This is a genomic window from Bacillus methanolicus PB1 (assembly GCF_000262755.1).
Lineage (GTDB): Bacteria > Bacillota > Bacilli > Bacillales > Cytobacillaceae > Bacillus_Z > Bacillus_Z methanolicus.
Genome location: NZ_AFEU01000001.1, coordinates 980,413 through 1,038,083, shown reverse-complemented (window position 1 = coordinate 1,038,083; position 57,671 = coordinate 980,413). Strand labels below are relative to the sequence as shown.

Below are 57,671 nucleotides of genomic sequence, written 5' to 3'. Positions count from 1 at the left end.
ATAATATTATTTTAGCTGGAAAATTATGGACTATTAACGATATTAATCCAAATAAAAACAAGGTCTATGTTTCAAAGGCGATCAATGGAAATCCACCACGTTACATGGGAAGTGGAGGAAAAATACACAGGAAAATCGGAGAAAAAATGATGGAGATTTTATGTTCCGATCAAGAATTCTCATACACAAATGAAGCGGCACTTGAAACACTACAAGATGCAAGAAAAAATTATCATCAATATTTTATCCAATCACAGGATAGAGTCATTTGGAAAATGAAAAACGAAATGATTTTTGAAACCTATACCGGAACTATTATCACACAAACATTATTTTGGATGCTTCGTTTATTTGAAGTTAATGTTAAATCTATTGACGGAGTTGGAAGAATCCGTATTGAAGGGACCTATGATATCCTCAGTATATTGGAACAAATTAAGAATAAAAACTGGGAGGCAAAAGAATTAATACCACATACATTAGAACATGAATTTTTTGTATCTAAATACTCTGTTTATTTAAAAAAAGACATGCAAGAAAAAATGCATATTGCTCATGAAATAAATATTCAAGAGACTTTAGAATATATAAACAAATTTCGATTTAAATTGATTAATTTGAGGTAAGCAATAGTAACATTTCATTTAAAGAAAAGAATTTTTTGCAATATTTAAAACTTAAGATTTGAAATAGTTGAAACCAATTGTTCACTTTGGTTGTGATGCTGTATATGATTATTCGGAAATGAAATATCCCCCTAATAATAGAGAACAAAGTGGTAAAGAATTGTTTGCATTAGATAGTGGGAGTGCCATTAGTTTATCGAGTCACCATGCATAAGTGTAACGAATGGCTTTTCTTAGATTAGGAGCCATTATCCTTAGACATTTACATTTATTAAGTTTAATGAAAAATTATATAAAATTGATTTGTTTTATGCCATAATTATGTATATAAATGTAAGAAGGCTACATAGGAGGACTTTGAGATTTTGGTACAATGTCAATAATTTCCCCATCAGACTTTCCTGTTTATTTATCTTTATTTCATGGCACGACCGAGAGCGTTGCGAAGGACATCGTTGCCCATAAGAATTTCAAAATTGGTGAATTTAGAGAAGATCATTGGCTTGGCCAAGGGGTCTATTTTTATAGAGAAGATTATAAACAAGCGCTTATTTGGGCACGATATAAAATAAAAAGAAAAAAGGAATTAAATGGAGAGAATGTAGCAGTTATCTATTCGAATACCATTATTAATAATAGCCAATTTTTGAACCTTGATACAAGAGAAGGGCTTAATTTTTTTAAATCTTTTTTAGAAGGATTAAAAGCATTCTCTGGAGAAAATAAAATAGAAATAAATATTGATGATGACCATCCAAAGAAAAAAGAACTTTTAATGTGTTTTTATTGCGATATGCTTCCCAAAGAAATTAAAGTTATACAAAGAACTTACCGTGTTGGATCTGGACATTTCGATTCAGATACTTTGTTGCAAGAAGTTGGGATGCATTTACATGGCATACAAGTATGCGTAAGGGATACAAGTGTGATTGATTATGAAAAAACAGGTATATGGTCAATAGCTAAAGCGCACAGTAAACCTTTAAAGAAAAAGAAAAAAAGAAAAATTTCTTTTGAGGAAGAGTGATGATCAATGAATTTTAATTTTAATTTTAATGAAAAAAATTTTATCGAAAGAGCAGCAAAGCTGGGGATAAAGGTCAAATTTAACTCTGATACCCCGGGAATGTTTTTTGTGTCAGGAAACGAAAAGAAAGCGGTTACATTCGAACGGCTTTTTCCTGAAGTCTTCAATGAATCGCTGGAAAACGAAGAGAGTTTTTCTTTACCTGGTTTAACCGTTGACGTTCAACCAAAAGAATCACATGTCAAAATAATAAAGAGCACTAACGTTTACATTGCAAATTCACAAATTATAGGAGCTGCATAATGGAGGGAGTATTGCAATTTAAGGATTATCATGTTTTAGAAACCCATTATATGTTTAATCCATTTTTGGATGAAGAAGAAGAACGGCTGAGTCCAAGATTTGAATATTCCTTAGATTTTCCGGAAGAAGAAAACAAAAAACTTGCTTTCATAAAATTAGGAATTACAATTGGAGACGAAAATTTAATTAAAAACTCCTTTTTTGTTTCGGCGACTATTTTGGGCGTTTTTTCAATTAAAAGTAAAGAAGAACTGGATGAAGAGGAAATTCACAGCTTTTACAAAATTAATGCTGTTGCCATTCTTTTCCCTTATTTAAGGTCTTTAGTATCAGATCTAACAGGAAAGGGAAGTGAACCTCCAATTATAATTCCAACAATTAACGTGGTTGAACTAATCAAAAAATATGAAGAAGAAAAACGAATAGAAAAAGAAGCACAAAAATAACAGTGCTTCTTTTTTCTATTTAATATCCTGAGTTTCGCATCCTTAATAAACAAGTTTTTCTTCCTAACAATTTCGTTTAATCACCTGTTATGGTAGGTGTAACCGTTAAACTATAATTAACATTTTTCGCTAAATAAGCATTAACACTTATTTACTGGTATATAGAATTTCTATCCTGTGATCAGCTGGCTTCCTTGGACATTTGGTTCAAAGGAAGCTTCTATCTACTCCTCTTACAATATGTCAAAAGAAGGATTAACCCACCTAAAAGTGCAAATAGGCAAAAAACGAAACCATTTCATGCATATTCTGTATATAATGATGCAGATGGCAGTGTCAGCCTTCTCGATAAAAACATCCGTAGCTTACACCTAGAAAATTCAGTCAAGTCCTTAATATTGTGTAAAATACTAATTACAAGGTTTTAGCCTAATTTTGCTTTTAGTATTCATTTAATTTGATTGGAAGGGGGTACCCCCTTCCAATCAAATTAAATTTCGTGCTCGCGTTGGACATTCTCATTATTCGTAAAAATGGTTTTTTTCTTGGCTTGATCCTCATCATAATCCATTAAGACAGCTCCAATCAGCCGATAGGCAGACTGCGTATTTGGAAATATGCGGATTACCCTTTCACGACGGCGAACTTCCTGATTTAATCGTTCCAGAGAGTTGGTGCTACGGATTAAGCGATGCCATTTTGCGGGCTGACTTAAATATTGGATGGCGTCTTCAAAGCCCTCATCTAATTTCTCCAGTGCCTTTTCAAGTTTCGGATTCTCTTCATAGCGCTTAAAGAACACATTGCGAAAGAAACGGGCATCTTCTACCGTTACGGCTTCGAATATCCTTTTTAAATCGACAATGACCTCTTCCATGCCTTTTCTTAGGCAATGCTTCGATGATATTTCGTTTGAAATGAACGGTACAACGCTGCCATGATGTTCCGATAAATTCCTTTTCTATCGCTTCTTTAATCCTTTATGGGCATCTGAAATCACCAGCTTGGGGGATTGAATTCCCTCCATGACGTTAATCATCACGGAACAGGATATCATTAATGCGGTCTGTATATACATTGCCGAAAAAAAGCAAATCAAGCCCCAAGAGGTTGAAGTGGAATTGATGTATGACGATGATTACGGTTTTTCAGCAGAGGTGTATGTTGCCGGCAGAAACAAGTACTTATTACACAGAATTTAATAGAGGCCCTTCGCGGATGGCTCGACCAAGTGCTGCACATGAATCCTTACTCCGGAATTGAGCTGGTACTTGACGATGATGAAGGGATTATTGCCCCACATTAAGGGTAATTAAAGTGAAAAGGTAAATTTCCTATTAAGTTAAGGAGATTTACCTTTTTTCCGGTTCTGAACCCTGAATTTTGCTGAAAAACAATCAATTCTTCATGTACTAAAGGTTTCAAGGGGAAATAAGCTGGAGGCAGCAAGGATGTTACAAATCATTAAAACGAGTTTTTATGAAAATGCAAAATGTATCATATCAAATAGCCAAACCGAATTGTTATATAGAATTATAAGCCTGTTTTCCTCAACAATTTTCGTTCCAAGAAGAAGTTCATTACTTAATATTTTTGTCGCAGTTTTTTAGTCGTAAACCCTTCATTATGGGGCACCAAGCACATACGTGATCAGGGAAAGTACCAATAAAATCCCCAAAATGATACTAGCCGTTATTGCCAATACTTTATTTTTGTGTTCGGTTCCCGACACTATGGAACGAAAATACAAAATAAATCCTATTGTAATCAGAATAGATTCCAACAAGATGCTAACTGCCGGGAATCTCCACAAACCAAAACCGAGCAATGGAAGATCCCAAAAATTTCCTGGTAATATTGGCAAGTCTGCACGATGCACCAATAGATCAAGGAGCCAATGACTAAAGACGACCAATGTAATTACGAAACCGCCCCGCTTTCCCCAAAAGCGTCCGGCCAAAAGTCCGGTGAAAAGCGCAAACAAGAATGCCCCCACAAGGGAATGCGAGTAGTCAGCGTGAATCAAAATTTCACCGTACCCATTTTCTGCTACAGGCACAATAGTCTCCACTCCGGACAAATAAAGAGGCACAAAAACCACATCAAGCAATTGCGTACTCAGCATCAGTGCCCAAAGCGGCGCCTCCGGCGACTTAGCTTTAACTGCTGCGGCCAGTCCAAAATGTCCTGCGAACATTTACTACACCCCATTTCTCTTAGATGAACGAATTTTTGCATCTAACCAACCGCATCCTACTGTAAAAAGAATCAAGAACAATAAAAAATTCAAGTTATCCCTCTCCTTCTTTCCATAATTGTTAAACTAATAATGTTAGTTTAATAATAACTAACATTATTAGTTTTTGCAAGTATAATTTTCCAATAAAGGCGTCATTATTTAGATGACGGCTTTTTTTAACATAACGAGTGCTGTGTTGCAGCGATTACTCTCGTCCGAAGTGGATTTACTCTCGTTCAATAGGTGTTTACTCTCGTTCGAAGATTTACAACAGAGTTCGAAAGCAAAGGTCATCAGCTATTAATCAGCAATTATAAAGTGGACGAAAGCGAGCCGATTGACCGAATTGTTTTGCGTCCATATGAGGCTCGGGTGTATTTATTAAAAAAATAGGAATGATTTTAAAAAATTGCAACTTTGCCGTAGCCTTTGTTTGAAAAAGGTTATGGCCTGTTTTTTTGTGAAAATGAGCAATTTTAAATGATTATAAACAGCGAAGCTTCATCACAAAATGAATTTATCTGTTCTTGCTTCAGAAGCAAGGAAAATTCCTTATTCATGTGGAAAATGTATAATAGAGTAAACTTTTCAGAAATGTCTGCGGTACTTCAATTTATAAAAGAAAGGGCAGATTGTTAATGAGTATATTCGATAAAATGAAAATAATGGAAATTAGAGAACGTCTTGAAAAACGCGTCGTGACATTGCCGGACGGCACTTCAGTTCCATGTTTAGGGCAAGGAACATGGAAGATGGGTGAAAATCATCAAACGAAAGATAAGGAAATCAAAGCATTGCAGCTCGGCATAGAGTTAGGCATGAAACTAATTGATACAGCGGAAATGTATGGAGAGGGCGGTGCTGAACGTATAGTAGGGGAAGCGATTAAAGGACGCAGGGATGAAGTATTTTTAGTCTCGAAAGTGTATCCGCATAATGCAGGATTAAACATGATTTCAAAAGCGTGCGAAAACAGTTTAAAACGGCTAGGGACGGACCATTTAGACTTATATCTTTTACACTGGAGAGGCCGGATTCCTTTAGAAGAAACAATTGAAGGCATGGAAAAGCTTCGGAAAGAAGGGAAAATTTTAAGATGGGGAGTCTCCAATTTTGATACGGATGATATGGAAGAGTTATGGAACGCTGATAGAGGACAAAATTGTACGACAAACCAAGTGTTATACCATCTAGGTTCTAGAGGAATTGATTTTGATCTGCTTCCTTGGCAGCGGGAGCATAACATGCCGATTATGGCTTATAGTCCAATTGCTCAAGGAGGCTCCTTAAGAAAACAATTATTAACGGATCCAATCGTCAATGAAATTGCAGAAAAATACAATGTAAAACCGCTGCAAATCGCACTTGCTTGGACGATACGAACGAATGATGTCATTTCCATTCCAAAAGCTGTGCAGGAACAACATGTGATTGAAAACGCTGAAGCTGCTTCGATTGAATTGACCGAAGAAGATTTGAACAGACTTGATGAGGCGTTTCCGAAACCTAATAAGAAAGTGCCTTTGGATATTATTTAAAAGTTTGGAACAAATTGAATGATTTTAGAGGGAAAGAAAGGTGAGATTCTAATTAAGTACGAACTAAAAACAAAAGAAACTGACAACAGTGTCATTGAGTTTATTGAAAATATCGAAAACTTTATTTGTTTATTAAAAAGATAAGAGCTTGTCCTACGACAAATATAAAAACGAGCATGTCTCAAAAGCCTAAGGGTCAGACCCCATAACACAATATATAGGACATAATGTTGGATAAATGTGCTATATATTGATAAATGCACATGGGGTCAGACCCTTATGAGATAGCCTAAATGTCATAATAAATACCAGAACTTTACCGAGATCGAAGAGTTTATATGTCCTCCAACTCTATTACATCACCGTTATTGGCAAGCACACCGTATTCACAATCCAATTTTCCACACAATACATATTTTTTCTGTTCGAAATCATAGACATATACAGGTTTTAATTCAATCTTTGTCTTGATTTTTTCAAAAGCTTCTTCTTTACGAATTGTGATATTTTCAGGTGAAGTGTATTGATGAAACATGTCTAAAAATAACTGATTGTCGATATAATTTGCAGCTTCAAAGGTATTTGTATCAATGAAAATCATTAGTTTTCTTTGGTATACCCGTAAGTCATTCAGCAAAGGTTTCAGTATCGCATTGATATACCCGTTGTCACGAAAAAGATAAGTAAGCTTCCATTTTCCAGAGTCATCTGGATATTGTTTCCGTAAAAAGTCTAAAACAGCTTCAATGCTTTTATCTTGATCTACCTTAGTAATCGGGAATGTATCAGGATGCGGCTCACGTGAGAGGGCCTGCTCGATCGTAATTGTTTCACTACTTAGGTTGATTTCGCGTCTTATAAACGGTTTTAAAATAGAATTATCCCAACTGAGGATTTTATCGATTTTTAAGTACGGCCTTACATCTGCAATTGGTTCAATTGGAATTGTTCCGGTTTTGTCGTTCTTTATATATATTTCTTCCAGTCCGTAAATAGGAATCCATTTTTCTTGTTTCGAAGAAGGAAACTCAAGTAGTTTAACTTGGTCTCTTGCGGTTTGTTCCAAATCTTTTAATGTAAGGGAAAACGTTTCTTCTTTAACCATCTCTTTGGAAGGAAAGAGTCCATTAACTGAAAAAAGGGTCAATCTTCCATTCTTGTCCAATTCAAAGTAAATATAGCCTGACGGTGAGACCGGAATACCATTGAAACATTCTTCGAAATGTATGTTTAATTCTTCTTGTTTCCAGATTGTGAACTGTTTGCCATATAACAGTCCTGTTTCTTTCTCAATCCAACGTATTATTTCATTGATATCGTTCTTATTAAACTTTAGTCCAACCGACAAGGATGTTCCACCAACAAAAATAATTCGTTTAAATCGACGACTGTTTATGTCTAAATCAATAACCGCTGTACCAACTGGATTGCAATTCTCATCTGTATGTTCTGATATATTGTTTGGATACCACTCCATTGACAACGTATAATTAGTACTATTTAATATATTTTTATCGCGATAGATATTAACCGTATGTAAGTGATAGTGTTCCAGACCAAATTTGTCTTTTGTGAAATCAACCAATTCCTTTACTTTTGCGTCCATTTCGGATTCCCACGCTCTCCTGTGATTTTACTTTAACATTATCACAGTATGTACATTTGCAGCCATATTAACAAGGGAGGTTCTGAATCAAAAAATGAAGAGCCTCATGCTCTTCATCTAATCAGTGCAGGAGACCTAGTCCTCAATAGAGCGGGGAGGAATGTGCTTCGGATGCGGTTCAAATGGCGCAGTCTGTAATGAAAACCGTGATCGCTCGTTACAAATCAGTGAAAACGAATGGTCACGATTGGGCAAAAATACGATTTAAGAAACCCGAATATGACCTTGTCTGGAATCGCGACTATTCTCTTACTAAAGGACTGTTTTCTATCAACACACTTAATGGCAGGGTTAAAGTGCCATTTGAAACGAAAGGTATGGAACAATATTTTGATGGTTCTTGGTCTTTTGGTACAGCGAAACTCGTCAACAAGTACGGCAAGTTCTTTTTGCATATCCCAATGACGAAGGAATTTCCAGAAATATCCGAACATACCGTCAGTAAAGTAGTTGGCGTCGATATGGGTATTAACTTTGTCGCGGTCAGTTATGACTCTAATGGAAAATCCTTGTTCTTCAACGGAAGATCCATCAAGGACAAGCGTTCGAAGTACAAGCACATGCGCAAGCAATTGCAACGATTGGGTACGGCTTCTGCTCGCCGAAAATTGAAGCGAATCGGACAAAAAGAAAACCGTTGGATGACGGACGTTAACCACTCCGTTAGTAAGGCACTCGTTGAACGATATGGAGCAAATACCCTGTTTGTTGTCGAAGACTTGACAGGTGTTCGTCATGCAACCGAACGTGTAAGAGTCAAAGACCGCTATGAAACTGTTTCTTGGGCATTCTATCAGCTGAGACAAATGATAGAGTACAAAGCTTGTATCGTCGGGTCCAAGGTAATTGCAGTTGACCCAAGCTTCACTTCTCAGACATGCCCGAAGTGCAGACATACCGAGAAGGCGAGCCGTAACAAGAAAAAGCATGTATTCTGTTGCAAAACGTGCGGATACACATCAAATGATGACCGTATAGGTGCTATGAATCTTCAGCGAAAAGGAATTGAGTACATTGCTGAAGTGACTGCACAAGCATGACTTGTGCAGTTGGGTAGCTGTCAACCTGCCTATAGTAACACCATGCTAAGGAAGGAGCCTTGCTGCGTTAGCACTTCCGGGTAGTTACAAGCCCCCACCTCTAAGCGCTAGCGTAGGTGGTGGGTTGTTGACCTAAGTTGTTTTCTTTGATTCCGTAAGGTTCGCTCCTTGATATGTCACGTCCGTATTTATGAAAGATGTCTACGTGTGCGAGTTTACCTGCTTTAGCATCTGAAAGTGCAGTAGGGTAATCGAACACCCTTCCTGAGCTAGTTTTAATAGCAATGATGTTCTCATCTTCGTTTTTCCTGACAGCAATAATTTCTTCCTTACCTGAATGGTCCGTTGGTTGTTCATTTTTAGCTTGTTGGGTTCCTTGTTGCTTATATTTTTCGTATGCATCTTCAAAATGATTCATAGTCTTTCCACCTCCATGATTTTATGGTAAACCATTATATGAGAGAATATGAATGTTAGAAAAAAATGTCTCATTTTATATAGTTTTGGAGAATATATTCCACTTCAGGTCCAACCAGTCGATAGTTGATCGGTACAATGACTACTTTTAGGCGATGAAAAACACGGATTCCGGTATGACGTTGTTTCTTTGGAGCTTTCATGTCCTCTTGAAGCCACTGATCGATAAGGGGTTTATAAGGATCTAATTTTGATCCTTTGTTTTTTTTCCGTTCTGAAGGAAGGGAATTATCATCTTCTTTATAGGCATATTTTTTAACAGTTTTAAAATCATGATTAGTCTCTCTGGCTATGGCTCGTAAAGAGAGTCCTTTATATTGATGCAAATACTTGATATGATGTTGTTGAATCATTGAAAGCATCCTTTCTTCCTCCTCTAACTGACATTTCTCGCCAATTAGAAGGTTAGTAGAGAAGAGGGGTGCTGGCAATGATTTTTTTCTTACTGCAGGATTTTTATTTTGCAATTTGCGCCATTTCTATTTTGCAATAAACAGGATTTTACCAAGAGAAAAAGGCTCATTTCCCGAAACATTTTGGGAAAAGAGCCTTTTTTATAGTTTACCGTTAACCAGATTGGTTGTATTCAACGAGCAGGTTTTTAGCGCTTTTGTATAAAAAATATGCTGCTTTAATGATTGCACTTTCATCGACGGTGAACGCTGGATGATGCCAATCTTCGTTGCCGTTTGTACCGAAAAAGGCAAATGTACCGGGAATTTTCTGCAAATAGTAGGAGAAATCTTCTCCGGCTGTTGATGGTTCTGGGTCAATGACTTGTAGTGACAAATTTCGAGCCGAGCGACGGGCTATTTCGGTCACATTCACATCATTGATGAGCGGAGGCGGTCCAGTAAACCAGCGAATGATAGATTCCTGAGAATAAGTCGCAGCAACATTCTCTACAACCTGATAAAACCGTTCTTTCACTTCTTCACGAACGACTGAATCGAACGTCCGAATTGTACCATCAATCGTTACATTGTCCGGAATAACATTCCATGTGCTGCCGCCTTCTATTTTCGTCACACTGATCACTGCGCTTTGAAAAGGAGATACATTCCGGCTGACAATCGTCTGAAGAGCCGTAATAAGCTGTGCGGAAGCAACAATAGGATCTTTTCCGTTATGTGGCAAGGCGGCATGTGCTCCTTTTCCGCGGATAACGACTTGAAAACGATCAACCGCTGCCATCAATGGACCACTTTTGAGCCCGACCGTTCCAACTGGCAAGTCCGGTTTGTTATGCAGACCAATTACCACATCTACGTCTTCAAGCTGGCCTTCTTTGATCACCTTATCCGCACCCCCGCCTGATTCCTCAGCAGGCTGAAACAGAAGCCGAATTGTTCCATTTAATTCACGTTGATGTTTTTTTAATAAATAGGCTGCGCCGATGACAGCAGCAGTATGAAAATCATGGCCGCAAGCATGCATCTTTCCTTTAACTTTTGAAGCAAACGGTAAATTTGTTTTTTCTTCAATAGGGAGAGCATCAATATCCGCGCGAATCGCAATCGTCGGACCGGGATTCTTTCCTTTTATGTCCGCAAAAACACCCGTTTTTAGTGAAGTTGCTCTAATATCAATGCCTTCTTTACGAAGCCACGCTTCGATCGATTTCGTCGTTTCGAACTCCTCTGTCGATAATTCTGGATATTGATGCAAATGGCGCCGGATTGCAATTAAGCGTGCTTCTAAATTAGATTGGCTCATAAATGGTCACCTTCGTTTTTATATCAAAACGGAAGCATTTCACTAATATATCATGATTATGAAAATCCTTAGATATATCTCTCTTAAATCCGAGCCATTCATACAGCTGTATTGCTTTTTGCATTTTATCACTCGAATGCAAGTATAAGTTTGCTGCACCTTTTGATTGAGCGTACCGGATACTTTCTTTCAACAATTTTTTCGCAATTCCGCGCCCTCTTGCTTTAGGATGAACAGCCAGCAGTCGAACAATCGGAGAAAAAATGTTTAGTTCAGGACGATCATATGCCTTTTCTGATGAATCAAACAGCTGAAGCGACCCTAGAATATCCTGGCCATTCTTGGCTACTAAAATACGATCTACATCAGGATTATCAACAGATTCGGCAATATTTCCTAAATATTCAGACCAAACTTCTTGATTTTGAAAATCCGGCTCATACTGTCGATAACTTTCAATTAAAAGCTGACGGACCAAATCTTTATCCTCTTCCAGCATGTCAAGTATCTGTATATGATTCGTCATGTCGCAATCCTTCCCTCCCTTATTAAAACGCTGTTTTTTGAAGCAAGCTGACAGGCAGTTCTCCTGAAATGCGCTTTAAATACTTTTGTGTTCTTTCTTCTTTTGGTTTTGTAAAAATTTCAATTGGAGAGCCTTTTTCTATTAAATAAGTAAGTTAAATCTATAAAAGTGAGAAGGGAATTCTATTTTTCCTTTGCTCCATAATTTAATTATTTATCTTTTGGTGAGTGAACATCTATGTTAACGTTGATTGTGTGTTTTCCCAAACGGTGCTAGGAATCTCGCGCCGCAGCACCGGTGCAACCTCAGTGGCGAATCGCTCTAGCTGCTCACGCTGCTCATACTCGCTTAACCCATCTACAGTAATACCTTGCACTTGATGTCCATAAGCTTCATAGTAATATAGAATCTTTTTAATTACTTGGTCAGCGCTGCCTACTAGTGCTGGGCCGTTCTTAACATCGTCTTCAAGGTCTTTAAAAGGCGATTGATTATGCTTCGCTGCTTCTGTATGATTATAAGCATCATAGTATGGACGATAGCGTTTGATTGCTTCCTCAGTCGTATTCGCTAAATACAAACCTCTAGCTCCAGAGCCGACGACTGCATTATCAGGGTCATGACCATAATATGCCAATCGCTCCCGATAGTGATCAATCAATTCTTTATATTTGGCTTGCTGATGAAATGTGTTCGATGAGAAAATTGGCTCTCCATATTTTGCAGCAAGTTCAGTAGAAATCTTACTTGACGCGCTTCCATGCCATACCGGAATCTGTTGTTGAAACGGTCTTGGATGAGTTGTTACATTGTTTAATGGTGGTCGATAGCGACCATTCCAAGTAACGTTTTCCTCATTCCATAAACGCTTGAGAAGTTCGTAACGTTCAGCTAGGGATTCCCATTGTTCCTCTTCAGTAATGCCAAAAAGTGGGTAGTGACGAGGGTCGTTGCCTTTACCAATTATTATTTCTAGACGTCCTCCTGAGAGATGATCGAGTGTTGCAAAGTCTTCAGCCACGCGTACAGGATCAAGTATGCTAAGAACTGTTACCGTGGTTAACAAGCGAATTTTTGAAGTTTTGGATGCGATTGCTGTTAGAATCACTGCCGGTGAGGAGGATAGGAATGGCGAGCCGTGCCGCTCGCCTACACCGTAGCCATCAAAACCAAGTTTTTCAGCAAGAATTGCCTGATTTATGACGTTTTGGATCTTTTCTTGCTCAGTAAATGTTTCCCCGGTTACAGGGTTCGGGAGATTGCTCATAAGGTTATATAAAACAAACTTCATTCTCAAAAACCTCCGTGTTTAATCAATATTGTTTTTCAAACTATTATCTTGCTAAAATTATTTAAGACATTACTTTTTAAAGCTAACGTCATAAAACAGAGGATAGCCGACACTATCAAATTTTAGCCCTTGTAATTTTGAAGTAGTGGCCACTGTATATGGAAAAACATAGATAGGAATAATCACAGCTTGGTCAATTATTTTTTGTTGTACTTGTTTATACAACTCAGCTCTTTTCTCTTTATCGTTTTCTATTGCAGCTTTTTCTAACAAAGCATCAATCTCTTTATCTTTTAACCAAGGAATACTAAATCCTCCTTTATCCCATGTTTTTTGTGAATGGTAAAAAAGACGAAGATCATCAGGATCAATAGCGATTCGGCTATTACCTCGAAGATCATATGCATTTGGATCTTTCAAAATACTGTTCGCATCACTAGTTGTAATAATTTCTACCTTGACGCCAACTTCTTTCAATTGTTGTTGAACCATTAGTGAAATATCTTGTCTTTTCTCACGATTGATCGCATCGTTTACAATACGTAGCGTAAGAGTTTTTCCATCTTTTGTACGGAAGCCATCATCTGAATTTCTTTTCCAACCCAGTTCATCAAATAATTGATTAGCTTTTTTTACATCATAGAAATCTTTATTTTCAAAACTATTATTATATCCGAAGGTACTAGGTGCTAGTGCAGACCACGCTCTGTTATACGTTCCTAAATATAATGTCTTAAGAATAGTCTCTACATCTATGGCTGAACGTAGAGCTTGTCTAGCTTTTACATCATTCCAAGGTGCATTCGTCTGATTGATAAATAATGTATATGGTAGACCGCCGGTCTCAGGCTTTAGTAGATTAAAATTTTTATTTCCTTTAATCGAAACAACATTTTGTGGTGGTACCGCTTCAACCGCGTCCACTTGTCCGCTTTGGAGACTTCCGATTCGAGTTGCTTCTTCGGGAATGATTTTAAAAATAAGTTTATCTAAATATGCTGGACCGTCATGTTCAGCAAATGGATATCCTCCATGGTAATTTTTATTTTTTTCGAGTATGATACTGTCATTTTCTTTCAACTCAACAAATTTAAAAGGACCTGACCCTACCGGATGGGTTCCAAATTGATCCCCATATTTTTCTGCAGCCTCTTGTGAAATCATTGATAAATTTGAATGAGCAAGGAGATTTAAAAATGTCGCGGATGGTTCAGATAAGTTAATTTTCACTGTATAATCATCCAATATTTCGATAGATTTAATTTTTTCCATATAAGTAGCCGCTGTAGCAGCTTTTGTTTTCGGATTGAATATTCTGTCAAAATTATATTTCACAACTTTGGCATTAAATTTAGAACCGTCATGAAAAGTAACATCTTTTCTCAATTTAAATGTATAAGACTTTTGATCTTCTGATATCTCCCATTCTGTAGCAAGCCATGGCTCAACAGTATTATCTTTAGATAGGTACACTAAAGATTCAAATATACTTTTAATAACTCTGGTCGCAACAGCGAAACCACTTACATGAGGATCTAATGTATCTGGAGCAGTGGCTAAAGCATATGTAAGTTCTCCACCAGCAATTGGTTTGACAGTTGTATTTGTTTCTGAACTCACACTCGTTGATTTAGAATTACCGGAAAAAGAGCAGCCAGCTAGAAGAAGCAGGATACATATTGAAAATATAGATATTTGCTTGTATAATTTATTTCTGATTAACATAAAAATCACCCTTTCAAAAAATCAATTCGAATTATTTATTCTAGTTATTGAAAAACTAATGAAGAGTAATGGCATGCAACGAAACGCCCTGGTTTAAATTCCTTTAATTCAGGTACTTCAACACTGCAACGCTCTGTCGCTAACGGACAGCGCGTACGAAATACGCATCCTGAAGGCGGATTAGCTGGAGATGGTATTTCTCCTTGAATTGAAACAACGGTTTTCTTATAAGATGGATCAGGATGTGGAATAGACCTTATTAGTGCTTCTGTATAGGGATGTGCAGGATGGCTAAATAACTCTTCACTTGGAGCAATTTCAACCATTTTCCCTAAATACATAACACCTATCCGGTCAGAAATATGGCGCACAATATTTAAGTCATGTCCTATAAATAGATAAGTGAGTCCCAACATTTGCTGTAACTCTTCTAGCAGATTGATAATTTGCGCTTGTACAGAAACATCTAAAGCAGAAACAGCTTCATCCGCAAGAATAAAAGATGGATTTACAGCGATTGCTCTCGCAATACCAATTCTTTTGCCGCTGTCCACCCGAAAATTCATGTGGATAACGATAATACCACTCAGGATTCAATCCTACTTTCTTCAAAATCTCTTTCACTTCAGTTTCAATCTGCTTTGCCGTCAGGCTTTTTTGATGTACTTTTATCGGTTCAGCAATAATTGCTCCTACAGTCCAGCGAGGATCAATAGAGCCATAAGGATCTTGAAAAATCATTTGCATATTTTTCCTTATTTTTCTCATTTCTGAATTCTTCATCTTTGGCAATGATTGTCCTTTAAATAGTACATCACCTGATGTAATTTTCTCTAGTTGAAGAATCGTTCGACCTAATGTTGATTTACCACTGCCTGATTCACCTACTAATCCAAATGTCTCTCCTTCTTTAATAGAAAATGACACGTTATCTACTGCCTTAATTTGCTTATCTGAATGCTTCAAAGAGTAATATTTACACAATTCTCTAATTTCTAATAAAACTTTTTTCTCTATGACTTCTCTCTTTTTTCATCAAAGTTAGGTTCATTAATAATTACACGAGAATTATCAACCTTTTCTTGCTTAAACCAATCTTTGTCCTCCACTAACTGATTTGCATACCAGCAAGCACTGTAGCGACTATTTACAAATAATAGTGGAGGACTATCCACTTGACATTTTTCTGTAGCAAAAGGGCATCTTGGATGAAACCGGCATCCTTTTGGCATATCCGAAAGGCTGGGGATAGAACCTTCAATAGAATAAAGCTTAGTTTTACTAGCAGAATTTACTTTAAGAATCGATTGTAAAAGTCCGCGCGTATAAGGGTGATGCGGTTTTTGAAATATTTGTTGAACAGTTGCATCTTCAACTATTTTCCCTGCATACATCACAACAATTCGATCGGCTAGTTGTGCAGCAACACCTAAGTCATGTGTAACAAGAAGAAGTGCCATATTAAACTCTGTTTTTAACTCATTAAGCAAGTCAATGATTTGTGCTTGAATTGTTACATCTAAGGCTGTAGTTGGTTCATCTGCAATTAGTAACTCCGGTTCACACGCAAGGGCCATAGCAATCATTGCCCTCTGCAACATTCCACCTGATAGTTCATTTGGATACTGCTTCATTCGCATTTCCGGTTCAGAAATCCTCACCTTTTTTAGTAAAGAAATTCCCTTCTCCCATGCTTGCTTTTTTGAGACCTTTGTGTGATGAACGATTGTTTCTGAAAGCTGAGCTCCTATGGTAAAGACAGGATCAAAAGCAACAAGCGGTTCTTGGAAAACCATAGCAATTTTTTTCCCCCGTACTTGAGATAGCTTTTTTTTAGACATAGTAACTAAGTCTTTATAATTAAATTGAATTTTTCCTTTCGAGATAATACCATTCTCATAATCGATTAATCTCATAATGGATTTAGAAGTAACCGACTTACCGCTTCCTGATTCCCCAACTAAGCAAACCGTTTCACCTGCCTTTATATTAAAGGTGATGTCCGATACGGCTGCTAATACACCCTTTGTTGTTTTAAAATCAACTGTTAAATCCTCGATATTTAATAACGAGTTCAAATTTATCCCTCCTTCAGGCTATTCTTTTTTTGGGGTCGAAATAATCACGGAAATGATCGCCGATTATATTCACAGAAAGTACAAACGTAGTAATCGCTAAACCGGGAAATGTAGCAATCCACCAAGCAACTGCTAAATAACTTCTTCCTTGAGATAATAAAACCCCCCAATCCGGAATCTCATTCACAACGCCTAATCCAAGAAAACTTAAACCCGCTCCAATTAAAATAGCTGTTCCCAAACCATTGGAAGCCATCACTAACAAAGGTGGATAAGAATTTGGTAAAACATGTTTAAAAAAAATGATTATATTAGAAGTACCAATGGATTTTGAGGCCAATACAAACGTTCTATTCTTTACACTAAGAATCTGACCTCTCATTACTCTTGCATAGCCCGGTAACGAAGCAAACGCTATCGCCAGTATGAGGTTAAAAAAATTGGCTCCGAGCGCAGCTGCAAGAGCTAAAGCCAATAAAATACCAGGAATAGTTTGTAATATTTCGATAAATCGCATAAAAATGGTATCAACAATTCCACCAACATAACCGGAAATAATGCCAATTAAACTGCCAATAAATCCACCTACTAGGACCGCAGAAAAGCCAATTAATAATGAATAACGACTTCCATATACAACAACACTAAAAACATCTCTTCCAAAATAATCTGTGCCAAACAAATGATCTGCTGAAGGAGGCTGCAGAATTTGATCAGAAAACATTTTAGTTGGGGGATAAGGTGCTATCCACTGCGGTACTATGGCGCAGATAGTTAGAAAAATTATGATTGATACAGATAAGAAAATAAACAAATTTTCTAAGCGCAAAAATTTAATTCTGAAATATTTTCTGTGAGAAACGGAAACAACTTTTGGTTTCATGGGTACTGAAAATATTTCTCTCAATAGCTTATCCTCCTAACTGACTACGTCTAATTCTGGGATCAATCAATGAATAAGAGATATCAACTATTAAATTCAATGAAACATATATAATCGCCGTAAAGAAGACAACACCTTGAACAACTGGTAAATCTTTTGACATTATTGCATCTGCAACAATCCTTCCAATTCCTTGTCTAGCAAACACAGTTTCAGTAACAACTGCTCCTCCTAGAAGATCTCCGATAATTATTCCAATCATTGTAAGTGCAGGAATAAGTGCGTTACGCAAGGCGTGTTGATACAAAACAAGCCGTTCTGGAATTCCTTTGGAACGTAATGTTAATATAAATGGTTCATTGATCACTTCAAGCATACTATTACGAACAATTCGAACTATAAACCCCGCTCCTACGAATCCTAATGTTATACTAGGTAGAACTAACGTACTAAAACCATCTGATCCCATGGCTGGAAACCACCCCAAGTGAATGAAAAAAGACAAAATTAGCAAGATACCTGACCAAAATGTTGGCATCGATATCCCAAATAAACCAACTATTCTTGCAACATAATCAATCAGGCTATTATGATGAATCGCCGATAAGACTCCTAAAGTGACTCCAATAAAAATGGCGATAGCAGCACTGGAAATCGTCAGAAGGATAGTTGCAGGAAACTGAGCGAAAATTTTATCTAGGACAGGCTCGTCATTTATAATAGATTGCCCAAAATCTCCATGAAGTAAGCTTGATAAATAATATAAAAATTGTTGATGAAATGGTAAATCCAGTCCAAGCTCTTTTCGTAGACTATCGGCAATTTCTTGATTGGCCCCTGTTCCATCCAATAATTGATCTACTGCATCGCTCGGTAGAAAATAATTTATAGAAAAAACTAAAAACAACGAACCAAACAAAACGAATAGTGCGGTAATTCCTCTGTTTATTAGTAGCTTTAGCATAATTAACACCTTCTATTCTCTGATTTTTAATGTTACATAATGATATTTTGGTATTCTCAAACTAAAATTTTATAAAAAGTTTAAAGAACTATTTCTTCATGTATACAGATATTTCTAAGTAGATAATTAGAAAATAGAGAGGTAGTTTCTTTTAAATTAAATTTTGTAATTTTTTCTGATCTTACTCATTATCAGATCATGTTATGAGAATTGAGTGATAAGAAAACGATTAAAAATGTTTATCAATACATTGTTTACAAATAAAAATAATCAGAATTAAAACAGTAATTTTTCGCTATAAATATTTTTTAACTCTTTTTCAAGAAAGTGTGTCCCTACATTTGTTACACCTTTATAAACGTTATCTTGGCCAATTTCAACAACTGGTACGTGGCGAATGCCATATTTAATTTCTAAAATATCTCGTAGTTCATCCCGATTCGTTACATCGACTGTTTGATAGTCAACCTGTTTTTCTTTTAAAAATTGTTTGATTTCGTCGCAATAGTGACATCCTTCTTTTGACCATACGATAACTGATAATGGTTTTGACATCTTAAATTCCTCCCTATTAGTGAACTGATTCTATTGATTTTTTTGCATATATATTTTCTTTGTATGGCAGCCCTAAATTTCCGCGCAATGTATCACTCTGATACTCCCGACTATAGTAGCCCCGCTTTTCCAGAATCGGGATGACGTGCTGGATAAAATCAGATAAGCCGCTGCCTAAGACAGGTGGGGCGAAAATGAATCCATCAGCGCCTTGGCCATCCACCCAAGCAATTAATTGGTCGGCTACTTGTTCGTATGTTCCAAAAAAAGTACCTTTTGGTGACGTTACTTGCAAGGCCACTTCACGCAGCGTCAAGTTCTTTTCGCGTGCGGTTTGCTTAATCCGATCGGTTGTTGACTGGAAGCTGTTTTTCCCGACATCACCCACATCCGGGAACGGCTCATCGAGTGGGAACACACTGAAATCGAAGTGATCAAAGAATCGCCCTAAATAATTGAGTGCCTCTTCGATCGACACAAGGTTTTGAATCGCTCTGTATTTTTCTTCCGCTTCTTCAATGGTTGCACCGACAATCGGATGAATACCCGGAAAAATGAGAATCTCGTCTCTGCTCCGTCCAAACGTTTCTGCCCGCTGTTTCACATCTTCATAAAACTCTTGTGCATGTTCGAGCGTTTCTGCATTTGTGAAAACAGCATCTGCTTCTTTTGCAGCCAGATTTTTTCCAGTTTCTGATGAACCTGCTTGGAAAATGACGGGTTGCCCTTGGTGTGATCGTTCGATATTTAACGGACCTTCGACAGAAAAGAAACGACCTTTATGATTCAAAACATGAAGCTTATTAAGGTCAAAAAATTGTCCGGTTTCACGGTTTCGTACGAATGCATCATCTTCCCATGAATCCCACAATCCTTTTACTACTTGTAAATATTCTTCCGCAATTTCATACCGAAGTGAATGAGATGGATGTTCTCCTTTATTGTAGTTTTTTGCAGATCCCTCTAATGGGGAAGTGACTACATTCCATCCAGCACGACCCCCGCTTATTTTATCTAGTGATGCGAACTGTCGGGCAACAGTAAATGGCTCACTGTAAGTCGTAGATACGGTACCAACCAGCCCTATTTTCGATGTTACTGCTGCAAGGGAAGATAAAATGGTTATCGGCTCAAAGCGGTTCAAGAAATGAGGAATTGATTTTTCATTAATATATAATCCATCTGCAACAAAGGCGAAAGAAAATCCAGCTTCCTCCGCTTGCTGAGCAATGGACTTATAATATTGAAAGTTAACACTGGCATCTTTTGGAACGCTCGGGTCTTTCCATGCGTTCATGTGACCGCCTGGACCGTGCAACATGATCCCAAATTTAATTTGTTTTTTATGAGACATATTTATCATCCCTTTCTTCAATTATTAAGTCCTCAATCAAGTGGATCGGACTTAACAATTGAAAAGACCGAATCCGTTCTTCTACTTTTTGAAGTGGGGTATGCAAAATAAATTCATCCACTTGATATGCTTTATGAAAATTTGTTAAGACTTTTTTTACATATAAAGGGGTTCCGGCCACTAGCCTTGCAAAGGTTACAAATTCAGGAAAATAAAAAAAGGTTTACTAAAAAGAAAAAAACTCCTATTGTAGAATTGTTAGCTTGTTGTCCCATCAACAAGTTTTCTACAAAGGAGTTTTTATCATGAGCAATGTAAATATAGCTCAACCATCTGTTGTTCGTCAATGTTTTTCCCTTTTATCTACGGAAAAGCTTTCCTGTCCTCTTTTAAACTATGATCAAAAAAAATTAAGAGCTGATGCCCTTGTAAAAATTTTTGTTGCTGCTCAGCTGGGTAATTGGAGCTCATATACTGATATAGAGGAGAAATTACGGGCTGATAAAGACCTCATGAAAAGCCTAAATTTAGAAAGCATAAGTGGTTCACAACTAAGCCGTAGGATAAATGAATTACCAACTGAATGGGTACAAGATCTTTTTTTTCGAGTGGTCAAAGATATTGAAATTCAAACTAGAAATTTATCTGGTCTACCAAAGGGAATTGGGAGATTAGCCATAATTGACTCTTCTTCCTTTAAGCTGCCTGAACAGTTAGCTAACTGGGCTTATGTATCAAAAAATTCTACTCAGGTAAAAATGCACACCCGTTTAGTGGTAGCTTCTCCAGACATTGCTTTTCCAGACCAAATTATTCCATCAACTGGAAATGTCAGTGATTTTGAAGGTTCCGACTTCCTTGTGGTTGAATCTGATTCAACTTACGTCATGGATCGTGGATATGCTTCTCATAAAAAAATCAATAACTGGGCGGAACGTGGTATTTCTTTCATTGTAAGAATTAAAGAGCAGCACAAGGTAATCTATCTCGATAGAAAAATTTTAAACCATCCGTTGATTCGTATGGATGCGACAGTAAAGATTGGTGTAACCTCGAACGAGAAATTGCACCCGGTACGTCTCGTCGAATTTTTTGATGAAGAAGGACATCTATACCGAATTATTACCACACGCTTTGACTTACCGCCTGAACAAATAATGGAAATCTACCGTCATCGGTGGGCGATTGAGATCTTCTTTAGATGGATTAAACAACATCTTCGTTCAACCAAAATTTGGAGTACAAAACCCCAAGGAATCTGGAATCAGATGTTTCTTTCGCTGATTGCCTATGGGCTAGTACTACAAATAAAACTAAAGACACAAACGAAAAAAACAATATGGGGAGTACTGCGGTTAATCCGAACCTATTTACATTTATCTTGGCAGGAATTTGAAAAAGAACTGAATCGAAGGTGTACAAGGACATCAAAAGGGCGACAAAAAGTACCTAAAAAAAAGGAAGAAGACTTAGTTTTTGCAGAAAAAGTAGCAATGATAAAGCCAAAAAAGGAAAAATAATAAACGAAGTATAAATTACAATTAATATACATAAATTCAAATAAATGGGACAAAAAAGGCTAACTTAAATGGAGTTAGCCTTTTTTGCATCTAGATTAAAAAAGATTATGTTAAATAAAGTAAAATATTGAATTTATTTACTTTTATGCAAGGCTAGTGGGTTCCGGCAATAATATTGCTTGCTTGTTCTTCAATTTTGTAAGCTTCTTCAGCTTGCTTTCCGAATGCATGTGCCTGTTCTAATGATTGAACAGTTACCTTACGACCGCTTTGAAGATGTACTTTAAATATTTTTTGATCTCCCGCCAGTTGTTCTGCTTCTTTTTGGGAAGGGGCGGCAACAACTGCAACTGATACGATAAAACGTCCATCCGGATATCTATTTCGATAAACGTGTGCCGCTTCTTCAAGCACGTTGATATCACCATTAATAAATAGGGCGAATACAAAAGGAATTCCAAGATCAGCTGCTAGCTGTGCACTTTGTGGACTGGCCCCAAGCAAAAAAATTTCAGGTTTTTCCGGCGGTATTGGTGTAGCTTTTATGCCAGCGAGCGGATGATGTTTGTCGACTGAATCTTCAATTAATTTTCGTAAAAAAATTAACCGCTCTTCAAAATCTTTTCCGTCATTTATGGTTCCGAATTGTAGCGCTTTTGTTGACAATGGAAGTCCACCCGGTGCCTTTCCGATGCCAAGATCTACTCTTCCAGGTGCAAGAGTAGACAAAACGTGGAAATTTTCAGCGACTTTATAAGGGCTGTAATGTTGAAGCATGACCCCACCTGATCCGATTCGAATCGACTTCGTCCGGGCGAGCAAATACGAAATCAATACTTCCGGTGACGATCCAGCCAGCTGTTCCGTATGATGGTGCTCCGATACCCAGAAACGCGAGTAGCCCCATTCTTCGGCTTTTTGAGCGAGGCGGACTGTTTGCTGCAAGGCATCATACGCCGAAGAGCCCTCATTAATCGGACTTTGATCTAACAAACCAAGCTGATAACTCATACGCGTTTTCCTCCTGTATTAATTCTTAGTTCACAGGTGTGAATAATTGGTTTTTGTTGTGATTTATCCTACCACCGGAAACAGTGAAAAGGCAATACTTCCGGTGATAGAAAGATTTAAACAATTCATTAATAAATTCTATCAATTCGTTTGGGGTATTAATGAAACAGCGTTTTTTTCAAATTTTTCAATCGATAAAAGAATGGTATTCCATAAAAAAGGGGCTTCAGGTCCATAATACGTTCCATGAATTTGCTGTTTTAGCATCATCAAATGATCGACATTGATTTCCACAAGCTGGCCGGTCTCTAGTTCATTTTTTATACATAAATATGGTAAAAATCCGAATCCATTTCCACTTAGAATAAGAGACTTGGCAACTTCAAGATGATCTACCTGAAATTCAATCCGCGGTTCAACGTTAGCTACTTCAAAGATTTTGTGGACACGATTCCAGTCAAATGCACCGCACTCAAAAAACACCATAGGTTCAAGAGCCAGATGCTGTGCGGATAACTTGGACTGAAATTGAAATGGATGGCCCGGCTTTACAACGAGCCGTATCGAATTGTCGAGGAGTGGTTTGTGCTGCAACGCATGATGCGACACTTCTTTCATGAACGCCACATCAATCTGTTTTTGAAGAAGCTTATCCATCAGTACTTCGTTAGACGCTGAGATAAACTTAAAGCGAAGATCCGGATGCGCTTTTTTCCAGAGCGGCAGTGCAAATGGAATAAAATATTGGGATGTAATGAGATTGGCTCCGATGACAACCTCTTCCTGATCCGTTCTTTTTTTCAATTGTTTTTTCCCTTGCTGGAAAGTACGGAGAATCTGTTCAGCATATGGAACGAACATTTTTCCTTTTTCCGTCAGCGTTATGCCTCTACCCTCCCGTTCAAATAGTTCCGTGTCCAGTTCGCGCTCCAATGCCTTAATCCGTGCCGTAACCGTCGGCTGTGATAAAAACAACGCGTCGGCAGCTTTATGAATGTTGTTAAAATGGACGACATACATAAACGCTTCAATGTGATCAATGTTCATTTTTCTCACCTTCCTTTTTAAATAAGGAAACAAAAAAGCTCCCGAATGTAGATACACTCAGGAGCTTTTGGATGTCCAATCAGCTTCAAGCTATTTTGTTTTTATATTTTATTCATATTATTCCGATAAGTAAATAGAATTTTCGAAAGTTTTTGTCCTAATTAAAGGAAATTTTTTTCTCCATTTTTTATTTATCAGCGGCGGTGTAAATATTTATCCCCGTGAAAATAAGGAAGTGCTTTATACCAATCCAGGGATTCTCTATGTCAAAGTTTTCGGTGTGCCTGACCCTGTATGGGGCGAATCAGTAAAAGCCATTGTTGTGCCGAGAGAAGGGGCAAACCTCACAGAAGAAATGATCATTAAATACCTCAATAAGTGATATCGCTCTGAGTATATAAGGCTCAGTCTTCATCTCGTTAAAGTGATGAAGAACTGGCCCTTTTTCCTAACATAGCACTTCTAAATCGAATCTTGACTTTAAGGATTAATAATTTGAATTTCAAATATTTCAGCAGCTTCGTAATCCAGAAATTGAGGAACGTCAAAGATCTTATTTAAGTTATGTAATAATATTTCGGAAGAAAATATAAAAAGAAAAAATGGGGAAATTTTTCTCAATAGCGACTGATATCTTACATATTTAGAAAAAATGCAATAAATTTTATTTTTAGTAAAACCAAGTTGACAGATATGATTAATTTGAATTAAAATACTAACAATTAATATTATTCAAATTGTAGTGTATTAGTAAGTAAATGGAGTACATAGATATTGGTCTTTGTTTTATCTAAAAGGGGAGATAAAAGTTTGTGAGGTGTATAAATGAATAGTGAAGCTGATCGGAAAACCGAAGGCTCCAGACTCTACAATTTGTAGGGATTGGAGCTTTTATTATTTGAAAGGCAGGTAATTGGATGAATGATATTGTTACAATTTCCACTCTTTAGAATTCAGATCATCACCTAAATCCAGTCAATTAAACCGAAAAATGAATGATGAATGTATGGTTCTACCGGGCAACCGGAGACACGGATTCTATTTAATAGACTGTGTCTCTTTTTTTATTTATTTTGCATGAAACGTGGGGGAGAACAAATGAAGAAAAAATTAGCTAGTTTTCTATTATTATTAATTGCTTTCAGCTTAGCAGGCTGCGGAAATAGCAGTGTAAAGGGAAGTAAGGCAGAAACAAAACATGAAAAAACAACCATTGATTATCTAGCATTTACAGGTTCTGTTTATCCCGCAGAACTAGCTGAAGATTTAGGATATCTAGGTCCAATCAAATTAAATTTAAAAGGATTTGTCAACGGAGGACCCGAAAGCATTCAGGCAGCTGCAACAGGTGAAACAGATTTTGGGGGTGCATTTAATGGAGCGATTATTAAATTACTTGCAACAAATGCGAATGTGGAATGGGTCATTAATTATTATGGAACGAATGAAAAAACGTTTTTCGGAGCTTTTACAACAGAAGACAGCGAGATTAAAACAGCCCGTGATTTAATAGGTAAAAAAATTGCGATGAATACACTTGGTGCACATGGTGAATTCATCGTTAAAGAATATTTGCGAAAAAACGGCTTAACAGAAAAAGAAATTAAAAAGGTGACACTTTTAGCGATGCCGCCAATTAATATTGAACAGGCGTTGCGAAAGGGCCAAATTGATGTCGGACTTATCAATGGCGCTCTACAAGATAAAGCATTGGAGCGCGGCGGATTGAAACTTTTATTCAGTGATTATGACTTGTATGGGACTTTCAGTGCTGGCGGATATGTTTTAAATAAAGACTTTGCAAAAGAAAATCCGAACACAGCGAAAAAGTTTGTTGAAGGGGTAGCAAAAGCCATCGAATGGTCAAAAACAACACCGCGCGAAGAAGTGATCGCTCGGATGGAAAAAATCATGAAAGAAAGAAATAAGTCAGAGGATACTTCTGCATTGAAGTACTGGAAAAGTTATGGTGTAGCAACAGAAGGAGGAGTGATTCAAGAAAAAGAAGCACAGATGTGGATAAAGCAATTAGAGCAGGAAGGGCAGCTGCAAAAAGGACAGGTAAAAGCTACGAGTCTTTTTACAAATAAATACAATCCCTATGCAAAAAAATGACGAAAAGGAGCTGTTCTTTTTATGAATCCGAAAATAATCTTAAGAAATGTTAGCAAAGAATTCGTCGTAAAAAGCAAGGACAATAACGATGGCGAAAAAGACCAGAAATTTACCGCTTTATCAAATATTAATTTAGAGATTCAAAATGGAGAATTTTTCACGATTGTCGGTCCGAGCGGCTGCGGAAAATCTACACTATTAGATTTGCTTGCAGGCTTATCGGAACCCACTTCGGGGGAATTGTTAATCGATAATCAACCGGTTAAAGGAACGGGGCTAAACCGAGGGATTGTTTTTCAGCAGTATGCTTTATTTCCATGGAAAACGGCCCTTGGCAATATTGAATTTGGATTAGAAGCAAAAGGTATAGCGAAAAAAGAACGAATTGACATCGCAAAAGAATATTTATCATTAGTCGGACTTTCAAGGTTTGCCAATCATTATCCACATGAATTATCCGGCGGAATGAAGCAAAGAGTGGCGATTGCCAGAAGCTTAGCGTACGACCCGGAAATTTTATTAATGGATGAACCCTTTGCTGCATTAGATGCTCAAACACGTGATTCTTTGCAAATCGAATTATTAGCAATATGGGAAAAAACAAAAAAAACTATTATCTTTATTACTCATGGTATTGATGAAGCTGTTTTTCTTGGACAGCGAGTAGCCATTATGACAAGTAGACCCGGGAAAATTAAACAAATAATTGATATTCCCTTTACTGCTCATGACAGAGATGAACATTTGCGTTCCCACCATCTTTATGCCGAACTTAGAGAAGAAGTATGGAGCCATTTGCGCCAGGAAGTGATGAAAGCGCAAGTTAATGAATTAATCGATTTTCCGTCCCAAGTGGATGAACGAACCGGTAAATTCAAAAAAGGAGCGGTGTGATCAATGAGTAATATCGAACTAACAGGTACACTTCAGAAACGACCCAGCAAAAGTCATTCTATTAAATGGTTTATGCCATTTCTGAAAAAAACTATGAAAAAAAGCATCTTTCTGTTATTGTTCCTTGTTTTTTGGGAAGTTTTACCTCGTGCAGGGTTGGTGGATAGAGTGTTTTTGCCGCCCTTATCAGAGGTGCTACAAACGTGGTGGCAGCTCATGTTGTCAGGAGAATTAACAAGTCATATCAGCGCCAGCCTTGTTCGTTCTATTTCAGGTTATTTTTTAGCTGTACTAATCGGCATTCCAGTAGGATTGTTGATTGGTTGGTACACATTAGCCGGCGATTTATTAAATCCTGTTATAGAAGTGTTCAGAAATACAGCTCCTCTAGCTTTGCTTCCTGTTTTTACCTTGATTTTGGGTATCGGCGAAACATCGAAAATTGCAGTTGTTATTTATGGTTGCTTATGGCCTATTTTATTAAATACGACTAGCGGGGTAAGAAATGTTGACCCACTGTTAATTAAGTCTGCTAAATCGCTTGGATTATCACCTTTTAAAATATTTCAAAAAGTTATTTTGCCGGCTGCTATTCCTTCTATTTTCATCGGCTTACGATTGGCAGCTTCTCTTTCCATCCTTGTACTCATCGCTGCTGAAATGATTGGAGCAAAAGCAGGTCTTGGCTTTTTAATCAACTATTCGCAATTCAGTTTTCAAATTCCAAACATGTATGCCGGGATAATTACTATTTCATTTATTGGCTATCTAATCAACGCTGTGCTGATTAGGATAGAAAAAAAGTTTTCGAATTGGAAACCACAAAAAGAATAGAATAGGAGGAATCAATAGTGAGCAATGGGAAAAGTCATATGAAATTAGGGGCCTTTATTATGAGTGTAGGTCATCATGTAGCAGCTTGGCGTCATCCTGAAGCAGGAGCCACTGATATTTTGAATATTGATTTTTATAAAAATATTGCTCAAACAGCTGAGCGGGGAAAGTTTGACATGCTGTTTTTAGCTGATGTTCTCTCAGTACAAGATGATGATGTATCACTAAAATATAAGGCTTCTATTTGCTTTGAACCGCTGACACTTTTATCCGCACTTTCAACAGTAACAAAGCATATCGGCCTTGCGGCAACCATCTCCACTTCTTATAATGAACCTTTTCATATTGCACGCAAAGTGGCTTCATTGGATCACATAAGTAGAGGCCGGGCCGCTTGGAATGTCGTAACTTCCAATTTGGAAAGCGAAGCATTGAATTTTAACAGAAAAAATCATTTAGAGCATGCTGTCCGTTATGAAAGAGCAAGAGAATTTTTGGAAGTTGTGAAAGGGTTATGGGACAGCTGGGAAAAAGATGCATTAATTATTGATAAGAAATCAGGGGTTTTTGCCGATGAGAAGAAAGTTCATACTTTAAATCATCAGAAAAGATTTTTTTCAGTAAAAGGTCCATTAAATATTTCGAATCCTCCGCAAGGTCACCCGGTTATTATTCAAGCAGGATCATCTGAGGCAGGCAAACAACTGGCTGCTGAAACAGCTGATGTTATTTTTACCGCTTGGCAAACATTAAAAGAAGCGCAGGCTTTTTATAAAGAAGTAAAAAGTTTAGTAGAAGATTATGGCCGTTCTCCTGAAGATTTGAAGATTATGCCTGGCGTTTTACCTATCATAGGAAAAACAGAGCAAGAAGCAAAGGAAAAGGAACAACTTTTACAAGAACTTGTTCTTCCGGAACTTGGGGTATCGCTTTTATCCGGTTTGCTTGGGATTGATTTATCACCTTATCCTATTGATGGACCGCTTCCTGATTTGCCAAATGTCGATGAAATAAACGGCGGAAAGAGTCGTTATCAACTTCTTCTTGACCTGGCTAAGAGAGAAAAATTAACAATCAGGCAGCTTAGTTTGCGAATTGCTGGCGCAAGAGGCCACCGTACAATTAAGGGAACAGCTGAACAAATCGCTGATCAGTTGGAAGAATGGTTTATTAATGATGCGGCAGATGGATTTAATATTATGGCACCATATTTCCCGGGTGGACTTGAAGATTTTGTTGATCTTGTCATTCCGGAATTACAAAGAAGAGGGCTGTTTAGAACAGAATATACTGGAAAAACTTTACGTGACCATCTTGGATTAAAAAGACCTGGTAATCAATTTACAAAAGCCTTAGAGAAAGCATAATCTGACATAAAACTATCTTTTTTATAAAATGATAAGATTTATTATCAAATTTATTTTTAGAATACTAGTCGACCATGCAAATGGAGATTTCTCACCTTTTACAGGATATTGATGAGATGTCTCCATTTTTACTTTAAGAAGGGGATGATGAAATGAAATTAATACGAAACATAATCGCTCATCAGTGGTCAGTATGGATTGTTCCGATTATCGTAATATTTTTGTGGCAATTGTTAGGGCAAAATGGTTTGATCTCCCAAAATATTTTGCCCACACCGCTTGAAGTCGTGCAGGCATTTATCCAATTAAGTGAGGATGGGACTTTGTTAGATAATGTTGGAATAAGTGCACGAAGAGCTTTTATCGGGTTTGTTATTGGAGGTAGTATTGGATTTGCATTTGGAATGATTAATGGACTTTCTAGAATTTTAGAAAAACTGTTTGATAGTTCAATCCAAATGATCAGGACCATACCTCACTTGGCCCTCATTCCACTCGTTATTTTGTGGTTTGGGATTGGAGAATCATCCAAACTGTTTCTTGTTGCGCTGGGTGTCTCATTTCCAATATATATTAATACCTTTCATGGCATCCGATCCGTTGATAAAGGACTTATCGAAATGGGGAAAATATACGGTCTTCATTCATTTCATCTATTTGTAACGGTGATCCTGCCCGGTGCGTTACCATCCATTCTGGTAGGCATCCGATATGCACTGGGCATTATGTGGTTGTCTCTTATTGTAGCAGAGACAATATCTGCGGATTCAGGAATTGGCTACATGGCTATGAATGCCAGGGAATTTATGCATATGGATATCGTTGTACTGAGCATCTTACTATATGCATTACTTGGGAAGCTATCCGATTTAGTGGCTAAATTTTTTGAAAAGAAATGGTTGCAATGGCACCCTAATTACAACCCTTCACTCAATCATTAATATTTGAATTTTAATTTAAAAGAAAGAGAGAGTGAACATTATGAAAAGAAAACAGAAAGGAATGGCACTTGAATTAGAAAGAGTTGAAAAATCTTTTGGAGAAAACATGGTATTGAAGGAGATTAATCTTTCTATCAAGTCAGGTGAGTTTATAGCCATAGTAGGACGAAGTGGGTGCGGAAAAAGTACACTGTTAAGACTTATCGCTGGACTTGAACCGGCCAGCAAAGGGCGAGTAATTACGGATGGAGAGGTTGTGGAAAGTATTCATGCAGATGCCCGATTTATGTTTCAGGATTCAAGGCTACTACCATGGAAGAAGGTGCTTACGAATGTCCAGATTGGGACTAGATCACGTTCTAAAATAGAAGCTCAAGTTGCTTTAACCCTAGTGGGGCTCGAAAATCGCGGCAATGAATGGCCGATTGTTCTCTCAGGTGGACAGCGCCAACGGATTGCTTTGGCTCGTGCACTTGCCGGAGAACCCCGTCTATTACTTCTCGATGAACCGCTTGGAGCGCTGGATGCACTTACTAGAATTGAAATGCAACAATTAATTGAAAGATTGTGGCTTCAACAGGGTTTTACAGCTATTCTTGTTACCCATGATGTTAGTGAAGCTGTTGCTTTAGCAGATCGCGTTATCTTGATTGAAGATGGTGAAGTAACAATGGATATTGCTATTACTTTAAATCGTCCACGAAGAAAGGACTCACATTTCTCCTATTTAGAGAAGATGATTTTAGATCGTGTTATGGGATTGCAGGAGTCTAACTTAATAGAATTTTCAAAACCTAAAATTTCTCGTTCCATTTAAAGATTATTTTTGTAAAAGGTTACATGATGAGTACTTTATCAATCTAATTTTCAAGGAGGTTATTTATGGGGAAACAGCTTTTAAGAGGAACTTTGCAAAATAGCGAAGGTAGAGAATTGGAAACCGATGTACTCGTTATCGGTGGAGGCCCTGCAGGAGCTTGGGCTGCCATTAATGCGGCTTCAAAAGGAGCCAGGGTCATTCTCGTGGATAAGGGATACTGTGGAACAAGCGGTGCTACAGCGCCATCCGGAACTGGGGTTTGGTATGTAAACCCTACTCCAGAGGACCGGGAGGCTGCAATGAAAAGCAGGGAAGCTTTAGGTGGGTACTTGGCTGATCGAAAATGGATGACATCCGTGCTAAACAAAACTTATGACAATATCAATCAGTTAGATGCATGGAAGTATCCTTTTCCACTAGATGATGAAGGAAAGCCACATCGTAATAGTTTGCAGGGGCCCGAATATATGCGCTTGATGCGCAAACAGGTAAAAAAGGCTGGGGTGAAAATCTGGGATCATAGTCCGGCTTTGGAACTTCTGGCGGATGAATATGGAGTAGGTGGAGCATCTGGGGTTTTTACCACAACAGGTGAGCAATGGACAGTTAAGTCGGGGGCTATCGTTATTGCGACTGGTGGGTGTGCATTTCTTAGTAAAGCGTTGGGATGCAACGTTTTAACAGGTGATGGCTATTTGCTTGCTGCTGAAGCAGGGGCAAACTTATCCGGAATGGAATTTTCAAATGCTTATGCTATTGCACCAGCTTTTGCCTCTGTTACGAAAACAGCGTTTTATACATGGGCTACCTTTTACTATGAGGATGGCTCGATAATTGAAGGAGCAGGATCTCAAAAAGGACGATCCGTGATTGCGAAAACATTACAAACACAGCCAGTGTATGCAAGGCTCGATAAAGCTGATGACGAGATGCAGAAATGGATGCGCAAAGCACAACCTAATTTCTTCCTTCCATTTGACCGTGCAGGCATTAATCCATTTACACAGCGCTTTCCCATTACTTTGAGATTAGAAGGAACAGTACGTGGAACGGGCGGCATTCATCTCGTGAACGAGAATTGTGCAACTAAAGTGCCTGGTTTATACGCAGCTGGAGATGCTGCCACACGTGAATTCATCTGCGGCGGATTTACAGGCGGAGGTAGTCACAATGCAGCTTGGGCGATGTCATCAGGTTCATGGGCCGGTGAAGCGGCAGCTGAATATGCCTTAAAGCTTGGTGCAAATTCTAGTAAACGGAATGTAGTTGGAGTTTCCAGCACGCCGATTGTTTCTAATTTCAAAAGAGATACACAATATGGAACCGTTTCCCATGAAATTACAAAGGCCGTACAAGCAGAAGTGAATCCATACGATATTAACCTATTTAGAACTGAAAGTAAGCTACAGCCTTCTTTACAGCGGCTTGACCAGATTTGGAAAGAAATACGGGCTGGTATTTTGATAGATGAAGCCAATGTAGTTAAAGCAAGGGAAGCTGCCGCTATGACGGCTACTGCTCGTTGGATGTATTCCTCGGCCTTGGAGCGCAAAGAGACACGAGGTATGCATAAACGTTTGGATTATCAAGAACAAGATCCCGCTCAGCATTATCGAATTCTTACAGGGGGACTGGATAAAATCTGGGTTAAACCAGAATCGTCGTTAAAACATAAGGAGGTTATTACACGATGATTGAATTAATTAGTGAATCAAGATGCATTAGCTGTGGTTTATGTGTTTCAGTGTGCCCTACAGGTGTGTTTGACCAGGAAAAAGGAAATGTACCGGTCATTGCTCGTAAGAAAGACTGCCAAACTTGCTATATGTGCGAAGTATATTGCCCAGTGGATGCAATGTATGTATCTCCGAATGCCGAAAAAGAAGTAAGAGTACAAGAGGAAGAGCTTATTAAGAGTGGGATTTTGGGAAGCTATCGGAAAGAGATTGGTTGGGGAAAAGGCAGAATTGCTGGTGCAGCCTTTGACGCTTCCTATAAAATGTTCCAGTTAATGAGCAAGATGCCGGGACATTAATAAGACATAGGAGGAAAATTCATGGAAATGACCAGCAATCACAAAAAGAAACGAGTCTTAAAAGGACTAACCGGAATATTGTTTCTAACTTTTTTTCTTATCGGAATCATAGGGTGTTCGAACGATTCCCAAACAACCGCCGCGCAAAGTTCTGCGCAAAAAGGCAGTTCGGATTCGTCGGTTCTGCGTATCGGATACGTTGGATCAAGTAAAGATAATATCCCTACAGGAGTTGAGGGGTGGGCGATTCAGAAGAAATTACTGCAGCAGGAGTTAAAAAAGAAGGGTATAGAAAAATTTGAATTCCATGCTTTTCCTAATGGTCCGCCGCTAAATGAAGCAATTGCAGCAGGAGAATTGGATATAGGTATATTAGGAGACACCCCTGCGATTGTTGGCAAATCGAACGGACTGAAAACAAAGTTGATTAGCCAGACTTCAATCAACAGCAATGTATGGTTGATTACTCCTAAAAATGGAGTGAAATCTGTCGAAGAATTGAAAGGGAAGACTGTAGCTACTCAGTTAGGTTCGTACATGTATCGTTACCTGATAGGGCTGCTAAAAGAAAAGGGATTGGATAAGGATGTTAAAATTGTAAATATGTTGGCAAGTGACGCGGAAGCTGCTTTAGAACGAAAAGATATTGCAGCCTATGCTTTCCCGACAAACTCTGGTCCACTTATAAAGTCAAAAGGTTTTCCTGTTATTGATGAAGCTAAAGATCACCCAGAACTTCTGGGTAGCAGCGTTGTCGTAATTACTGATGATTACTTATCCAAATATCCAGACCTCCCAAAAATATGGAACGATGTTCGTAAGCAAGCATTAGAAGATTTGTTAAAGAATCCGGAGGGGTTTTATCAATTTCAATCTGAACAAGTTGGTTATCCAGTAGAAGTAATGAAAGATTCATTGCCTCTAGATAATTTAAAATTAGATCCGCTTTCCGAAGAAGGTATAAAACTTCTTGAAGGTACAAAAAAGTTTTTGGTGGAAGAAGAATTTGCGAAAAAAGATTTCAATTTGAAGGATTGGATTGCCAAATAAACACGTTTTAAATTTTACTATCAGCCTAGGGACTGCTTTTAACTTCACACAAAGTGACGATGCCTTGCGTGTGATACAACTGGATAAATACAATTTCTTTCGCTAACGTAATATCAGGTATGAGTAAAATGTTTGTGGGTAAAAGAAATTAACCTCTTCAATAGGTGAAGGATGGGGACATCCTTTACCTATTGAAGAGGCCACCAAGCGATAGCGCGGTAGATTGAGCAAAAAACAAGAAAAAAGGGCCCTCTTTTTGTACAGTAGAGTTTGAAAAGAACCTAGACAAAAAGGAGGAGCCCTCATGGAACATTCTATCGAAAAATGCCCCACAATTAAAGAGATTGAGAAAAGATTATTTATCGTCCTCCAACAAACATTTGGAAAATCATGAAAGAGATCTTGGAGGACATTGATTTGATGATTGCGAAACATCGGGATAAAAAGAGATTTCAGCTGAAAGATAAACGGGAAGTCCAGATCGATACCTCGTTTGGTCCTATCATCATTAAACGAAATTATTATCGCGATTGTTTAGAAAACCGTTATCTTTGTTTGCTTGATCGATATCTTCAATTTGATGGAGCCAAAGGATTTAGTCCATTGTTGGAAGAGTGGGCTTTAGAACTCGCGGCTACGGGTCCTTCTTATCGGCATGCCGTTAAACAATTGGAATCTTTGCTTGGATATAAAGTTATGAGTCATGAAGCTCTTCGCCAGCATCTACTTCAAACGGAGGTAGACGTGAAGAAAAAGAAACTGGCTCCGCGTGTTTTATTTATCGAAGTGGATGGGCTATACACAAAGCGCCAAGGCGATAAGAAACGAAGAAAAGAACTTAAAATCGCAGCCGTACATGAAGGCTGGGAGAAGAACGGTAAGCGTGTCAAGCTTCTTCATAAACGTCACTATCTTCACCTGGGAAAAGAATCATTCTGGGAAGGGTTTAAAGCATTTCTTGAAACCAACTATGACTATGATGCGACACAAACCAAGCTGATTATCAATGGGGATGGAGCAAGTTGGATTACGGCTTGCCAGGATCATTTTCGAGAAAATTGCTTTTATGTCTAGACCGTTTTCACGTGGCAAAAGAAATACGTGCTATATGTAAAGATCATCCACGATATCGTGAAATGCAAAAAGCATTAAGCCAATATGATCCGGAAAAACTGCTTGTCGAGTTAACGAGTGCAGTGGGAACTCTTGGACCAGAGGCCGACGAAAAACTCGAAGAATTAATTGATTTTCTCACAAAGCATAAAAAAGCCCTTCGAGATTACCGTGAATGGTTGAAAGATCAGGGGATCGATACAGAAGGCATGCGACCAATGGGAAGTGCAGAATCCACAATGAGTGTATTTGCAAAACGAATCAAAGGCGGGAGAAGTTGGAATGAGAAAGGATTGATGGCCCTTGTCAGTGTGTTTATTGGGATCAAAGATGGATTGTCTATTAAAACACTTTGGGGACGCTGGGAAACACTGAATCAAGAAGAAGAAAAGAAAAATGTGAAACAACAGGCAAAAACACTGAGTGAAAAATACAAGAAACAAGTGCAAGAAATAACTCGGAACAACCTAAGATATTTACAGCAATCAGCAGGAACCCCTATTTATCACGCATTGAAATCTCTGGTAGGATTTTAAAAAACCGAGAACGCTTAGCAATCAGGAAATAAAGTAAATAGAAATCGTATACATAAAAAGTCATGAAATAAGCTCTCTGTACAAAAAGAAAAATACCCACAAAAACTTGACTCAGTCAAAGAAAAATAGGAAATTGATAACATTTTTATTTTAAGGTAAAATAAAGTCAAAATAATTTTGACAATTATTAAAATGCTGTTATTGTAACTATTTTTTGAATTTTATCTTAACCATTAGGAATTGAAACTATGATGTGCCGTTTGAGGATGCTCCCCTACAGTCAAGTTTTTATCTTACCTATGAGGTTTTACAACATTTCGAAGTCATTTTTCCTAGTTTTGAGTTAGCAAGAAATCAGAAATAAATGCAACAAATTTTATTGTGAACACAATAAGTCTTCTTTCCCTTCATTTTCTCCCTATAAACCTATTTACTATTGAAGCATACTGTTAGCCTGGACAATGAAAAAGTGAAAATTCGGTATTGAAACCCAAGATCCCAAAAATAATAGCCTCATATTTACTGCCCCATCTACTCAAGCCTTTTGTTAAACATTTATTTTCCCTGAATTTTTTTAAGTTCATTTCAAAAATGTAGAATATAGCTTATATATATTATATTCTGTATTTAAAGGAAAATTTTTTTAAGATATTAATAATAGATAAAAGGGAGCTAATTAAAGAAAAGGAGAGAGAATTTTGAACAAAGGTAATAACCATAAAGAGCTGAATTTCGATGAACTGCAAAACGAAACCTTAGTAGTACACGCCGATGATTGGGTGACAAACGATCGGACACTGGCTCCTGCAATTTATTACTCAGCCACGTTCCGTGCAGATAATGCCGCCGAATTCGCGGAAATGGCAGGAACTCCTCGTCATCCTCAGTATTACACTCGATACGGCAATCCAGTGCACGAGCGGGTAAAGAAGGTAATGGCTGAGCTTGAAGGCACAGAAACAGCATTGGTAACTGGCTCAGGGATGGGGGCAATTGCTACGACAATTTTAGCGCTGGTTAGTGCAGGCGACCATGTGATTGCGCAGACGCGGCATTATATGAGTACCGCCAAGATCATGGACGAGATGCTGCCGCGATTTGGTGTTGAAGTGACCTTGGTCGAGCAAGCCGACGTGTCTGCCTTTGCTGAAGCTATTCGACCCAATACAAAGTTAATCATGGTAGAGTCTCCAGCTAATCCAACATTGGTAATCACAGATATAGCCGCCGTAGTGGAGTTGGCCCGCCCGAGAGGCATCATCGTTGTGGCGGACAACACATTCTCGTCGCCGATTAATCAGCGACCTCATGATTTGGGCGTCGATGTGGTCGTACATAGCGCAACGAAATATTTAGGCGGTCACCATGATTTGACAGCGGGTGTGATTTGTACAAGCGAGGAATTAGCTGAGCGTATTTGGCACACGCATATTTCAATCGGCTCGGTTCTCTCCCCAATGGACGCATGGTTGCTATTGCGTGGTTTGCGTACCCTTCCGATTCGGGTCGAACGCATCAATGCTAACGCTCTTGCCCTGGCCAAGTTTTTGGAGGAGCAGCCGCAAATTGAGCGGGTGTATTATCCCGGTCTTGCCAGCCATCCGCAACACGAGTTGGCAAAACGCCAGATGCGAGGTTTCGGCGGGATGATCGCCTTTGCAATTAAAGGCGGTTACGAAGAGACACAGCGCTTCGTTTCTGCATTGAAACTGTCGCTTAACGCAGTCAGCCTGGGTGGGGTCGATTCACTAGTGGTACATACAGCAGCGATGTGGGAAGGCGTGATGAATGAGGAGCAAATGCGGACTGCTGGGATTCCGTCCAATTTCGTACGCTTTTCGGTCGGCATCGAGCATATTGAAGACCTGAAAGCGGATATGTTGCAAGCTCTGCAAGTGGTTTGAGGGCCCGATTTTTTGGGTTTTTATCTTAACTATGAGGGATTGAAACAAAGCAGGGCACGTCATATAAAAACAGGCTGAAGAGTTTTTATCTTACCTATAAGGGATTGAAACTATTAGTGGTAATGTAAATATATTTTCCCTGAAAAAAACACACACTCCTTTATCGTTATTCTAGAGTGTGTGTTTTCTTTCTTAATTCGCTGTAAGTTTGAATTTATCAACCAAACGGCGAAGCGTTGATACGATAAGGGAACTCTGTTCGGAGTCAAATCGGGCATCTTGGATTAAATCTACCATTTTTTCAGCAGATTGGTCGACGCTTCCAACTGTTTTTACATTACGTTCATTAATCCTAGCAATATTGCTGATAATGTTTCGCATTTGATCAGTAACATCAGGATGGGTTGCCGAGGCTTGGGCCATAGAACTTAAAACACCTTGGACCGCCTTGATAAAGTTCGATCCCTTTTCTACCTCATCACTGCTTTCTTGAATCGCTTCCTTAACCATAAATGAACTGCTCTCAATTTTTTCTAGCGTTTTACTGATTTCTTCTGTTGCTGTCGTGGTTTGGTTAGCAAGTTTTCTTATCTCCTGGGCCACGACTGAAAATCCGCGCCCATATTCTCCCGCCCTCGCAGCTTCAATCGTGGCGTTTAATGCAAGCAAATTGGTTTGCTCGGCAATGTTATTAATTGTATCCACAATGCGCCCGATGTCATTGGAAAATTCCTTGAAGTGGTCCGTTAAGGCTAACGTTTCATGAACTTTTTCTACGATATGGGTCATTTTGCTGTTAATGTTTCCAACTTGTTCTTGGGCTTCTACTAATTGTTCTTGCGACAGTTTTTCCAGCCCTTGAAGCGTATCGCTAATTTGGTCGACTTGATTCATAGCTTGGTGAACATCCTCCAATTGCCGTTGCATTTCTTCGGACATTTCACCCATTTGTTTGATAACGTGAAAGGAATCACGCTCTACACGGGCCGTTTTTTCCAGTAAGGATTGATTGATCTGTTCGACATCAAGGCTGGCTGTTTTGACTTTGCTCATCAGTTCGTCCTGGCTATCAATCAAGTTGTTGACCCATCGTCCTAATTCCCCTGTTTCATCATGGAACAGCAAGCTTTTATCCAAGCGGGTAGTCAAATCTCCGCCGCCTTCTGCAATCTTCCGGATGATATCGGTCATCTGTTTCATACGCGAAGCAATGGGAACGACTCCTTTTTTACAAAACAGGTAAGTTGCTATGATTCCATACAATACACTAAAAAGCAGGGTAAACGAAGAGTGAATAGGGAGAACAGATAACCCCAGATGCAGCAATATCCCTATGAAGGTTAATAGGGCAAATTTCTTTCCCAGCTGCCAGCTGATCGATCGGTTCCGGTAAACTTCTTCTAAATCTGCTTCGCACATCATTCCCCAGAGATCCGGTGATCCTGGGAGCTGGAACGTGATCCCCTTGCCAATAACGGGGATGTGACGATAATCTGAGTAGCCAGGGAATTGGACAAATAAATTTTGACCATTCCGAATGGTGCTCATTACTCCCGGATGCAGCTCCTTGGTCGCCGGGTCGGTAAATCGGATTTCAAATTCCGTGTGATTTTTCACTTTCACTACGCCCCAATGTTTGGTGTTGATCCCATCCTTCAGGTTTTCTCCCAGTGTGAAGGTGCGGTCTTCAAACCGGCTACGGGATAAAGCGATCCCTGGTGCAATCGCAGGATCGAAGTTTGACTTCGCCATAAATAGATAATTATCGCCAGAGTCTGGATATATATGCCCCGCTTCCCGCTGGATCAGGTCACCTACTACATCATTGGGAATTCGGCCAGCCAATACATAGATGAGCTCCCCTTCTTTTATAACGGGGTGTAAGAATAAAAGAGTCACTTTATCATGAAATTTCGATGTCCGTGGACCGATTTCTAAAGTCATGTCATCCAAGAAAGGCCCATATAACATGTTTTGTTTCGTTCGAAACACTTGATTTATGGCTTGCCTGTATATTTTGTAACGCTCCCCTGTATAGGTAAAGCCCCTGTGCTTTGGGTAAGAAGAGAATATAATCTTTCCTCTTTCATCCAGTAAAAACAATTCAGTGAAATAAACGCTTTTTTGAAGCTTATTTTCCAGATAATGGTTAATATTATTCTCAGAGTAATAGGATAATTCCATGGACGTTTTTTCCAGGAAACCCCATTGTTCATGCGCCCAATCTGTTAACAGTGTTACGCGCGTTTTGGCAATCCCTTCAAATATTTCTTCTACTGTCGCGCTGTCTTTTTGATTTAATTTGTAGGACCACCATAGAGGAAGACCTTCCCAAAAATCTAACCAGCCAAAGAACCCCATAAAATTGGCACTCCTAACTTTTTTTTCTATATAGTTTAATATATTATAGGAAATTTTGTTTATTTTTTGTGAGATTATCTAACAAACTAATGACCTAATAATTCTTTGAAATTCCTGTTACATGGTGACTTGTGTATGGAATGAAAGAAAATGGAACTGGTTATAAAGGGAATGAAAGTGAGATATGGAGGGAAAAGGGGAAGGAATTATATATATAACCTATTTCAGGCATTTTTAAGAAAACTATCAAAGAATTATAAAATTGAGGTGCTTGAAGCTAACTATGCCATTTCAATTGCCTTCCCAATAAAAATTATGATAGAATTCTTTAAAAAGTTTGATTCAAAATTCTTGTTATAGTGCATCTTTGAATATCAGAATGCTAGATTTCTTTCACTTTGTTTCTCTTACTCCTATCCCTTCCTCATTTCTTTAAGGTGTATTTTTTGCAGTAAAAAACCATATCAACTCTTAATTTTTGCATCTTTTCCATATTTTTGTTAATTTTATTAAAAAAGCATTTTTTTAAGGAGGGTGGTATGATGGCACAACCGAAGTATATTACAAATATTGAAAAAATCACTCAAATTCCTAAGGAAGAACGAGAAAAATTAAAAGAAATCACTAACAAATATGTATTTAGAGTGAATGAGTATTATCTTAATTTGATTAACTGGGATGATCCGAACGACCCTATACGGAAGTTGGTTATACCGAATGGAAGAGAATTAAACGAATATGGCAGCTGGGATGCTTCCGATGAGGAGGCAAACTATGTGGTGCCGGGGTGTCAACACAAGTATAAAACGACTGCATTACTCGTTGTTTCAGAGGTTTGTGGAGCATATTGTAGATTTTGTTTCCGAAAGCGATTGTTTCGCAGTGATGTAAAAGAAGCTATGTCAGATGTAACGCCTGGAATAGAATATATTGCACAAACACCTGAAATTAATAATGTTTTATTGACTGGCGGAGACTCTCTTATTTTGGCAACTAAAAAAATTAGACAGATTGTAGAAAGATTGCGGGCTATTGACCATGTTAAAATTATTCGTTTCGGTTCAAAATTGCCTGTTTTTAATCCTATGAGAATTCATGAAGATCAAGAACTGCTTGATATGTTTCGTGAATATTCCACACCGGAAAAACGCATTTATGTAATGGCACATGTAAACCATCCGCGTGAAATTACAGAAGAAGCACGCAAAGCCTTTAAAGCTCTTCACGATGCCGGAGTTATTGTTGTGAACCAAACTCCTGTCTTAAAAGGAATAAATGATGATTCAGAAGTGTTAGGTGAATTATTAAATAAACTTTCATGGGCAGGAGTAACACCATATTACTTCTTTATTAATAGACCGGTAGCAGGCAACAGTGATTTTGTATTGCCGCTGAAAGAAGTATATCAAATAGTTGAACAAGCAAAAGCAAGAACATCAGGATTAGGGAAACGTGTTCGCCTCGTTATGAGCCATTCCTCAGGAAAAATTGAAATATTGGCAATCGAAAATGGCAAAGCATATTTGAAATATCATCAGTCAAGAGATGATGAAAAATATGGAAAATTTATGGTTTTGGACTGTCCAAAAGATGCTGCTTGGTTTGATGACTTGCCTGGAAATGAACAATATTGGCAAAAACCATCGAAAAAATTAGTTACAGTTTAGGCTATCTATTGAAACACAGAGGATGACCTAAAGGGAACTAAAAATTTCCTTCGAAGAGGTCATCTTTATCTTTTTAAAAAAACATAAAAAAAGATGTCCTCTCTTTGGCAATGGTGAAGAAATTAACCGGGAATCACATATTTTTTAGCTTCCGATAAAGGGTATAGCGGGTAATTTTCGTTCGTTTGGCGACGGCAGACAGGTTCTATTCAGTCTCGTTTAATAGTTAAAGCGATTATTTTTGTGTGCCCTTCTTTTGTTAAAACCAAGGAGTTCGTTTTTTTAATTATTTCAAATAGGTTTTTTTATCGGATAACGGAAACATTATTAATAGAAATAATAAAAGAAAGAAGGGTTCATTATGCTGATTCCAGTAGGAGTATCAAACCGGCACATTCATTTAAAAAGAGAGCACATGGATGTTTTATTTGGTAAGGGGTATGAGTTGACAAAAATGAAAGATCTTACTCAGCCCGGTGAGTTTGCAGCAAACGAGACAGTAAAAGTAGTTGGGACGAAAGGGGAGTTCCCTAATGTAAGAATTTTGGGCCCGCTGCGAAACTTTACACAATTAGAAATTTCCAAGACTGATTCCTATATATTAGGAGTGGAAGCCCCGCTTCGTTCTTCAGGAAACATACTTGGGACTCCGGGGATTAAAATCGTTGGCCCTAATGGAGAATTGGAAATTGAGGAAGGGGTCATTATAGCAGAAAGGCACATTCACATGACTCCTGAAGATGCAGAGAAATTCGGAGTTAACAATGGCCAATATGTAAGTGTAAAAACAGAGGGAGAGAGAAGCCTTGTATTCAACAAAGTCCTGATCAGAGTAAAAGATACATATGCTTTAGATATGCATATCGACACGGATGAAGCAAATGCGGCTGGTTTAAAGACAGGGGATAAGGTTCAGATCGTAAAATGAATTTGCCGAACATCCAGGATGCAGCATTCAGATTTTATAGTAGCTGACTCATAAGGGTCCGACTCCCTACAGCAATGACAATATATAAAATGGCTTTCTCAGAGTTTATCTATATATTGTATTGGAGGGGTCTGACTCTTTGCTTATGAGGAAGCCCCTTTTTCGTTAATTAACAGGTTTCACTAATTTATATATATTATGTTCCACGATATAATTACAGACTAGGTGTATTGTGTTCATTTTGGGTCCAAATAATGTCTAGGCCCTAATCCTAACTAATATAATTCATAAATCAATGATTAGCAAAGAAAACTTCTATTTAAAACGTTTACATAAAGATAAACGGATGTTTTTTACTTATTTTTCGTTAAAAATGCGTCTTTACAATGATTTTATGTAGGAGTATGATTAGATCAAATTCAATAAGATCATCATTTACCTTTAGCCGCTGAATCCTAATAGGAACGGGGGAACCAACAGTGCCATTTGGGTCCACATGGGGTGAATCTCCTTCAGAATCTGCATGGAATCTGAAGGAGTAGGGTGACTCTCAGCACCCGAATCCGTCAGCTAACTTCGTAAGCGTCGTGAGAGGAGGTTATTTATTGTGCCTAAAAAGCCGACAGGTATAACCGCCTGTTGGCTTTTTGTTTAAAAAAAGACATTTTCCTTATATAATGACTTATTTATAACAAATTGGAAAATGATAAAGAAGAATATCATGAGTGGAATTGAGCTGAGGGAGATTTGCAGAGAACTGGTTAACTTATTTAAAAAGTATCAATGAGTGATGGTTTGAAAAGAGGCAACGATGTTGATAAAAGTGGAACAAAACATCTTGAAGTTCGTCTAGAAGGAGCATTTGTCAATTAAAAGGAGAGGAAGTCATGAGGATATTGCGATGATCGCATTATTAGTCTCAACTTTATGAAAATCCATTATTGTATTAATGGAGGAATTATGGAATGAATTATTGGAAAAGATTATTGATTGGTCCACCCATTCAAACTAAACAACTTTCAGAAGAGAAGCTAACAAAAAAGAAAGCTTTAGCTGTATTTTCATCTGATGCACTCTCTTCTGTCGCGTACGCTACGGAAGAAATTTTGCTTGTTTTAGTCTTAATTGGTACACAAGCATTTATGTACTCTATTCCTATTGCTTTTTCCATCATGTTCTTGCTTCTGATTGTTACGCTTTCATATCGCCAAATTATTCACAGCTTCCCATCAGGAGGAGGAGCTTATATCGTTGCCCGTGAGCATATAGGACGCAACACAAGTCTGACAGCTGGTGCGGCTTTAATGATTGATTATGTATTAACTGTTGCGGTAAGTATCTGTTCTGGAGTAGCTGCTTTACTGTCTGCTTTTCCTGCTTTGCTTCCTTATCGGGTAGAGATTGCAGTGATACTCGTCATTATATTAATGATTATTAATTTGAGAGGTATCAGAGAGTCTGCTAATATTTTTGCATTTCCTACATATATCTTTGTTGCGTCGATCATTATCATGATTGGAGTTGGAATTTGGAAACTGCAAGCTGGAAATTGGCATCATTTAGCTGTTCCACATGATGCAGAGCATTTTTCCTTATTCTCTTCGTTAGGAACAACCTTTTTGCTATTACGGGCTTTTGCTTCTGGTTGTTCTGCATTAACAGGTGTAGAGGCCATTAGCAACGGAGTTCCTGCTTTCCGTGAGCCTAGCTCTAAAAACGCCGTTGTTACTATGTTTTGGATGTCTTTTTTGCTAGGGATCATGTTCTTTGGGATTACACTATTGGCCAATGGCTTTGGTGTTGAACCAAAAGAAAATGTAACTGTCGTATCCCAAATCGCAAACCACGTTTTTGGAAATGGATTTTTTTACTACTTTATTCAAATATTTACCATGCTAATCTTATTTTTGGCTGCCAATACTGCTTTTGCTGGTTTTCCACAGCTTGTTTCTATTATTGCACAAGATGGATACCTCCCAAGAAATCTAACGAAACGAGGGGATCGATTAGTATTCTCCAATGGAATTATCTTTTTGAGTGTATTGGCTATCCTTTTAATCATCATTTTCCAAGGAGAAACACATGCACTCGTACCACTTTATGCAGTTGGTGTATTCTTGTCTTTTTCCATTGCACAATATGGATTGATCAAGTATTTTTTAGAACGAAAGTCACAACAGAAGGTTTGGTCCAGAATCTTTGTTGTAGGGATAGGGATGATTATAACTGGAATTGTTACGATCATAACGGCTGTGGCGAAATTTCAAAGCGGTGCCTGGATGGTAGTGGTGGCTATTCCTTGTATGGTGTTTTTATTTCATAAAATTCATCGTCATTACTCTGACTTAGCAAGTCAACTTAGTCTTCAAGGTCAAGATCCTAAACAGATGGTGAAGGTTTCACTATCTAAAGTTATTATTCCAATCTCCAGCGTAAGCCGGGTAGCTATTAACTCTATCGGCTATGCAAAAAGTATATCGAATGATGTAGTGGCACTTACTGTGTATTTTGATAAGAATCAAAAAGAACGGGCAGAGCAAAAGTGGAAAGAATTAGGGCTTGATATTCCACTTGTCACTGTTCATTCACCTTATCGAAGCTTGCTAATGCCGCTTCTTCAATATATTGATGCACTAGAGGAAAGTGAAAGAGGGAAGTATATTACTGTTCTCATTCCTCAATTTTTTGTAAAAAAATGGTGGCATATATTTCTTCATAATCAAACAGCATTTTTCTTACGCACCATGCTCTTATGGAGAAAGGATATTGTAGTTTCTACAATCCCTTATCATCTTAGAAAATAATGAATCGATTTAAAAAATCAGTAAGAAAAAAGTTAATTAAGTTCCTATTGACGAACATATGTTCCCTGTTTTAAAATACAATTATAGGTAATAATGGGAGAGTGATTACTACCACTTGCAAGTCCAAATGTAGGTTTAGAAGTTATTTAAGTATTGTAAAAAAATTAGAACTAAGGAGCTGTTTAATTATGACATTACGATTGTCCCCCTATTTAATGATGAACGGTAATGCAAAGGAAGCTATCCAATTTTACGAAAAGGCATTGGATGCGAAACTCCTTTTTTACCAAACTTTTGGAGAAATGCCGGAAAATCCTGAATTTCCTTTGCCAAAAGAAGCAAAGGAACTTGTGGCACACGCAATGATAAAGGTTGGCGAAACGGACCTCATGTTTTCAGATACATTTCCAGGTCAAACCAGTCAAATTGGAGATCAAGTTACGATTTGTATTACAACTAACGACATCGAAAAATCAAACCAAATTTTTGAATCCTTGCAGCAAGACGGCCAAGTAAAAATGCCATTGCAGGAAACCTTTTTTAGCCCTGCTTACGGGATTGTAACGGACAAGTTTGGTGTAACCTTTCAAATTTACACTGAGGGTCAACAATAAATTATAATTTTTTTCTGGAATAATTAATAGCCCCATGGATAACCCATAGGGGCTGTTTTGGTGACACTTTTTTAGCTCTTAAGTTCAGAATTTTAATAGGATTTATTAGGATTTGATGAGAAACAATAAGATACATTGAAAGTGAGTTGATATCTTATGAAAAACCTTGCGAAAAATGAAAATATTAAAGCCGGCTAATGAAGTATTTGAGGCATTTATAGACCCTTCAAAAATCGGGAATTTTTGGTTCTCATCGAGTACTGAAAGATGGGAACAAGGCAAAACGGTTACATTGCGATATGATGAATACGATGCTCAAGCGGATATAGTAAGCCGTGAACGTGGCAGATTTTGTTTGTTGGATCAACAATCCAATATTCGTTAACGCCGAATTGCTGATAAATATTAAATTTTTCATTATAATCTTTCAATGCAGTTGAACGAGATAAAACTTCTACAACCAACGATGGTGCACCATAGCTTCCTTTTTTCACGATCTGATTTTTATTGCTAATCACAGAAATGTCAGACTGAACCACATGGTCGGGGTTTTCAAAATCATTGTTTTCACTAAGATATACATCAAAAGGAGATATCATCACATGACAATCCTTGTTTCCGAAGAAAAGTTTTAAACGATGGAACAGTTCTCCTGCAATAAATTGATGTTCTGAAGATGGAGCAGGGGTCAGATTGTACGCTTTACCATAAATGAGTTCCCAACGGCCTTCCCAATCCAACCAATCTTTGTAGGTATATCTTTTAGATTCATCAGGGGTTCTCACGGGCACACCTCCGGTTTTTTCAATATTATATCACCGTTTAAAAAACTTAATAAAGTGCCGGACACCCATCAAAGAAAATCGTCCATGAGGGGTGTCTGACTCTTTTTTTCACACTGCCCCTTTAAATTAAAATGCTTTTTCATTAAAATGAATATAAATAATTTTCAGTAAAATCCAATCATATGAGGAGGGATCATACTGTTTGCCTAATAATCTATTAATTGAAATGATTGATCTTGCAACGATAAAAAAATTGGAGGAAAGTTAATAGCAGTTCCAACCAAAATATCGATAAGGATGGGCGATTAATTTTGAAAAAATTAGCTGGAAAAAGAATTGCTTTAGTAGGGCAGCGTAAAAATGAAGAATTAAGTAAAATTATTGAAAATCTTGGGGGAATCCCGCTTGTACGACCTGCCCAAGGCACCGTTCTTCTTGATGATTCGAATGTTGAATCAGACATAAAATCTTTAGTATCAGGAAGCTTTGATTGGATAATCTGTACGACAGGTATAGGTATGGATACACTTTATAACATTGCAGGAAAAATGGGATATGAACAACAATTTATTGAAGCTTTAAGGAAGGCAAATGTCGCAGCCAGGGGTTATAAAACCGTTAATTTTCTAAAAAAAATGGAGATTACACCGATCGTCCGCGATGATGATGGAAGTACAGCCGGGTTATTAAGGCAGCTTGCTGTTCATGATTTGAAAGGATGCAAAGTAGCTTTGCAATTACATGGGGATCCTGCTCCGACGCTTATTCAATGGCTGGATGAGCAAGGGTGCGAGTATAGGGAGATTCTTCCGTATAAACATGTTCCTCCGAATCCTGAAGTGATGGAACAATTAGTCTCTGAAATATTGAGCGGGGATATTGATGCCGTCAATTTTACAAGTAGACCGCAGGCCAGGTTTTTCATGAGTTATGTCCGGGAAAAGGGTGTCGAGCAAGACATTCTGAAGGCTTTCGCTGATAATGTTATTGCTGTTGCGGTAGGAAGAGTTACCGCTCAAGCTTTAAAAGAAGAAGGTATTGAACGGATAGTCGTTCCTGAATATGAACGAATGGGAAGTGCAATTATATCCCTGGCTCAGTATTATCATGAAAAAAGCGGTCTGGCTCCATAGTCGCATTAAAGCGTTAAAGGACAAGGGCAAGACCCCTTAAAAAAATACATTTCCGATAAACTTTATATGAAAACTGTATTGACATTATAAATAATTTTGTTATTATTAATAATAATCAGACTTATCAAGAGCGGTGGAGGGAATTGGCCCTATGAAACCCGGCAACCTGCAAATTCAGCAAGGTGCTAAATCCAACAAAATGTAAATCATTTTGGAAGATAAGGTTTATATCAATACTTTACCTGATAATTCTTTCCAAAATGGAAAGAATTTTATGTTTTATAGTTTTATATTGTTTAAAGCAGATAAACACTAATGGTTTAGCCACGATGTCTAACATCAAGCGCCTGGCCAGTTTTCATCCTTGAAAAGACTTACTCGAGCATCTTGAGAAAAACATGATTTGATAAAGTGGTGCTTTGGCAGCTCGAAGTCGCGTCGATCCTGCTAAGGAAGACAAAAACGGCTTCACAGGCAAGCCCGTAAACAGCTGCCGGGCAAAACAAGGAGCTTGCACATTTCTTAATCACAAATAAATAAGAAATACTAAGCTGACTAGACAAACTAGAGGCGGTATTAACGATGATCATCAATGATCTTTTGTTAATACTGCTTTTTTTATTGGAGGCAGTTAATATGAGTAATTTATTGGTATACGAAAATTTTGAAACATTTACCCCTGTAGATTTTTCAATAGATAATGAAACAAAAGGGGCTTTGGAGGTTTTGGAGTGGGCCTATTCCCACTATGGAGATGAATTGGTATATGCCTGCAGCTTTGGGATTGAAGGAATTGTCATGATTGATTTAATTTCAAAAGTTTATGAGCAGGCAAGGGTAGTTTTCTTAGATACTGATCTTCATTTCAAAGAGACGTATGAATTAATAGAAAAGGTAAAGAACCGGTATCCACGATTGCGGATAGAGATAAAGAAGCCTGCGCTTACACTTGAAGAACAGGCCTTGCAGTACGGAGATAAATTATGGGAGAGAGAGCCGAACAAATGCTGTGAAATAAGAAAAGTGATCCCGCTAAATGAAGTCCTTTCAGGAGCATCAGCCTGGTTATCGGGCTTAAGAAGGGAACAGTCTGAAACAAGAAAGAACACTCAATTCATTAATAAAGACAATAAATTCAAATCGATAAAAATTTGTCCGCTCATCCATTGGACATGGAAGGATGTCTGGCGCTATGCCCATAAACAAGGGCTGCCATATAACATTTTGCATGACCAAGGATACCCGAGCATTGGGTGTGAAAAATGCACTAAACCTGTAATAAATGAAGCTGATTTAAGGTCGGGGCGCTGGAGCGGGACAGGGAAAACCGAATGCGGACTGCATACATGAGGCCAGTAAACATAAATATTTCATTCATTCCAGAAATGAATACAATTGGGAGGAATAACAATGACTTTAAGTAAACCGCATGGGGGAACATTGATCAACCGTTGGAACCCCGATCACAATATTTACCATATTGAAAAAGAAATTGAATTGGATGGTATTGCATTAAGCGATCTGGAGTTGATCGGTACCGGAGGCTATAGCCCGATAGAAGGATTTTTGACTCAAAAGGATTATGACTCGGTTGTGGAAGAAATGCGTCTTTCAAACGGAATTGTATGGAGCATTCCGATTACACTGCCGGTGACAGAGGAGCAGGCTAAAAACATATCAATAGGTGAAGAAGCAAGGCTGGTGAACAATGGGATTTCGTACGGAGTGATAAAGGTTTCCGATATATATGAACCTGACAAAAGAAAGGAAGCATTGGCTGTATATCGAACTGAAAGTGATGAACATCCCGGCGTTCAAAAACTGTACAACAGAGGCAACGTTTACATTGGGGGAGAAATCCAGCTAGTAAAAAGAATTGAACGCGAAAAGTTTCAGGAATTTTATCTGGATCCCAAAGATACGAGAAAGGTTTTTCAAGAAAAGGGATGGAATACAGTTGTCGGCTTTCAAACAAGGAATCCGGTTCACAGAGCCCATGAATATATTCAAAAATCGGCACTTGAAATTGTAGATGGGCTATTGTTGAATCCGCTCGTTGGTGAAACGAAGTCCGATGATATCCCCGCTGATATAAGGATGGAAAGCTATCAGGTTTTGCTTGACCATTATTACCCTAAAGACCGAGTATTTCTATCAGTGTTTCCGGCTGCCATGAGATATGCCGGACCAAGGGAAGCTGTATTCCACGCACTTGTAAGAAAAAATTACGGCTGCACCCATTTTATTGTAGGCCGGGATCATGCGGGTGTAGGAAACTTTTACGGAACGTATGATGCCCAAAAGATTTTCAGTAACTTCACGGAAGAAGAACTTGGGATCACTCTTTTATTCTATGAACATAGCTTTTATTGCAATAAATGCGAAAACATGGCATCAACGAAAACATGTCCGCATGATAAAGAACATCATGTTATTTTATCCGGAACAAAAGTCAGAGAGATGCTGCGCAATGGGGAAATCCCGCCAAGCACCTTCAGCCGGAAAGAAGTAATAGAAGTGTTGATTAAAGGAATGAAGAAAACAGCGGTACAAGTATAACGGAAAAAGGAGGACTCATATTGGCTGCAAGCTCAAACGTTACATGGCATGAATTATCTATTACAAAAGAATTTCGAAGGGTGCAAAACGCCCATCATAGTTTTGTTATTTGGTTTACGGGACTGTCAGGCTCAGGAAAATCGACAGTGGCGAACCAATTGGCAAAGGAGCTTTATAAAAACGGAATCAGCAACTATGTGCTTGATGGCGATAATATCCGCCATGGTTTAAACAAAGATCTTGGTTTTTCGGAGGAAGACAGAAAAGAAAATATCCGCAGGATCGGGGAAGTGGCTAAATTATTCGTTGACAGCGGCCAGGTTGTTTTAACTGCGTTTATTTCACCGTTTAAGGAGGACCGTAAGCTCGTCCGAAATCTCCTGGAAGAAGATGAATTTATCGAGGTTTACGTTAAATGCCCAATAGAAGTATGTGAAAACCGAGATCCAAAAGGTCTTTATCAAAAAGCACGAAATGGATTGATAAATAATTTTACCGGCATTGACTCTCCGTATGAGGAACCGGAGAATCCAGAGGTTGTACTTGAAACAGATCGTTTTTCAATTGAAGAATGTGTCGAGCAGTTAATCAGCTACTTAACGAAAAGAAATTTTATTTAAGTATAAGGGGGAAAACCATGGCATATGAAAAAATTTGGAGAGATAATCCAAACCTTAATAAAACAGAAATTAAAAAGCTTCAAAAAGACGGCCTAAAGATCTTTGATGATATTCCGTACTATGCCGAGAACGGTTTCAGTTCAATCCCGAAGGAAGAATGGGATATGTTCAAGTGGGCGGGTCTGTATTTACAGAGGCCGAAAGAAGATGGCTATTTTATGATGCGTGTTACCATTCCATCGGGCATTTTAACGAATGAGCAGGCAGTAACACTGGCGAATATAGCTAAAGATTACGGAAGGGGAGTCTATGATATTACAACAAGACAAGCAGTACAATTTCACTGGCTGACGATTGAACAAATTCCCGATATTTTTGATCGCCTTAAAAAAGTGGGCTTGTCTACGGCAGGTGCTTGCGGAGATATAACAAGAAACATTGTAGGAAATCCTCTGTCAGGAATTGATCCTGATGAACTGTTCGATACGAGAGATATAGTAAGGGAAGTTTACGAGTTTTTCCAATTGAATGAGGATTTTTCAAATCTTCCCCGCAAGTACAAAGTATCCATCAGCTCGAACGTGTATAATTCTTCAAATGCCGAAATTCATGACTTATCATTCGTACCTGCTTATAAAGAAATAAACGGCGAAAAAGTAGCAGGCTTCCACGTGAAAGTCGGCGGCGGATTATCTTCCGTACCGAAGCTGGCAGAGACGCTTGATGTATTTATAACACCGGAACAAACATTAAAAGTAGCTATAGCGGTCACTACCATATTCCGTGATTATGGCTATCGTGAAAAGCGGCACCGTGCGCGTATGAAATTTCTTGTTGCAGATTGGGGTCCTGAAAAATTTAAGGAAAAGCTTTTGGAATATACAGGCCCGCTTCCGGAAAAAGGAGAAGATGCGGTGAAAGGATGGAGCGCCGGGTACTATTATGGGGTTCACAAACAAAAGCAGGCCGGCTTGAATTTTGTGGGAGTCAATATTCCTGTCGGACGTTTAACTCCTGATGATGTACTCGAATTTGCCCGTTTATCGAAAATCTATGGGAATGGGGAACTTAGAAACTGTAATTCTCAAAATCTGATTATTCCGAACATACCTGATGAAAATGTTGATGCATTGCTTAAGGAAGATTTATTTAAAAAATTCCCGATCTCCCCGAATAAAGTGGTCGGCTATTCCGTTTCATGTACCGGAATCGAGTATTGTAACTTGGCGCTGGTGGAAACAAAAGAAAGAATGAAAAGGATTGCCGAGAATTTAGATAAGGAAGTGGATCTTGACGTCCCAGTACGCATTCACATGGTCGGCTGTCCGAACTCTTGCGGACAGCGGCAAATTGCAGATATAGGGCTGCAGGGAATTAAGATGAAAAACAAAGAAAAGGTCATGGTTGAGGCGTTTGAAATTTTTGTCGGGGGTACGCTGGATAATGACGGAAAATACAATGAAAGGCTAAAGGGCAAAGTTGAAGCGCATCAGCTTGAATTTATTTTGAAAGAGCTTCTGTTGCATTTTAATGAGACGAAGCTGCCGGGTGAGACGTTCTATAATTATGTTGAAAGGGTTGGAACTTCTCCGCTGCAGGAAAAACTGGATTTGCTATTAAGCAGTGTAGCAGTTTAACTTTTGAAAGGTGATCGGCTTATGAATTTATACCGGTTTGAAGTTACACTTATAGGTAATGAGGTCATTCACGTTGTCATCGCAGCCGAAAACGATGAAGATGCATTTCGCCTTGTCGAAGTAGAAATAGAGAAGCACTTTTTGAAACTACCTGATATCCACGATATTTCATTATATGAAAAGAAGAAAATTCGAAAAGGGAATGGGTTTGTGTTATCGCGTCTAGAAACAGCTTAAGCAAGAGGGAAGGATGAAGAAAATGGGGAAAGTTTACTTGGTTGGTGCAGGACCTGGTGATCCTGAGCTTATTACATTAAAAGGATTGAGATGTATCCAAGAAGCAGATGTTATTTTATACGATCGATTAATAAATAATGAATTGCTGAACTATGCCAAACCGAATGCGGAATTGATTTACTGCGGTAAGCTGCCAGGTTTTCATTTGCTGCAGCAAGAGACAATCAACCATTTTCTTGTGAAGTATGCAAAAAAAGGAAATATTGTGACGAGATTGAAAGGCGGGGACCCATTCGTTTTTGGAAGGGGCGGAGAAGAGGCGGAAGATCTTGTGAAAAATGGGGTACAGTTTGAAATCGTACCGGGAATCACAGCGGGAATAGCAGCGCCGGCATATGCTGGCATTCCCGTTACACATCGCGAGTACGGCTCATCATTTGCCTTCATTACAGGCCACCGAAAAAGCGGTGAAGAAGACAGCCATAAGTGGGATGCACTTGCAAAAGGGATCGATACTCTCGCCATCTATATGGGGGTAAAAAATCTTCCTTACATCCAGCAAAAGCTGCTTGAACATGGGAAAAATCCAAATACGCCGGTAGCATTCATTCATTGGGGAACGTTCCGCGAACAAAAAACGGTCGTAAGCACTCTTGAATTTGCCGCAGAAACAGCCGTAAAGCAAAAAATTGAAAATCCTACTCTTATTATTATTGGAGAGGTTGTCAAGATGCGGGAGAAAATCAGTTGGTTCGAGCAGCTGAATATCGATGAAAAACTGCTTGTAAACGAGGGAGTATAATGGAAGCTATTCTTTATATATGTCATGGAAGCAGGGTGAAAAAAGCGTGTGAGCAGGCCATTGATTTTATAAAAAAATGTATGGATCAAAATCCTGTTCCCATTCAGGAGTATTGCTTTCTTGAACTTGCGGCTCCCACGATCGAAGAAGCATATGAAAGGTGCGTCCAAAGAGGCGCCACTAAGATTTTTGTTCTACCTGTCTTGCTCTTGACTGCCGTCCATGCAAAAGAAGATATTCCAAACGAACTTGAGCAAATCCGAAAACGATTTCCGAACGTAGAAATGGTATATGGCAGACCAATTGGCGTGCACCACCATATGATTGATATCTTGATTGAACGGCTTCATGAAACAAGGGAAAAATTAAGTGAGGATTCTATGGTTCTATTAATCGGAAGAGGGAGCAGCGATCCGGACGTAAAGCGTGACTTGACCCAAATCGCAAAGCTCCTAAAAAGGAAAGCTGGATTAAACAGGGTAGACACATGTTATTTAACAGCTGCAAAACCCGGTTTGGAAGAGGCTCTTTTTACTGCAAAGCAGAGCAGCTATAAAAAAATATTCATCATCCCATATCTGCTCTTTACAGGAATTTTAATGAATACCATTGAAAAAACCATTAAAGCCCGCTTCGCTGATGGACAAAAGGAATATATATTATGCGATTATCTCGGATACCACCCGTTGATCGGAAACATATTGAAGGAACGTTTTACTGAACTTTCGAGAGGAATTGAAAATGTATCCTATTATGCTTGATATGAACAATAAACTATGTGTTGTCATTGGCGGCGGTAAAATTGCTTATCGAAAAGTGGTTCCTTTACTCAAAGCAGGTGCAAACATCCATATCGTAAGCCCGGAAATATGCGATGAAATAAACAAACTCTGGACTGAACAGAAGGTAAAAGTGTATTTAAAAGAAGTAGAAAAGGCTGACTATGAACATGCATTTATGATTATTGCAGCTACAAATTCGAAAGAAATTAATGAACAAATATATAAAAATTCATCGGAAAACCAGCTGGTTAATATCGTAAGCGACCAAGAAATGGGGAATTTCCACATACCTGCTTCCGCAGTTAGAGGAAGACTGGTAATAAGTGTATCAACTGGCGGGGCAAGTCCGACCCTTGCGAAAAAAATAAGAAATGATTTACTCGAACAATTTGATGAATCGTATGAAGGTTATCTTGATTTCTTGTGGGAAGCCCGCAAGAAAATCAAGAACAGCATCCTTTCCCAGACAATGAAATCTAATCTGTTAAACGAATTGGGAGAGGAAAAATATAAAGACTTCGAGTTCGAAAGAAACAGATTTATGGCCCGTCTGAACGACATTTTAGTCGATTGAAAACAATACAAGAAAGTTTGTCGGCGTAATAAAGAATTTTTTATAAATAGAAAGGGTCATAATTTGTATTATATACTTTTTTGACTATAAATTGTACTAAAAGTATCGGAATAGGAGGATTAAATGAAAAAATTACTTGTATTAGCTTTTATTGGATTTATTGCACAGTTGATAGATGGATCATTAGGAATGGCTTATGGAGTTTCGTCCTCAACTCTGCTTCTGGCCTTTGGCATTGCTCCTGCTGTTGCATCTGCTTCTGTTCACATATCCGAAGTCGTAACGACAGCAGCATCCGGAATTTCACATATCAAGTTCGGAAATGTGGATCGGAAAATGGTGTTTCGCCTAACCATCCCGGGTTCTATCGGGGCTTTTGTAGGAGCCTGTTTCTTAAGCAATTTGCCGGGAGCAATAGTAAAACCATATGTTTCAACATTTCTTTTGATTCTTGGTGTCTATATCATTATCCGTTTTTTGTTTTTGTTTAAGCCCTCTGAAGACATTGAGTCTCCACCGTTGCCATATAAACAGTCCATCCCTTTAGGATTAATTGCAGGATTTGCGGATGCTACCGGCGGAGGTGGTTGGGGACCGATTACGACGCCCATTCTTTTATCTAAAAAAGGAATGACGGCCCGTAAGGTTATTGGAACAGTAGATACAACAGAGTTTGCTATTGCAGTATCAGCTTCTTTAGGTTTTATCATATCTCTAGGATGGGACACAGTGAATTGGATATGGGTATGTGCTTTGATGCTTGGAGGTGTTTTTGCTGCACCGATTGCAGCTTGGCTTGTCAAGGTCATGCCAGCACAGATGATGGGTGTTTTTGTGGGAGGCTTCATTATTTTGGTGAATGCCCGAACCTTACTATCTGCCTGGCTTCCAAATTCTTCTGAATATTATTCTCTTATTTACGGCATTGTTTTATTATTATGGGTAACAGCTTTAATTTTCTCTATCAAAAAACAAATCAGTTTAAACAAAAATAACCTAGTAAAAAGTTCGACCATTCAAAGTGATAATTGAGGAATGGGGATGACTCAAACCTCCATGGCATATCAGCCACCACGATTAATGAAAATGTTTCGACCCTTGACCTGCAATCTATGATCAAATTAGCGGGTCAAAGGTCGTTGCTTTTTTGCTTTTTACCGGACATTTTCGTATAAAAAGCAAAGGGTCAGACCCCTCCAATACAATATATAGATAATGTTATTGTTGGAGGGAGTCAGACCCGTTTTTTTATAAATATTATGAAAAAAAGCTGGAATCCTGCCAGCTTTTGATTAATTATACACTGTTACTTTTACTGTTTTGACACCCCATTGGATAGCTTTTGCTTTTGAAGGCATAAATACGTCAATTTTGTTGCCTTTAATTCTTCCTCCTTTATCAGCTGCAACTGCATAGCCGTAACCTTGCACATAAACCTTTGAACCTAGCGGAATTACCTTTGGATCAACGGCAATTGCTTTAATCGAAGGGTTTTTCTTTAAATTTAATCCTGTAGCCGTTATTCCGCTGCATCCTTTGCAGGTTGCTGTATAAGCAGACGCTTTTACTGTGATTATTTTGTTCGCTGATGTATTGGCTGATGCTCTTTTTGCAGTAGAATTGGCTTTCGTTGTTGAAGCTGAAATTTTTAAAACTTGCTTCGGTTTGATTGTATCGCTTTTAAGATTATTCCAGCTCTTTAACTGGCTGACAGTCACTTTATGTTTTTTAGCAATGCTCCAAAGAGAGTCGCCGCTTCTTACTTGATATGTACCGGAAGCCAAAGCAGTTCCTGAAAAACCGAAAACTAGAAACATTGATGAAGAAATATATAATAGTAGTTTTTTCAACTTACTAAAACTCCTTTGTTTTTTCGTAAACATAGAATATCAGGAAAATATAACAGTAATGTTTCAATGTATTAGTAATTATGTTACAAAATGAAGACATTTGAGTTCTGATTGTAATAAAGGGTATAAATTCATATAAAATTCGGCTTTTTTCGAGTTAAATAGACTTAAAGGTAAATAGTTTGACATTTATTTTAATAAAACATATAATCACATTGAAGCTAGCAATTGAAAGCGCTGTTAAAAAATTTAACCGCTTCCAAAGTTAGTAAACTATAAGGAGCGTGGTACCTGAACTGATTCATCCCCTTTATTTTTTAATATTATTTTTCCGATGTCTGTCATGGCGAAATCGTTCTATTAATCCCAGAAGCCCGTGTAAAAGAAAATAACTAGTAAACAACAAAGAGGTGCTTAACGTGTTACGAGATAAAGATTTGCAATCTATCCAGGAAGTAAGAGACTATCTTGAACAAGCAAAAACAGCGCAAGAAATCGTTGCAAAAATGACTCAAGAAGAGATCGACAAAATCGTTGAAAGCATGGCGAATGCGGGAAGAGAAGCAGCGGAACGATTGGCGGCTATGGCAGTAGAAGAAACAGGTTTTGGCAACGTTCCTGATAAAATTGCAAAAAACCTGTTTGCTGCAAATGACGTTTACAACTCTATCAAAGAT

The 57,671-nt window shown here is 38.2% G+C and carries 54 protein-coding genes, 5 pseudogenes and 2 riboswitches (2 of these 61 only partly in view); of the genes and pseudogenes, 38 read left to right on the top strand and 21 right to left on the bottom strand.

The features are described 5' to 3' along the window. From PB1_RS04840 to PB1_RS04825, 4 genes are all read left to right on the top strand, one after another. On the top strand, nt 1–626 hold the 3' end of the coding sequence (locus tag PB1_RS04840; RefSeq protein ID WP_003351107.1) for a DEAD/DEAH box helicase. The gene continues 1,510 nt to the left of window position 1, outside the view; 626 of the gene's 2,136 nt are visible here — the last part of the coding sequence; the start codon falls outside the window, past its left edge; the stop codon is at nt 624–626. A gap of 373 nt (nt 627–999) precedes the next feature. Beyond that, complete coding sequence (locus tag PB1_RS04835; RefSeq protein WP_003351106.1) at nt 1,000–1,653, top strand: hypothetical protein; 654 nt, start codon at nt 1,000–1,002, stop codon at nt 1,651–1,653. Between the two features lie 6 nt (nt 1,654–1,659). After that, entirely contained in the window at nt 1,660–1,956 is a 297-nt protein-coding gene (locus PB1_RS04830; protein WP_003351105.1) for a hypothetical protein, read from the top strand. After that, nucleotides 1,956–2,402: a protein-export chaperone SecB gene (locus PB1_RS04825; protein WP_003351104.1), complete on the top strand. Its 447-nt coding sequence runs from the start codon at nt 1,956–1,958 to the stop codon at nt 2,400–2,402. Before PB1_RS04830 ends, PB1_RS04825 begins: the two co-directional genes overlap by 1 nt. A gap of 490 nt (nt 2,403–2,892) precedes the next feature. Here the strand turns inward: PB1_RS04825 and PB1_RS04820 are convergent. Continuing rightward, nucleotides 2,893–3,423, bottom strand: a pseudogene (locus PB1_RS04820) (IS256 family transposase); the annotation flags it as partial. A 4-nt stretch (nt 3,424–3,427) separates the two neighbouring features. Here PB1_RS04820 and PB1_RS04815 point away from each other — a divergent pair. Both PB1_RS04815 and PB1_RS18520 read left to right on the top strand, forming a co-directional pair. Next, nucleotides 3,428–3,708: pseudogene (locus tag PB1_RS04815) on the top strand (YxcD family protein). A gap of 70 nt (nt 3,709–3,778) precedes the next feature. Continuing rightward, complete coding sequence (locus PB1_RS18520; RefSeq protein ID WP_155816393.1) at nt 3,779–4,012, top strand: helix-turn-helix domain-containing protein; 234 nt, start codon at nt 3,779–3,781, stop codon at nt 4,010–4,012. Nucleotides 4,013–4,026: 14 nt separating this feature from the next. Here PB1_RS18520 and PB1_RS04810 read toward each other — a convergent pair whose 3' ends face one another. Then, a complete protein-coding gene (locus PB1_RS04810) occupies nt 4,027–4,599 on the bottom strand; it encodes a hypothetical protein (RefSeq protein WP_003351099.1) in 573 nt (190 codons plus the stop codon). 680 nt (nt 4,600–5,279) lie between these two features. Between PB1_RS04810 and PB1_RS04805 the strand changes: the two genes are divergently transcribed. Then, the gene (locus tag PB1_RS04805) at nt 5,280–6,179 is read left to right on the top strand and encodes an aldo/keto reductase (RefSeq protein WP_003351098.1); all 900 of its coding nucleotides are present in this window, start codon (nt 5,280–5,282) and stop codon (nt 6,177–6,179) included. 334 nt (nt 6,180–6,513) lie between these two features. Here PB1_RS04805 and PB1_RS04800 read toward each other — a convergent pair whose 3' ends face one another. Next, nucleotides 6,514–7,785, bottom strand: a complete 1,272-nt coding sequence (locus PB1_RS04800; RefSeq protein ID WP_003351096.1) for a hypothetical protein — start codon at nt 7,783–7,785, stop codon at nt 6,514–6,516. 179 nt (nt 7,786–7,964) lie between these two features. Here PB1_RS04800 and PB1_RS04795 point away from each other — a divergent pair. Then, nucleotides 7,965–8,885 (top strand): annotated as a pseudogene (locus tag PB1_RS04795) (RNA-guided endonuclease TnpB family protein); the annotation flags it as partial. 100 nt (nt 8,886–8,985) lie between these two features. On the opposite strand, the gene PB1_RS04790 reads toward PB1_RS04795, so the two are convergent. The 12 genes and pseudogenes from PB1_RS04790 to PB1_RS04735 all read right to left on the bottom strand — a co-directional run bounded on the left by PB1_RS04790 (nt 8,986) and on the right by PB1_RS04735 (nt 20,454). Continuing rightward, complete coding sequence (locus PB1_RS04790) at nt 8,986–9,303, bottom strand: DUF3892 domain-containing protein (protein ID WP_003351094.1); 318 nt, start codon at nt 9,301–9,303, stop codon at nt 8,986–8,988. A 148-nt stretch (nt 9,304–9,451) separates the two neighbouring features. Further along, nucleotides 9,452–9,715 (bottom strand): annotated as a pseudogene (locus tag PB1_RS04785) (IS21 family transposase); the annotation flags it as partial. Between the two features lie 214 nt (nt 9,716–9,929). Beyond that, nucleotides 9,930–11,078 (bottom strand): M20 peptidase aminoacylase family protein, encoded by a 1,149-nt coding sequence (locus tag PB1_RS04780; protein ID WP_003351092.1) that lies wholly within the window; start codon nt 11,076–11,078, stop codon nt 9,930–9,932. Then, nucleotides 11,065–11,604, bottom strand: a complete 540-nt coding sequence (locus PB1_RS04775; RefSeq protein ID WP_003351090.1) for a GNAT family N-acetyltransferase — start codon at nt 11,602–11,604, stop codon at nt 11,065–11,067. The genes PB1_RS04780 and PB1_RS04775 overlap by 14 nt, the downstream gene beginning before the upstream one ends. 235 nt (nt 11,605–11,839) lie before the next feature. Then, complete coding sequence (locus tag PB1_RS04770) at nt 11,840–12,895, bottom strand: LLM class flavin-dependent oxidoreductase (RefSeq protein WP_003351088.1); 1,056 nt, start codon at nt 12,893–12,895, stop codon at nt 11,840–11,842. Nucleotides 12,896–12,964: 69 nt separating this feature from the next. Further along, on the bottom strand, nt 12,965–14,620 hold the full coding sequence (locus PB1_RS04765; RefSeq protein WP_003351086.1) for an ABC transporter substrate-binding protein: 1,656 nt from the start codon (nt 14,618–14,620) through the stop codon (nt 12,965–12,967). A gap of 44 nt (nt 14,621–14,664) precedes the next feature. After that, nucleotides 14,665–15,637 (bottom strand): annotated as a pseudogene (locus PB1_RS18515) (ABC transporter ATP-binding protein). Then, nucleotides 15,634–16,698: an ABC transporter ATP-binding protein gene (locus PB1_RS04755; protein WP_003351082.1), complete on the bottom strand. Its 1,065-nt coding sequence runs from the start codon at nt 16,696–16,698 to the stop codon at nt 15,634–15,636. Before PB1_RS04755 ends, PB1_RS18515 begins: the two are co-directional and overlap by 4 nt. 13 nt (nt 16,699–16,711) lie before the next feature. Next, a complete protein-coding gene (locus PB1_RS04750; RefSeq protein ID WP_003351081.1) occupies nt 16,712–17,605 on the bottom strand; it encodes an ABC transporter permease in 894 nt (297 codons plus the stop codon). 4 nt (nt 17,606–17,609) lie between these two features. Next, on the bottom strand, nt 17,610–18,545 hold the full coding sequence (locus PB1_RS04745) for an ABC transporter permease (protein ID WP_003351080.1): 936 nt from the start codon (nt 18,543–18,545) through the stop codon (nt 17,610–17,612). Between the two features lie 276 nt (nt 18,546–18,821). Next, nucleotides 18,822–19,100, bottom strand: a complete 279-nt coding sequence (locus PB1_RS04740; RefSeq protein ID WP_003351079.1) for a glutaredoxin family protein — start codon at nt 19,098–19,100, stop codon at nt 18,822–18,824. A 16-nt stretch (nt 19,101–19,116) separates the two neighbouring features. Beyond that, nucleotides 19,117–20,454 (bottom strand): LLM class flavin-dependent oxidoreductase, encoded by a 1,338-nt coding sequence (locus PB1_RS04735; RefSeq protein WP_003351078.1) that lies wholly within the window; start codon nt 20,452–20,454, stop codon nt 19,117–19,119. Between the two features lie 305 nt (nt 20,455–20,759). On the opposite strand from PB1_RS04735, the gene PB1_RS04725 reads away from it, so the two are divergent. Beyond that, on the top strand, nt 20,760–21,974 hold the full coding sequence (locus PB1_RS04725; protein WP_003350293.1) for an IS4 family transposase: 1,215 nt from the start codon (nt 20,760–20,762) through the stop codon (nt 21,972–21,974). Between the two features lie 153 nt (nt 21,975–22,127). Here PB1_RS04725 and PB1_RS04720 read toward each other — a convergent pair whose 3' ends face one another. Together PB1_RS04720 and PB1_RS04715 are read right to left on the bottom strand one after the other, a co-directional pair. Beyond that, nucleotides 22,128–22,985: an LLM class flavin-dependent oxidoreductase gene (locus PB1_RS04720; RefSeq protein ID WP_003351074.1), complete on the bottom strand. Its 858-nt coding sequence runs from the start codon at nt 22,983–22,985 to the stop codon at nt 22,128–22,130. A 141-nt stretch (nt 22,986–23,126) separates the two neighbouring features. Next, on the bottom strand, nt 23,127–24,032 hold the full coding sequence (locus PB1_RS04715; protein WP_003351073.1) for a LysR family transcriptional regulator: 906 nt from the start codon (nt 24,030–24,032) through the stop codon (nt 23,127–23,129). Between the two features lie 235 nt (nt 24,033–24,267). On the opposite strand from PB1_RS04715, the gene PB1_RS18025 reads away from it, so the two are divergent. From PB1_RS18025 to PB1_RS04660, 13 genes are all read left to right on the top strand, one after another. Then, a complete protein-coding gene (locus PB1_RS18025; protein ID WP_003351072.1) occupies nt 24,268–24,414 on the top strand; it encodes an AMP-binding enzyme in 147 nt (48 codons plus the stop codon). A gap of 716 nt (nt 24,415–25,130) precedes the next feature. Then, nucleotides 25,131–26,147 carry an ABC transporter substrate-binding protein gene (locus PB1_RS04710; protein WP_003351071.1) on the top strand — a complete coding sequence of 339 codons (1,017 nt, stop codon included), beginning with the start codon at nt 25,131–25,133 and terminating at the stop codon, nt 26,145–26,147. Between the two features lie 21 nt (nt 26,148–26,168). After that, nucleotides 26,169–27,041, top strand: a complete 873-nt coding sequence (locus PB1_RS04705) for an ABC transporter ATP-binding protein (protein ID WP_003351070.1) — start codon at nt 26,169–26,171, stop codon at nt 27,039–27,041. A 3-nt stretch (nt 27,042–27,044) separates the two neighbouring features. After that, nucleotides 27,045–27,875, top strand: a complete 831-nt coding sequence (locus PB1_RS04700) for an ABC transporter permease (RefSeq protein WP_003351069.1) — start codon at nt 27,045–27,047, stop codon at nt 27,873–27,875. Between the two features lie 17 nt (nt 27,876–27,892). Beyond that, on the top strand, nt 27,893–29,242 hold the full coding sequence (locus tag PB1_RS04695; protein ID WP_003351068.1) for an LLM class flavin-dependent oxidoreductase: 1,350 nt from the start codon (nt 27,893–27,895) through the stop codon (nt 29,240–29,242). A gap of 152 nt (nt 29,243–29,394) precedes the next feature. After that, entirely contained in the window at nt 29,395–30,183 is a 789-nt protein-coding gene (ssuC, locus tag PB1_RS04690; protein WP_003351066.1) for an aliphatic sulfonate ABC transporter permease SsuC, read from the top strand. A 40-nt stretch (nt 30,184–30,223) separates the two neighbouring features. Further along, entirely contained in the window at nt 30,224–31,000 is a 777-nt protein-coding gene (locus PB1_RS04685) for an ATP-binding cassette domain-containing protein (RefSeq protein ID WP_003351064.1), read from the top strand. 65 nt (nt 31,001–31,065) lie between these two features. After that, nucleotides 31,066–32,697, top strand: coding sequence for an FAD-dependent oxidoreductase (locus PB1_RS04680; RefSeq protein WP_003351063.1), 1,632 nt, complete (start codon nt 31,066–31,068; stop codon nt 32,695–32,697). After that, complete coding sequence (locus PB1_RS04675; protein WP_003351062.1) at nt 32,694–33,038, top strand: 4Fe-4S binding protein; 345 nt, start codon at nt 32,694–32,696, stop codon at nt 33,036–33,038. Before PB1_RS04680 ends, PB1_RS04675 begins: the two co-directional genes overlap by 4 nt. 21 nt (nt 33,039–33,059) lie before the next feature. After that, complete coding sequence (locus PB1_RS04670; protein WP_003351061.1) at nt 33,060–34,088, top strand: ABC transporter substrate-binding protein; 1,029 nt, start codon at nt 33,060–33,062, stop codon at nt 34,086–34,088. 420 nt (nt 34,089–34,508) lie between these two features. Then, on the top strand, nt 34,509–35,162 hold the full coding sequence (locus PB1_RS18510) for a UPF0236 family transposase-like protein (protein WP_420796289.1): 654 nt from the start codon (nt 34,509–34,511) through the stop codon (nt 35,160–35,162). Beyond that, on the top strand, nt 35,111–35,737 hold the full coding sequence (locus tag PB1_RS18505) for a UPF0236 family transposase-like protein (RefSeq protein WP_420796282.1): 627 nt from the start codon (nt 35,111–35,113) through the stop codon (nt 35,735–35,737). Before PB1_RS18510 ends, PB1_RS18505 begins: the two co-directional genes overlap by 52 nt. A gap of 698 nt (nt 35,738–36,435) precedes the next feature. Continuing rightward, nucleotides 36,436–37,641 carry a trans-sulfuration enzyme family protein gene (locus PB1_RS04660; RefSeq protein WP_003351060.1) on the top strand — a complete coding sequence of 402 codons (1,206 nt, stop codon included), beginning with the start codon at nt 36,436–36,438 and terminating at the stop codon, nt 37,639–37,641. A gap of 192 nt (nt 37,642–37,833) precedes the next feature. On the opposite strand, the gene PB1_RS04655 is transcribed toward PB1_RS04660, so the two are convergent. Beyond that, entirely contained in the window at nt 37,834–40,002 is a 2,169-nt protein-coding gene (locus tag PB1_RS04655; protein ID WP_003351059.1) for a methyl-accepting chemotaxis protein, read from the bottom strand. A 150-nt stretch (nt 40,003–40,152) separates the two neighbouring features. On the opposite strand from PB1_RS04655, the gene PB1_RS04650 reads away from it, so the two are divergent. Next, nucleotides 40,153–40,362: a hypothetical protein gene (locus tag PB1_RS04650; protein ID WP_003351058.1), complete on the top strand. Its 210-nt coding sequence runs from the start codon at nt 40,153–40,155 to the stop codon at nt 40,360–40,362. A gap of 182 nt (nt 40,363–40,544) precedes the next feature. After that, entirely contained in the window at nt 40,545–41,669 is a 1,125-nt protein-coding gene (locus tag PB1_RS04645) for a KamA family radical SAM protein (protein WP_003351057.1), read from the top strand. A gap of 133 nt (nt 41,670–41,802) precedes the next feature. On the opposite strand, the gene PB1_RS18500 is transcribed toward PB1_RS04645, so the two are convergent. Continuing rightward, nucleotides 41,803–41,871 (bottom strand): helix-turn-helix domain-containing protein, encoded by a 69-nt coding sequence (locus PB1_RS18500; protein WP_155816391.1) that lies wholly within the window; start codon nt 41,869–41,871, stop codon nt 41,803–41,805. Nucleotides 41,872–42,030: 159 nt separating this feature from the next. Here PB1_RS18500 and pduL point away from each other — a divergent pair, with 159 nt between their 5' ends. The 3 genes from pduL (at nt 42,031) to PB1_RS04630 (ending at nt 46,015) form a co-directional block, all read left to right on the top strand. Beyond that, the gene (pduL, locus tag PB1_RS04640; protein WP_003351056.1) at nt 42,031–42,597 is read left to right on the top strand and encodes a phosphate propanoyltransferase; all 567 of its coding nucleotides are present in this window, start codon (nt 42,031–42,033) and stop codon (nt 42,595–42,597) included. A gap of 436 nt (nt 42,598–43,033) precedes the next feature. Continuing rightward, nucleotides 43,034–43,196, top strand: a riboswitch (cyclic di-AMP (ydaO/yuaA leader). A 366-nt stretch (nt 43,197–43,562) separates the two neighbouring features. Then, nucleotides 43,563–45,401: an APC family permease gene (locus PB1_RS04635; protein ID WP_003351053.1), complete on the top strand. Its 1,839-nt coding sequence runs from the start codon at nt 43,563–43,565 to the stop codon at nt 45,399–45,401. Nucleotides 45,402–45,589: 188 nt separating this feature from the next. Then, entirely contained in the window at nt 45,590–46,015 is a 426-nt protein-coding gene (locus PB1_RS04630) for a VOC family protein (protein ID WP_003351052.1), read from the top strand. Between the two features lie 287 nt (nt 46,016–46,302). Here PB1_RS04630 and PB1_RS04625 read toward each other — a convergent pair whose 3' ends face one another. Next, on the bottom strand, nt 46,303–46,800 hold the full coding sequence (locus PB1_RS04625; protein ID WP_003351051.1) for a Uma2 family endonuclease: 498 nt from the start codon (nt 46,798–46,800) through the stop codon (nt 46,303–46,305). Between the two features lie 311 nt (nt 46,801–47,111). Between PB1_RS04625 and PB1_RS04620 the strand changes: the two genes are divergently transcribed. From PB1_RS04620 to PB1_RS04575, 10 genes are all read left to right on the top strand, one after another. Further along, entirely contained in the window at nt 47,112–47,933 is an 822-nt protein-coding gene (locus tag PB1_RS04620) for a uroporphyrinogen-III synthase (protein WP_003351050.1), read from the top strand. Between the two features lie 118 nt (nt 47,934–48,051). After that, a riboswitch (SAM riboswitch) is annotated at nt 48,052–48,158 on the top strand. 411 nt (nt 48,159–48,569) lie between these two features. Next, nucleotides 48,570–49,283, top strand: a complete 714-nt coding sequence (locus PB1_RS04615; RefSeq protein WP_034644876.1) for a phosphoadenylyl-sulfate reductase — start codon at nt 48,570–48,572, stop codon at nt 49,281–49,283. A gap of 60 nt (nt 49,284–49,343) precedes the next feature. Further along, complete coding sequence (gene sat / locus PB1_RS04610; RefSeq protein WP_003351048.1) at nt 49,344–50,492, top strand: sulfate adenylyltransferase; 1,149 nt, start codon at nt 49,344–49,346, stop codon at nt 50,490–50,492. A gap of 20 nt (nt 50,493–50,512) precedes the next feature. Next, on the top strand, nt 50,513–51,112 hold the full coding sequence (gene cysC, locus PB1_RS04605; RefSeq protein ID WP_003351047.1) for an adenylyl-sulfate kinase: 600 nt from the start codon (nt 50,513–50,515) through the stop codon (nt 51,110–51,112). 17 nt (nt 51,113–51,129) lie between these two features. Continuing rightward, nucleotides 51,130–52,749 (top strand): nitrite/sulfite reductase, encoded by a 1,620-nt coding sequence (locus tag PB1_RS04600; protein WP_003351046.1) that lies wholly within the window; start codon nt 51,130–51,132, stop codon nt 52,747–52,749. Nucleotides 52,750–52,770: 21 nt separating this feature from the next. Further along, nucleotides 52,771–52,986: a DUF3906 family protein gene (locus PB1_RS04595; RefSeq protein WP_003351045.1), complete on the top strand. Its 216-nt coding sequence runs from the start codon at nt 52,771–52,773 to the stop codon at nt 52,984–52,986. A 22-nt stretch (nt 52,987–53,008) separates the two neighbouring features. Then, nucleotides 53,009–53,788 (top strand): uroporphyrinogen-III C-methyltransferase, encoded by a 780-nt coding sequence (gene cobA / locus PB1_RS04590; protein ID WP_003351043.1) that lies wholly within the window; start codon nt 53,009–53,011, stop codon nt 53,786–53,788. After that, complete coding sequence (locus tag PB1_RS04585) at nt 53,788–54,549, top strand: sirohydrochlorin chelatase (RefSeq protein ID WP_003351041.1); 762 nt, start codon at nt 53,788–53,790, stop codon at nt 54,547–54,549. The genes cobA and PB1_RS04585 overlap by 1 nt, the downstream gene beginning before the upstream one ends. Further along, nucleotides 54,530–55,144, top strand: coding sequence for an NAD(P)-binding protein (locus PB1_RS04580; protein WP_003351040.1), 615 nt, complete (start codon nt 54,530–54,532; stop codon nt 55,142–55,144). Before PB1_RS04585 ends, PB1_RS04580 begins: the two co-directional genes overlap by 20 nt. Before the next feature lie 123 nt (nt 55,145–55,267). Beyond that, nucleotides 55,268–56,176, top strand: a complete 909-nt coding sequence (locus PB1_RS04575) for a sulfite exporter TauE/SafE family protein (RefSeq protein ID WP_003351039.1) — start codon at nt 55,268–55,270, stop codon at nt 56,174–56,176. 260 nt (nt 56,177–56,436) lie between these two features. Here the strand turns inward: PB1_RS04575 and PB1_RS04570 are convergent, their stop codons facing one another. After that, nucleotides 56,437–56,994: a 3D domain-containing protein gene (locus PB1_RS04570; protein WP_003351038.1), complete on the bottom strand. Its 558-nt coding sequence runs from the start codon at nt 56,992–56,994 to the stop codon at nt 56,437–56,439. A 419-nt stretch (nt 56,995–57,413) separates the two neighbouring features. On the opposite strand from PB1_RS04570, the gene PB1_RS04565 reads away from it, so the two are divergent. Continuing rightward, nucleotides 57,414–57,671: the 5' portion of an acetaldehyde dehydrogenase (acetylating) gene (locus PB1_RS04565; protein WP_003351037.1), read on the top strand. Its footprint extends 1,140 nt past the window's final position; 258 of the gene's 1,398 nt are visible here — the first part of the coding sequence; its start codon is at nt 57,414–57,416; its stop codon lies off the right edge, out of view.

Coding starts and splice junctions, on each gene's coding strand:
- PB1_RS04630 (WP_003351052.1), top strand. CDS start 45,590: ATGACATTACGATTGTCCCCCTATTTAATGATGAACGGTAATGCAAAG.
- PB1_RS18510 (WP_420796289.1), top strand. CDS start 34,509: ATGATTGCGAAACATCGGGATAAAAAGAGATTTCAGCTGAAAGATAAA.
- PB1_RS04680 (WP_003351063.1), top strand. CDS start 31,066: ATGGGGAAACAGCTTTTAAGAGGAACTTTGCAAAATAGCGAAGGTAGA.
- PB1_RS04810 (WP_003351099.1), bottom strand. CDS start 4,599: ATGTTCGCAGGACATTTTGGACTGGCCGCAGCAGTTAAAGCTAAGTCG.
- PB1_RS04790 (WP_003351094.1), bottom strand. CDS start 9,303: ATGAATCATTTTGAAGATGCATACGAAAAATATAAGCAACAAGGAACC.
- PB1_RS04650 (WP_003351058.1), top strand. CDS start 40,153: ATGGAACTGGTTATAAAGGGAATGAAAGTGAGATATGGAGGGAAAAGG.
- PB1_RS04645 (WP_003351057.1), top strand. CDS start 40,545: ATGGCACAACCGAAGTATATTACAAATATTGAAAAAATCACTCAAATT.
- PB1_RS04700 (WP_003351069.1), top strand. CDS start 27,045: ATGAGTAATATCGAACTAACAGGTACACTTCAGAAACGACCCAGCAAA.
- PB1_RS04615 (WP_034644876.1), top strand. CDS start 48,570: ATGAGTAATTTATTGGTATACGAAAATTTTGAAACATTTACCCCTGTA.
- cobA (WP_003351043.1), top strand. CDS start 53,009: ATGGGGAAAGTTTACTTGGTTGGTGCAGGACCTGGTGATCCTGAGCTT.
- PB1_RS04740 (WP_003351079.1), bottom strand. CDS start 19,100: ATGTCAAAACCATTATCAGTTATCGTATGGTCAAAAGAAGGATGTCAC.
- PB1_RS04800 (WP_003351096.1), bottom strand. CDS start 7,785: ATGGACGCAAAAGTAAAGGAATTGGTTGATTTCACAAAAGACAAATTT.
- pduL (WP_003351056.1), top strand. CDS start 42,031: ATGCTGATTCCAGTAGGAGTATCAAACCGGCACATTCATTTAAAAAGA.
- PB1_RS04575 (WP_003351039.1), top strand. CDS start 55,268: ATGAAAAAATTACTTGTATTAGCTTTTATTGGATTTATTGCACAGTTG.
- PB1_RS04705 (WP_003351070.1), top strand. CDS start 26,169: ATGAATCCGAAAATAATCTTAAGAAATGTTAGCAAAGAATTCGTCGTA.
- PB1_RS04670 (WP_003351061.1), top strand. CDS start 33,060: ATGGAAATGACCAGCAATCACAAAAAGAAACGAGTCTTAAAAGGACTA.
- PB1_RS04715 (WP_003351073.1), bottom strand. CDS start 24,032: ATGAACATTGATCACATTGAAGCGTTTATGTATGTCGTCCATTTTAAC.
- PB1_RS04600 (WP_003351046.1), top strand. CDS start 51,130: ATGGCATATGAAAAAATTTGGAGAGATAATCCAAACCTTAATAAAACA.
- sat (WP_003351048.1), top strand. CDS start 49,344: ATGACTTTAAGTAAACCGCATGGGGGAACATTGATCAACCGTTGGAAC.
- PB1_RS04765 (WP_003351086.1), bottom strand. CDS start 14,620: ATGTTAATCAGAAATAAATTATACAAGCAAATATCTATATTTTCAATA.
- PB1_RS04655 (WP_003351059.1), bottom strand. CDS start 40,002: ATGGGGTTCTTTGGCTGGTTAGATTTTTGGGAAGGTCTTCCTCTATGG.
- PB1_RS04675 (WP_003351062.1), top strand. CDS start 32,694: ATGATTGAATTAATTAGTGAATCAAGATGCATTAGCTGTGGTTTATGT.
- PB1_RS04685 (WP_003351064.1), top strand. CDS start 30,224: ATGAAAAGAAAACAGAAAGGAATGGCACTTGAATTAGAAAGAGTTGAA.
- PB1_RS04805 (WP_003351098.1), top strand. CDS start 5,280: ATGAGTATATTCGATAAAATGAAAATAATGGAAATTAGAGAACGTCTT.
- PB1_RS04635 (WP_003351053.1), top strand. CDS start 43,563: ATGAATTATTGGAAAAGATTATTGATTGGTCCACCCATTCAAACTAAA.
- PB1_RS04775 (WP_003351090.1), bottom strand. CDS start 11,604: ATGACGAATCATATACAGATACTTGACATGCTGGAAGAGGATAAAGAT.
- PB1_RS04735 (WP_003351078.1), bottom strand. CDS start 20,454: ATGTCTCATAAAAAACAAATTAAATTTGGGATCATGTTGCACGGTCCA.
- PB1_RS04720 (WP_003351074.1), bottom strand. CDS start 22,985: ATGAGTTATCAGCTTGGTTTGTTAGATCAAAGTCCGATTAATGAGGGC.
- PB1_RS04580 (WP_003351040.1), top strand. CDS start 54,530: ATGTATCCTATTATGCTTGATATGAACAATAAACTATGTGTTGTCATT.
- PB1_RS04770 (WP_003351088.1), bottom strand. CDS start 12,895: ATGAAGTTTGTTTTATATAACCTTATGAGCAATCTCCCGAACCCTGTA.
- PB1_RS04585 (WP_003351041.1), top strand. CDS start 53,788: ATGGAAGCTATTCTTTATATATGTCATGGAAGCAGGGTGAAAAAAGCG.
- PB1_RS04835 (WP_003351106.1), top strand. CDS start 1,000: ATGTCAATAATTTCCCCATCAGACTTTCCTGTTTATTTATCTTTATTT.
- PB1_RS04780 (WP_003351092.1), bottom strand. CDS start 11,078: ATGAGCCAATCTAATTTAGAAGCACGCTTAATTGCAATCCGGCGCCAT.
- ssuC (WP_003351066.1), top strand. CDS start 29,395: ATGAAATTAATACGAAACATAATCGCTCATCAGTGGTCAGTATGGATT.
- PB1_RS04830 (WP_003351105.1), top strand. CDS start 1,660: ATGAATTTTAATTTTAATTTTAATGAAAAAAATTTTATCGAAAGAGCA.
- PB1_RS04595 (WP_003351045.1), top strand. CDS start 52,771: ATGAATTTATACCGGTTTGAAGTTACACTTATAGGTAATGAGGTCATT.
- PB1_RS04825 (WP_003351104.1), top strand. CDS start 1,956: ATGGAGGGAGTATTGCAATTTAAGGATTATCATGTTTTAGAAACCCAT.
- PB1_RS04725 (WP_003350293.1), top strand. CDS start 20,760: ATGAGCAATGTAAATATAGCTCAACCATCTGTTGTTCGTCAATGTTTT.
- PB1_RS04745 (WP_003351080.1), bottom strand. CDS start 18,545: ATGCTAAAGCTACTAATAAACAGAGGAATTACCGCACTATTCGTTTTG.
- PB1_RS04710 (WP_003351071.1), top strand. CDS start 25,131: ATGAAGAAAAAATTAGCTAGTTTTCTATTATTATTAATTGCTTTCAGC.